This window comes from Micromonospora sp. NPDC048835, assembly GCF_040649995.1.
Taxonomy (GTDB): Bacteria; Actinomycetota; Actinomycetes; order Mycobacteriales; family Micromonosporaceae; genus Micromonospora.
The window spans coordinates 1-55,242 of record NZ_JBEZGM010000016.1 but is presented as its reverse complement, the minus strand read 5'-3'; the positions used below and the strand labels follow the sequence as shown (position 1 = coordinate 55,242).

Here is a 55,242-nt window from a genome sequence, read left to right as displayed (position 1 = left end):
GCGGGTCCCCGTCGGGTGCTGGCGCCACGCTTGGGGAGGTCAGGTCCGACGATGAGTAGCGCCGAGGCAACCGCCGGCACGCAACGCGGCGAGCTCAGCGACTGGTTCCGGGAACGCGTCTCGCACGCCGTCTCCGAATTCACCGCCGCAACCGCGTTGGTCGTCCTGTTCATTGCCCTGACCTTCGCGAGCCCCTACTTCCTGACGGCCGACAACCTCTTCAACATCGGGGCGCAGACGGCGGTGATCGCCATCATCGCCACGGCCCAGACGATGGTCATCATCACCAAGGGCATCGACCTGTCCGTCGGGTCGGTCGCCGCGCTCGCCGGCGTGCTGGGCGCGATGGTCGTGCGTGACCTCGGCTTCTCACTCTGGGCGGCGACGGCGGTCGCGATCGGCGTCGGTGCGCTGGCCGGGCTGCTGAACGGGCTGCTGGTGACTGTCGCCCGGATCCCGCCGTTCATCGCGACACTGGGGACGATGTCCGTGGGTCGCGGCCTCGTCTTCATCATCACCGGGGCGGTCGGCGTCTACGGCCTGCCCCGATCCTTCCAACTGCTCGGCAACGGGCAGATCCTCGGCATTCCGTTCGCCGTGGTGATCACCGTCCTGGTCGCCGTCGGGGTCGCCTTCCTGCTCTCCCAGACCCGCTTCGGTCAGTACACCTACGCGATGGGCTCCAACCTGGAGGCGGCCCGCCGCTCCGGCATCCGGGTGGGGCGGCACCTGACCGGGGTGTACGTGCTGGCCGGCGTGCTGGTCGGGCTGGGCGGAATGATCGCCGCCTCCCGGGTCAACTCCGGTCAGCCCAACTACGGGATCTCGCTGGAACTCGACGTCATCGCCGCCGCGGTCATCGGCGGAGCCAGCCTGTTCGGCGGGCAGGGCCGCATCGTCGGGACCATCATCGGCGCGTTCCTCATCGCCCTGGTCCGCAACGGCGCCGTTCTGCTCGACATCAGCATCCACTACCAGCAGGTGATCGTCGGCGTGATCATCTGGGCCGCCGTCTACTTCGACCAGTACCGCCGCCGGCGGCTGGAATCACGGGGTTGACATGCCATTCCGAGAGTCCGAACGAGGAAGGACACACACCATGGCACACACCACCACCAGCCGGCGGACGCGAGGACGACTCCTGCGCGCGCAGGCGATCCTGGCCGCCGCCGCGGCGACCGCTCTGCTCAGCGCCTGCGGCGGAGTCGAGGTCCGCGACGGGGGCGACGGCGCGACAAAGGACACCAGCGGCCCGTTGAAGCTCGCCGTCGTCCCCAAGGCGGTCGGAGCCGACTACTGGAACACCGTCAAGGCGGGCGCCGAGTGCGCCGCGCAGCGCGCGGGGGACGTCACCGTCCAGTGGGACGGCGTGACCGCCGAGACCGACGTCGAGGGCCAGGTCAACCTGATCCAGAACTTCGTGACCAAGAAGGTCGACGGCATCGTCTACGCGGCGACCGACTCCAGCGCGCTGGCGCCGGCGACCGACAAGGCGCTCGCCGCGAACATTCCGGTAGCCATGATCGACTCTGGCACCAGCCCGCAGCCGGCGGAGGTGCCTCTCTTCGCCACCGACAACCGGGCGTCGGCGACGGAGGCGGCGAAGCTGCTCGCCACCGAACTCGGCCCCGGCAACCACGAGGTGGCGCTCGTCGAGTTCCAGCCCGGATCGCAGACCAACACCGAGCGGGTCGACGGCTTCAAGGCCGGCCTCGCCCAGTACCCCAACCTGAAGCTGGTCGGCCAACAGCCGAGCAAGAGCGACGTCAACGAGGCCCGCCGGGTCACCGAGAACATCCTCACCGCCAACCCCAACCTCAAGGGCGTCTTCGCGGCCAACGAGCCGAGCGTGCTCGGTGCCGCGCAGGCCATCCAGGCCGCCGGCAAGTCCGGCAAGGTGGTCATCATCGGCTGGGACGCCGCCCCGGACGAGATCGCCGGGGTGCGCAACGGACAGATCTCGGCGCTCGTCGTGCAGAACCCGTTCAAGATGGGCTACTTCGGCGTCGACAAGATGGTCAAGCACCTTCGGGACAAGGCGCCGTTGGCGTCGGCCGACACCGGCGTCACGTTCGTCACCAAGAAGAACATCGACTCGGCGGAGATCAAGGCGGTGCTCGAGCCCAGCTGCGCCAACCCGCCGGTGCAGTGATGGGCGTGAACCCCACGGCCACCGCGACCAGCGACGAGCAACCCACCGACGCGGAGCCGCCGGTGCTCGAAGCCCGCGGCATCGTCAAGCGGTTCGGGCACGTCGAGGCGTTGCGCGGAGCCGACTTCACGGTCCGCCGCGGTGAGGTCGTCGCACTGATCGGTGACAACGGCGCCGGCAAGAGCACCCTGATCAAGACCCTGTCCGGTGTGCACCCGCCGGACGAGGGCGAGATCCGGGTCGGTGGCCGTCCGGTCCAGTTCTCCACCCCGGTCGATGCCCGTCGGGCCGGGGTGGAGACGGTCTACCAGGACCTCGCCGTCGCCGACGACCTCAGCGTGGCCGCCAACCTGTATCTCGGCCGGGAGATCCTGCGCTCCGGGCCACTCGGTCGGCTCGGGCTGTTGGACAAACGCGCCATGCGGCAGGGTGCCGCCGCCGCCCTCGACGAACTGGGCGTACGCATTCCCCGGGTCACCACCCCCATCGCGATGCTGTCCGGCGGGCAGCGGCAGTGCGTGGCGGTGGCCCGGGCCATCATCTGGGCGACGAACGTGGTCATCCTCGACGAGCCCACCGCGGCGCTTGGCGTGGTCCAGACCGGGCGGGTGCTCGACGTCGTCCGGCGGGCCCGCGACGCGGGCATGTCGGTGGTGCTGGTGAGCCACAACATGCCGCAGGTCCTCGAGATCGCCGACCGGGTCGAGGTGCTGCGCCTCGGTCGGCGCGCGGCCCAACTCCGCGCCGACGAGGCCACCACCGACGATCTGGTCGCCGCGATGACCGGCAGCACCAGCGCGGGTCGGGACGAGCGGTGACGGCGGCCGTCCAGGGAGGCGCCCACGGCTCCGCGCAGCCGGCGAGCCGCGGCGGCGCAGGCCCGCCGCTGCGGCTGAGCCCACTGGGCTTCGGCGCCTCCCAGGGCGGCAATCTCTACCGGGCGACCTCCGACGAGCAGTTCGCCGCCGCCGTCGACACCGCCTGGGCCGGCGGCATCCGATACTTCGACACCGCACCGCACTACGGCCTGGGCCTGTCCGAACGGCGGCTGGGAGCGGCCCTACGCTCTCGCCCACGCGACGAGTACGTGGTGTCGACGAAGGTCGGCCGGCTGCTCGTGCCGTCGCCGGAGATGGCACACCTGCGGGACCCGGAGGGGTTCGACGTTCCCGCCGACCACCGCCGGGTCTGGGACTTCAGCCGCGACGGCGTACGCCGGTCGTTGGAGGCGAGCCTTCGGCGTACCGGCCTGGACCGGATCGACGTGGTGTACCTGCATGACCCGGACCAGTACTGGGAACAGGCCGCCAGCGAGGCGATCCCGGCATTGGTGGAGTTGCGGGAGCAGGGCGTGATCGGCGCCGTCGGTGCGGGGATGAACCAGTCCGCCATGCTGGCCCGCTTCGTGGCGGAGACCGACGTGGACGTGGTGATGTGCGCCGGCCGGTACACCCTGCTGGAGCAGGGCGCGTTGACCGACCTGCTGCCCCTCGCGCAGGCCCGTCGCGTCGGTGTGGTGGTCGCCGGGGTCTACAACTCCGGGCTGCTGGCCCGGGACATGCCGTCGACCGACGCCGTCTACGACTACCGGCAGGCGCCGGCCGAGGTGATCGACCAGGCTCGTCGGATCGCACGGGTGTGTCAGACGTACGGCGTCACGCTGCCCCAGGCCGCGTTGGCGTTCGTCCGCCGGCACCCGGCCGTCGTCTCGACGGTCGTCGGCATGCGCGACGGCGCCCAGGTGACCGAGACCCTGCGCCGGTCCGACGTCGACGTCCCGGACCAGCTCTGGGTGGCGTTGTACGACGAGGGGCTGCTCGAGGTGCAGCCCTGAGGATCGGCGGTCAGGGGCGAGCCGCCTCGACAGCCGTGTCACCGTCGTCGGGTAACCCCTGCAACGACTCCTCCACCCCGATCAGGTGGTTGGCCATCCGGGTGCGGGCCCGCTCCGGGTCGCGTGCCACGAGGGCCTTCAGGATCGCCACGTGTTCGTCATGGGTGCGCAGGTCCGCGCCCTCCTCGTGCAGGCTCCGCCAGAGCCGCCCGCGGATCGTGCGCCCGGCGAAGGCTTCGATCAGGCCGACCAGCACCGGATTCTCGGCGTGCACCGCGATGATCCGGTGAAAGGCGATGTCGATTTCCATGATCCGCTCATGGTCCGGCGGTGACTGGCCGATCAACCGGGCCGCCTCGTCGAGCAGGTCACCCGCCTGGGCCAGGGCTTCGTCGGTGATCCTGGTCGCCGCCAGGCAGGCGGCCTCGCACTCCAGCAACCGCCGGACGGTGTGGATGTGCCGGGGGTCGCCCTGACCCTGGAAGTCCACCACGAAACCCATCGGGGCCAGCAGTTGTGGCGCGTCGAGGTTGGTGACGTAGGTGCCGTCGCCCTGACGGATGTTGACGATGCCGAGGATCGACAGGGCCGACATCCCCTCGCGCAGCGAGCCCCGTGAGACGCCGAGCGACTCGGCGAGGTCCTTCTCGATGGGCAGCCGGTCTCCGGGTCGGAACTGCCCTTCGAGGATCATCCGCTTGATGCCGTTGACCACTTCGTCAGTGCGAGACATGACTCCCCTAGCGGCCGGCGAGGGTGGCCTCTCCACCCGCGATCACGTACGGCTCCGGAGATGACACGGTAGTCGGCTCGGTCGCCGCCCAGTAGTGGCCGTCGGGAAACCGGTAGAGCGCGACCGACTCCTGGCGCATCCGGGTGGAGTAGCCCGGCTCGCTGGGCAGGACGTATCCGCTGCCCGAGCCGGTGTCGCGGATGATGCAGGGGTCGGTGAAGTGCTCGTGCAGGTGGTCGACGAACTCGGTGACCCGGTTGGTGAGGTCCCCCGAGATCGCGACGTAGTCGAGCACCGACACGTGTTGGACCATCTCGCACAGCCCGACGCCACCCGCGTGTGGGCAGACCGGCACGTCGAACTTCGCGGCGAGCAGCAACACGGCGACGATCTCGTTGATGCTCGCCAGCCGGCCGGTGTCCAGTTGGCAGAAGTCGATGGCCTCGGCCTGGAACAGTTGCTTGAACATCACCCGGTTGTGGCAGTGCTCGCCGGTGGCGACACCGATCGGAGCGACGGCTCGGCGGACGGCGGCGTGGCCGAGGATGTCGTCGGGGCTGGTCGGCTCCTCGATCCACAGTGGCTTGAACTCGGCGAGGGCGGTGACCCACTCGATGGCCTGGCCGACGTCCCACACCTGGTTGGCGTCGATCATCAGGTTGCGATCCGGCCCGAGGATCTCCCGTGCGATCGCGCACCGGCGGATGTCGTCGTCGAGGTTGGCACCCACCTTGAGCTTGACGTAGCCGTAGCCGGTGTCCACCGCCTCCTGGCACAGCCGGCGTAGCTTGTCGTCACCGTAGCCGAGCCAACCCGCCGAGGTGGTGTAGGCGGGGTAGCCGGTCCGGTCCAGCTCGGCGAGGCGGGCGGCCTTCGTGCCCTCCTTGGCCCGCAGGATGGCCAGTGCCTCGTCCCGGGTCAGCGCGTCGGACAGGTAGCGCAGGTCCGCGATGTCGACGAGTTGCTCGGGGGACATGTCGACGAGCAGTCGCCACAGCGGCTTGTCGGCGACCCGGGCGACCAGGTCCCACGACGCGTTCAACACGGCGGCGAGGGACAGGTGGACGACACCCTTCTCCGGGCCGAGCCAGCGCAGTTGCGAGTCGGAGGTGAGCAGGCGGTAGACCGCGCCCATGTCGGCGGCCATCGTCGCCACGTCCATGCCCACGAGAAGTTGGGCCTGGTGGACGGCTGCCGCCGCGACGATGTCGTTGCCTCGACCGATGGTGAAGGTGAGGCCGTGCCCCGCGAGTGGCGCGCCCACGCCGTCGACGCCGTCGGTGTGCAGGACGACGTAGGCCGCCGAGTAGTCGCCGTCCTTGTTCATGGCGTCTGACCCGTCAGCGGTCAGGGAGGTGGGGAAGCGGACGTCTTCGACGGTGACGGCGGTGATCTGCGGCATGCGCTCCTCGCCCGGCTAGGCTAAAGATCAGATGATCACTGGGAGTATACGGAGGGCCGGTCCAGAACGTCAACGTTGTCGATCACTCCAGGGGCGCAGACATATGATGTTTGTCGACTGTCGACACCCGAAGACGCCGCCTCGTCGCCGCTTCCCGGCGTCGGTCGGCCGCAGTGTGCGTCCCGGGGTTGGTGACGGTGGTCACCGCAACGCTCCCGACACGCCCGAGACCGACATGTGGGGTGTGACAACGGCTGCGTCCCTATATATGGTGTCGAGCGCAGCTGGTTCGGCCGCTCATCCGGTGCGGTCGAGGCAACAGGGAACCCGGTGGAAATCCGGGACTGTCCCGCAGCGGTGAGTGGGAACGACAGCCGTCATCAGCACTGGGCCACGTTCGGCCTGGGAAGCGACGGCCAGTAGGAGACCGGCGAGCCCGGTCGTGCCCGCGAGTCCGAAGACCTGCCAGCGCGCCGCGTACCCGCACCCGGGTGGGCGGCGGTCCGAGGCCGCGTGGGACGGCCGACGCCACCTGACCCACGCCCGCAGCGGCGTGGCGTCCGTCGGTGTCTGTCTCCTCGCGTCCGGGCCACCAGGTCTCGAACTCCGAGGAGCGAGTGGTGACAGTCACCGAGGTAGTCCCGGCCAGCGGCGACGCGACCCTGCGGCGAACGCCGATGCAGGTCCGCAAGCGCGACGGCGGCACCGAACCCGTGGACGTGAACAAGATCGTCCGAGCGGTCGAGCGGTGGGCCGACGACCTGACCGACGTCGACCCGATGCGGGTGGCCACCCGAACCATCAGCGGCCTCTACGACGGCGCGACCACCGCGGAACTGGACCGGCTGTCCATCCAGACGGCGGCCGAGATGATCGGTGAGGAACCGCAGTACTCGCGCCTCGCGGCGCGGCTGCTCGCCGGGTACGTCGACAAGGAGGTGCGTCGACAGGGCATCACCTCGTTCAGCGCGGCGATCCGCGCCGGGCACACCGAGGGTCTGATCGGCGACGACACCGCCGCGTTCGTCGCCGCGCACGCCACGACCCTGGACCACGCCGTCGACCCGGACGCTGACCGCCGGTTCGAGTACTTCGGCCTGCGCACGGTGTACGACCGCTACCTGCTGCGCCACCCCACCAGCCGACTGGTGCTGGAGACCCCGCAGTACTGGCTGCTGCGGGTGGCCTGTGGCCTGTCCCGGACGGCGGACGAGGCGGTCGGCTTCTACCGGCTGATGTCCAGCCTGGCCTACCTGCCCAGCTCACCGACGTTGTTCAACTCCGGCACCCGACACACCCAGATGTCCTCCTGCTATCTGGTCGACTCCCCGCTCGACGAGTTGGACTCGATCTACGCCCGGTACGCCCAGGTCGCCAACCTGTCCAAGTTCGCCGGTGGCATCGGCATCGCGTACTCCCGGGTCCGCTCCCGGGGAGCGCTGATCCGGGGCACGAACGGGCAGTCCAACGGGATCGTGCCGTGGCTGCGCACGCTCGACGCGAGCGTCGCCGCCGTCAACCAGGGCGGCCGGCGCAAGGGCGCGGCCTGCGTCTACCTCGAGCCGTGGCACCCGGACATCGAGGAGTTCCTGCACCTGCGCGACAACACCGGCGAGGACGCCCGGCGCACCCACAACCTCAACCTGGCCAACTGGATCCCGGACGAGTTCATGCGCCGGGTCGAGGCCGACGAGATGTGGTCGCTGTTCGACCCGAGCGAGGTGCCCGAGCTGCCCGACCTGTGGGGGGAGCGGTTCGACGCCGCGTACCGGGAGGCCGAGGCGCAGGGCCGCTACGTGCGGCAGGTCCCGGCGCGGGAGCTGTACGGGAAGATGATGCGGACCCTCGCCCAGACCGGCAACGGGTGGATGACCTTCAAGGACGCGTCGAACCGGCTGTGCAACCAGACCGCCGAGCCGGGCAACGTGGTACACCTGTCGAATCTCTGCACCGAGATCGTCGAGGTGTCGAACGACGCCGAGACCGCCGTGTGCAACCTCGGCTCGGTGAACCTCGCCGCCCATCTCGCCGACGGCGGCATCGACTGGGAGCGGCTGCGCGCCACGGTCCGCACCGCGGTGACCTTCCTGGACCGGGTCATCGACATCAACTACTACCCGACCGCGCAGGCGGCGGCGAGCAACCCCCGCTGGCGGCCCGTCGGGCTCGGGCTGATGGGGTTGCAGGACGTCTTCTTCGCCCTGCGGCTGCCCTTCGACTCGCCGGCCGCCCGGGAACTGTCCACCCGGATCAGCGAGGAGCTGTACCTGACCGCGCTGGAGACCTCCGCCGACCTGGCGCGCGAGTTCGGCGCGCACCCGGCGTACCCGCAGACCCGGGCCGCGCGGGGCCAGCTCCAGCCCGACCTGTGGGGTGTCCAGGGTACGCAGACGGCACGCTGGGCGGCCCTGCGGGAAGAGGTCGCGGCGCACGGCCTGCGTAACTCGCTGCTGGTGGCGGTCGCGCCGACGGCGACCATCGCCTCGATCGCCGGGTGCTACGAGTGCATCGAGCCGCAGGTGTCGAACCTGTTCAAGCGCGAGACGCTGTCCGGGGAGTTCCTCCAGGTCAACACCGCGTTGGTACGCGAGCTGAAGGCCCGGGGGCTGTGGACCGACCGGATCCGGTCGGCGATCAAGCGGGCCGAGGGGTCGGTGCAGGACATCGCCGAACTGCCGGCCGGCGTACGGGAGCTGTTCCGCACCGCGTGGGAGCTGCCGCAGCGGGCGCTGATCGACCTGGCCGCCGCCCGTGCCCCGTTCATCGACCAGTCCCAGTCGCTGAACCTGTTCCTGGCCGCACCGACGATCGGCAAGCTCTCCTCGATGTACCTGTACGCCTGGAAGGCCGGGCTGAAGACCACCTACTACCTGCGCTCACGCCCCGCCACCCGGATCCAGCAGGCCACCGTCAGCGCCGTGGCACCCGCCGCGCCAGTTGCCCTCGCGTCCGTCGCCCTCGACGCGGAGGCGCTCGCCTGCTCGCTGGAGAACCCCGAGTCGTGCGAGGCGTGCCAGTGACCCCCGCCGCCAATACCACCGACACGAGGACCACGCACATGCTGCTCGACCCCGGGATGGACCTCACCCTCCGCCCGATGCGCTACCCGCACTTCTTCGACAGGTTCCGCGACGCGATCCGCAACACCTGGACCGTCGAGGAGGTCGACCTGCACGCCGACCTCACCGACCTGGACAAGCTGTCGCCGGCCGAACGGCACCTGGTCAGCCGCCTGGTGGCGTTCTTCGCCACCGGCGACACCATCGTCGCCAACAACCTGGTGCTCAACCTCTATCAGCACGTCAACAGCCCCGAGGGTCGCCTCTACCTGTCCCGGCAGCTGTTCGAGGAGGCCGTGCACGTCCAGTTCTATCTCAACCTGCTCGACACGTACGTGCCCGACGAGACCGAGCGTTTCGCGGCGTTCGCGGCGATCGAGAACATCCCGTCGATCCGTCGCAAGGCCGAGTTCTGCTTCCGCTGGATCGACTCGCTCGGTGAACTCCGGGAACTGAGGTCCCGCGAGGACCGGCGGACGTTCCTGCTCAACCTGATCTGCTTCGCCGCCTGCATCGAGGGTCTGTTCTTCTACGGTGCGTTCGCGTACGTCTACTTCCTGCGCTCCCGCGGCCTGCTGCACGGCCTCGCCTCCGGCACCAACTGGGTGTTCCGCGACGAGTCCATGCACATGGCGTTCGCGTTCGACGTCGTCGACACCGTCCGCTCCGAGGAGCCGGACCTGTTCGACGACGACCTCGCCGACCAGGTGCGCCAGATGCTCACCGAGGCCGTCGAGTGCGAGGTGCAGTTCGCCGAGGACCTGTTGGGCCACGGTGTGCCCGGCCTGACGCTTACCGACATGCGGGAGTACCTCCAGCACGTCGCCGACCGCCGCCTCGCCCAGCTCGGCATCGCCCCGCACTACGGGTCGAGCAACCCGTTCGCCTTCATGGAGTTGCAGGACGTGCAGGAGCTGTCCAACTTCTTCGAGCGGCGGGTGTCGGCGTACCAGGTGGGGGTGAGCGGCACCGTGGCCTTCGACGACGACTTCTAGGCGGCGGCCGATCCGGGGGCCTGGCGTCGTTTGGTGAGCCACCGCATCACCTCGAGGGGATGCGACGCCGGGTCCGGGATCGGGTGAAAGACGTGTTCGACCGCGCCGTCGGTGACGATCAGGGTCAACCGCTCGTAGAGCGTCATGTCGCCGGCGGTGCGCGTCGGCAGCCCCAACGCCTCGGCCAGGCTCAACCTCGGGTCGGGGATCAGCGGGTAGGGCAGCCGCAGCCGGTGCGCGAGTTCCCGCTGGTACCCGGTCGACTGCGCGGACAGCCCGTACACCCGGGCGGCGCCGGCCGCGCGAAGCTCCGCGTGGTGGTCACGGAACCAGGCGGCCTGCTCGGTGCTGCCCCGGGCGCCGTGTACCTCCAGCAGCCCGTTGGGCAGGTCGACGCCGGGCCGCCCGGTCAGGGGGTAGACGAAGATGACGCTGCGGCCGGCGCCGAGCGCGCCGAGATCGACCGGACGGCCGTCGGTGCCGTAGAACGACAGCGGCGGCAGTGTGACGCCGACAAGCGCGCCCGGGTCACCGCCCTGCGCCGCACCGCCGGGCACGACCTGGGTCGCGGCGGCGTCGAGGCGCGCGTCGAGCGCGTCGCGCTGGGCGCTCAACCTGCCGATCCGTTCCTGGAGGTGGGTGATGGTGCTGCGGTACGTGGCCAGCGCCGCCGCGCACACGTCGGTGTCGTCGGCACCACCGGCGATCGACTCCACGAACGGCCGGGTCTCCTCGACGGTGAGGCCGAGCGCCATCAGCTCGCGGATCTGGGCCACCAGCCGCACCGCTATCGGGTCGTACTCGCGGTAGCCGTTGCTCAACCGTCGGGGCACGACCAGCCCGGCCGACTCGTAGTACCGCAGCGCCCGGACTGTGGTCCCGGTCCGCCGTGCCAACTCACCCACCCGCATCCCGCGACCCTAAACCCGCACCCCGGGGTACGGGTCAACGTGTCGATCGTCGCGGTGCCAGGGCCGCCGTTTCCTGCCAGTCTGGCTGCGAAAAGGCGGCATGAGCAGGGAGTGTGTGATGACGGCAGTCAGTCGGGTGCGGGCGCGGCAGATCCTCGACAGCAGGGGTAACCCGACGGTGGAGGCCGACGTGGTCCTCGCCGACGGGTCGACCGGCCGGGCGGCCGTGCCGTCCGGGGCGTCGACGGGGGCGAACGAGGCGGTCGAGCTGCGTGACGGCGACCGGACGCGTTTTCACGGCAAGGGGGTCAGCGGGGCCGTCGCCGCGGTCAACGGCGAGATCGCCGACGCGGTGCTCGGGCTCGACGCGGAGGACCAGGCCCTGATCGACGAGACGATGATCGACCTCGACGGGTCGAAGGACAAGGGCCGGCTGGGCGCCAACGCGATCCTGGCGGTGTCCCTCGCGACTGCGAAGGCGGCGGCGTCGGCCCACCGGCAACCGCTCTACCGCTACGTCGGTGGCGTCGGCGCCCGCCTGCTGCCGGTGCCGATGATGAACATCATCAACGGCGGGGCGCACGCCGACAACCCGCTCGACTTCCAGGAGTTCATGATCGCGCCGGTCGGAGCGCAGACCTTCGCCGAGGCGGTCCGCATGGGCGCGGAGGTCTTCCACACCCTGAAGGGGTCCCTCGCCGCGGCCGGGCACAACACGAACGTCGGCGACGAGGGCGGCTTCGCGCCCACCTTCACGGATGCCGACGAGGCGCTGCGGTTCGTGCTGCGCGCGATCGAGGACACCGGCTACGAGCCCGGCGCCGACGTGCTGATCTGCCTCGACCCGGCCAGCTCGGAGTTCTTCCAAGACGGCGTCTACGACTACGTCGGCGAGGGACGCCGGCGCACCGTCGCGGAGCACATCGACTACCTGCTCGACCTGGTCTCCCGGTACCCGATCAGCTCGATCGAGGACCCGATGGCCGAGGACGACATCGTCGGCTGGAAGCGGCTGACGGCGGCTGCGGGGGAGCGCGTGCAGTTGGTCGGCGACGACGTCTTCTGCACCGACGTCGACCGGCTGCGCGACGGGATCGACGGGGGGTACGCCAACGCGATCCTGGTCAAGGTCAACCAGATCGGCACCCTCACCGAGACGCTGACGACCGTGGACGCCGCCCACAAGGCCGGGTACCGGGTGGTGATGTCGCACCGGTCCGGCGAGACCGAGGACACCACGATCGCCGACCTGGCGGTGGCCGTCGGATGCGGGCAGATCAAGACCGGCTCGCTGTCGCGCTCCGACCGCACGGCCAAGTACAACCAGCTCATCCGCATAGAAGAGGAACTAGGCGACCGCGCGCTCTACGCTGGTCGTCACTGAGGCCCGTCACCCCTGCCGCGCCGATCTTGCAGTTTCGGTCGTCAAAATGCGTGAGATGCCCTCTACGTCAGGACAGAAACTGCAAGATCGCGGCGAGGGTGGCTCGCTGTCAGCTTTCGGCTTCTGCGACGTAGACACCTTTGCCTGGGTGGCCCTCGACCAACTCGCGATCCTTGAGGATCGTCATGACCCGGTTGATGGTGGAGATGTGTACGCCGTACTGCTCGGCCAGCTCACGGGTGGATGGCAGCTTCTCGCCCGGAGCGAGCTCACCAGACTTGATCTTTCCCGCGATCTCGTTGGCGATGCGCCGGTAGTCCACTCGCTCGATTGACATGGGTCGAACTCCGTAGGTTTCCTGGTTTCGGCAGTCCAATCTGATCACGAGTAGACCTGTTCCAACAAGTTCCAGGAGATGACTTGACCTACTCCTACAAGTAGGAATAAGTTCCTGCTTGGCCGGTTTCCCTGGTTTCGGCAAACTCCCGGGTCCTCGGCCGCACACCCACCTGGGGAGCACGACACATGGTCTCTGCCCCCAGGTGGGGCCCAACGTGGTGATCGCGGGAGGGTGGCGCCGTGCCGATTGATAAACCTGTGAGTCGGGCAGACGAGTTGTTCGCCGCGATGAGGACTCTTGATGCGCACTGGACTCGGGCACTCGACCGGACATGGCGTTCAGGCGGCTGCCTCGAATGCGCGAATCAGGGCACATGCCGTCAGCTCGATTGGTCGTTGGGTGTCGTCGCGGACGCCGCGTCGATCATGTTGCAGAAGTGAAGACGGCGGTTCCCCGAGAAGGGACTCCTCTAGGTTGACACTCACCTGATCTGTGCAGCCGTCTGATCCGACGGGTGTCAGGACGTTCGCCTGGTCTCTTGCGGAAGGGAACCCGCTGATGGTCGACATTGCCGTGCGGCCCATGACCGACGCCGACGCCGACCGGGTCCTGGCGATCTACCAGGCCGGCCTGGACACCGGTGACGCCAGTTTCGAGATCACCGCGCCGAGTTGGGCGGCGTTCGACGCCGGGCGCCTGAGCGCTCACCGCTTCGTGGCGGTTGACAGCGACGGCACCATCCTTGGCTGGGTCGCCGTCTCGCCGACCTCGACCCGCGCGGTCTACGCCGGAGTGGTGGAGCACTCCGTGTACGTCGACCCGGCCGCCCAGGGCCGTGGCGTCGCCCGACTGCTGCTGGACGCGCTGATCACCTCCACCGAGGCCGCCGGCATCTGGACGATCCAGTCCGGGGTCTTCCCGGAGAACACCGCCAGCCTGGCGCTGCACCAGCGGGCCGGGTTCCGGGTCATCGGCGTACGCGAGCGGGTTGGTTGCCACCACGGACGCTGGCGTGACGTGGTCCTGCTGGAACGGCGCAGCCCCGCCTGAGCGCCGGTGAGGTCGTGCCCGGCATGGGCGCGACAACGCCGCCGGATGCCGGGTAGCGGCGGCGGTTCGGCCGGGTCGGGGGCGCGCACCACGAGCCCTCGGCCGTCCTCCCGAGCAGTCGGACGCGACGGTCGGGCGGAGGGGTCAGCCCGTGCCGTCACCGGCGGCTGGCGCAGGTCACACACGTGCGCGCCGCCGGACGGGCGGCGAGGCGCTCGGCGGGGATCGGGCGGCCACAGCCCTCGCACACGCCATAGCTGCCGTCGTCCACCCGTCGCAGAGCGACGTCCAACTCGGCCAGCCGTCGGCGGGTGGCGTCCAGGACGGCGGTGAGCTGCGCGCGTTCGAAGGCGATGGTGCTGCCCTCGGGGTCGTGCTCGTCGTCGGCGTTCGACGACCGGGACGCCTCGAAGAGGCTTCGCAGGTCGCTCTCCAGGGCGACGGCTTGCGCCTCGGTCTGCGCGCGCAGCCGCAGCAGTTCCTCGCGGGGGTGGCTGGTCATGGCAGGTCCACGGTACCGCTATCGGAAGTTACGGGTGTGCAGGGCGGACCACGTCGTCGACAACGGTGCCGAGGGTGGCCGTAGGGTCGGTGGTGGTCTGGGCATTGTCGACACTGGCCGTCATGCCGGTACCCCCTCAGAAGGGCCGATGGGACCGCCACCGACACTATCCGAACGCGAAGACGCAGCGCGAGCGTCGGATCACCGTCTGGTACGGGCGCTGTCCCGGTGAGGGCGGCCGTGCCCGTCCTCCCGGTCGATGCGCAACTCCCGTTCCAACTCGGTGATGACCGCCCGCAGGTCGTCAAGCCGTTGGGTGAGCGCGATGCGGTCCACCTCGTCCGGTACGCCGTCGCCGTCCTCGTCGTACCCGGGAGCCAGTCGCTCGGTCATCTCCAACCGGCGGGCCTCCTCCATCGAGTTCACGATGACCGCGATGAGGATGTTGAGCAGCAGGTTGACGGTGATGACCACGTAGCTGACGTAGTAGAGCAGCGTCCACGGCGAGATCGCCATGCCCTGCTCGATGAGGTCCGGCAGGGTCTCCAGCGACAACAGCACGAACAACGTCAACAGCGATCGTCCGATGTCGCCGTACTCCTCCGGGTACCTGTCGCCGAAGATCAGCCAACCGGCCATGCCGTACACGTAGAGCGTCACCACGGCCAGGGCGAGGAACCCGGTGACGCCCGGCAGGCTGCGCCACAGCGCGGAGACGATGGTCCGCAGACCCGGCGAGAACCGCACCAGGCGGACCATGCGGGCGACCCGCACGACCCGCAGCAACGCCGAGTCACCGTGCAGGCCGGGTACGAAGATCGCCGCGATCACCACGAAGTCGAAGACGTTCCAGCCGTGCCGGAAGAAGTCCTGCGGGCGCCTCCCGTACGCCGCCAGCCGGATGGCGATCTCGACGACGAACACGGCCCGGAAGAACAGCTCCAGCCCGTGCAGCGCGGTGTCGGCGGGGCTCAGGTCGTCGTACGTCTCCAGGCCGAGGACGATGCCGTTGGCGAGGATGACCACGACGATGGCGATCTCGAAGGGGCGGGACCGGGCGAGGCGGGCGCACTGGCTGGCCCAACCCGACCGGTGCCGCGACGGCGGTTCCGGCCCACCTCGCTGGGTGGGCGCGGCGGCGTCACTCACCAGTCGACCGACTCGATCATGCGGCGGTGTGGATGGTGTGTGGGCATGCCCACCAGCCTAGCCAAGATCCATGACGGTGGGCGATCGTGTGACCCCTCAGGAGTGAGCCGCCCGGTGCGGCATCACCGGCGCCGCAGGCCAACAGTACCTCGGCGGAGACGCCGGCCCACCGGCCGGCCGGCCCGTCGTGAGCCAGGATCAGGGCCGACTCGTCCAGGGTCGCCGGCAGCAACTCGCCCATGGTCCGGCCGATCGGCGTGCGCAGGAAGGCGCGCAGCATCGCGACCTGGACGCGCAGCGGGAGCCTCGCCGCCGGCATCTGCGGGTTGATGCCGGCGGTGGTGATGGCGAGGCTGCGGGCGGTGTCGCCGGCCTCTGCCGCCGCCCGGGCCGGCGCGAGCCAGGCCGACGGGAAGCTGCCGTGGATCGAGATCGCGGCGTCGTAGAGGGCGAGTCGGTCGATCGGCAGTCGGAGCGCGGCTTCGAGCGCCAGGAAGCCTCCGGCGCTGTGGCCGATGACGTTGCCGGACGCGGTGTGCGCCAACACGGCGGCGAGGTCGTCGACCTCCTGGTCGGCGGTGTAGGGCACCTGCCTCGGTGGCGCGTCGGCCCGTCCCCGTCGGTTGTAGAGGTGCACGGTGAACCGGTCGGCGAGCGCCGCGGCCAGCCGCCGGTAGACGTCGATGGTCACGCCGCCGCCGTGCACCACGACGATCCCCGGCCCCGTTCCGGTCGAGTGCAGCACGATCGTCGCGCCGTCCCGTGCCCTGACCTGCTCCATCTCGGGCCCACCCGCTCCCCGCCGACAAACAACTGCAAACGACGTTCGCAGTTTTCAGTAGGTCGGTGAACGACGCACCCGCGAGTACCGGCGACGGCGGCCCCGACCCGCAATCGATCTGGAGCAGACCCGGACGCGGCAGCCGCGGCCCCGCCCCGGCGCACAGTCGGGACGCCATCGTGGCGGCCGCCATCGCCCTGGCCGACGCCGAAGGGCTGACGGCGGTGTCGATGCGCGCCGTGGCCGCCGCACTCGGCACCGGTGCCGGATCCCTCTACCGCTACCTGTCGTCGCGCAACGACCTGTTGGACCTGATGACCGACCGGGCCGTGGGGGAGCTGCGCCCGTACCCGCAGTCGGAGGGCGACTGGTTGGAGACGATGGTGCTGCTGGGGCGACGGCAGTTGGCGCTGTTCGCCGCCCATCCGTGGCTGCTCGACGTGATCCACCGGCCGTCCGGCACCGGCCCGGAGAGCCTGGCCTGGTTCGACAACTGCATCCGGGTCCTGGAGCCCGTGCGCTGCTCCGCGACCGCCAAGTTCGAGGCCATCGCGATGATGACCGGCGTGGTGAGCCTCTTCGCCCGCCGGGAAACCGCCGCCGGGGCGTTCAGCGTGGCCGGGGTGGACCTCGCCGCGTACCCGCATCTGCTCGCGGCGTTCGGTCAGCCCGCCGGGCCGGCGCCCCGGGCGGACCTCGTCGAGCGGACCCTGCGCGGTCTGCTGACCGGCTTGCTGACCGTCGAGGCGTCCGAGGTGAGCTGAGCGGATCGGCCGACAGGCGGTGTCCGTCGTTCCCGCGCCACCACGACACCGGCTGGTCTAGGTTCTCGTGGTGAGCGGGACCAGGCCGGCCACGCCAACTGCGAAGAGGTGCGCGATGTCCGACCCTGATCTTGCCGACCTGCGCCAACGGGCCAGCGACGGTGACCGGGACGCGGTCGACCAACTCGTCGAGCTTGCGGGGGAGCGGGGTGACCTCACCGAGCTGCGTCAGCTGGCCGAGGACGGCAACGCCGACGCGGCGGCCCAACTCGTCGAACTCGCCAGCGAACTCGGCGACGTGGACGAGCTGCGGCGTCTCGCCGACCGGGGCGACAAGGACGCCGCCGACCAGCTCGTCGAGTTGGCCGCGGAGCGGGCGGACGTCGGCGAACTTCGCCGGCTCGCCGACGCCGGGAACCGTGACGCGGCCGACGTCCTGGCCGAACTCACCGAGGAGCAGGACGAAGCGGAGTAGCTGGACGGGACGCGCAAGCGCCAGGTGTCAGGTCGCGGTGGTGAGATACCGGCGGTAGCCGAGGGCGGACTGCGCGAACCCGAGGGACGCGTAGAAGCGATGGCGTCGGTACGCGTGGCGTTCGAGACCAGTTGGACCTTGTAGCACCCGGCCGCCGCCGCATCGTCGAGCGCCGCCAGCATGAGGGCTCGCGCGACGCCCCGACGGCGCCAGCCGGCCGCGACCACCACGTTCTCCACCACCATGTACGGACGCGCGCCGTGGGTGAGGTTCGGGGCGACGAGGGTGTCCAGGGTGCCCACGACGGTCTCCCCGGCGACGGCCAGCAGGAGGCGACGGCCAGCCTGCGCGTGCAGGTCACGCCAGGCGCTGGTCAGCCGGGTGGGATCCGGTCGTACGTCGTCGGGGGCGAGTTGCCACAGCAAGTCGAAGACCTGTTCGGGGTCGTCTTCCGGCCCGGCGGCGCGGACGAAGATTCGATCGTCGAGGTGCCTCACCATGCCGCCGACGATACGGTCACCGGCTGGCGGGCGACGGCGACCTCGCGCCGCCGCCCGCTTCGGTGAGGGCCCCGGTCAGACCCGTGCGGCCCGCACGGCATCGCGCAGGGGGGTGCTCGGTCGACCGAGCAGTCGGCTCAGGTCGTCGCTGTCGGTCGCCAGCTCGCCCTCGGCGATGGACACGTCGAGTGCGGCGACGAACCCGGCGGTGCCCGCGTCCAGGCCGACGTTCCGCAGGGCGGAGGCCAGCTCGGCGGCGGACATGTCCTGGTGGACGACAGTGGTGCCGGTCACCTCCGTCACTGCCTCGGCCAGTTCGTCGAAGGTGAATGCGGTGCCGCCCAGTTCGTAGACGGCGTTGCCGTCCTCCTCGCGGGTCAGCGCCGCCACCGCGGCACCCGCGTAGTCCGCCCGGGTCGCGGCGGAGATCTTGCTGCCGCCGGTGGCGCCGAGGATCGTGCCGGACCCCAGGTACTGCGGCAGTTGGTCGGTGTAGTTCTCGGTGTACCAACCGTTGCGCAGCACGGTGTAGGGCAGCCCGGACGTGGCGAGGACCTCCTCGGTGGCCCGGTGCTCCGGAGCGAGGGGATTCGCAGTGGTGTCGGCCTTGAGGATGCTCGTGTAGACGAGACGCTGCACCCCGGCGAGCTTGGCGGCGTCGATGACCGCGGTGTGCTGGGGGACGCGTTGACCGGGGGTGTCGCCGGAGATGAGCAGCAGATGGCGTACGCCGGCCACGGCGCCGGGCAGCGTCGACGGGTCGTCGTAGTCGGCCTTGCGGATCTCGACCCCGCGGGCGGCCAGGTCGGCGGCCTTCTCCGGGCTGCGGACGATGGCGGCGACCTCGGCGGCGGGTACGCCACTGTCCAGCATTTGCTCGATCACCAGTCGGCCCAGTCGGCCGGTGGCGCCGGTGACGGCGTAGGTGGGCATGGGAACCTCCGGACGGTAGTTACAAATTAGCAGGCACTTACGAATCTACAGCGCTAACGGTTGGTTGGCGTGGGATAGGCTGGTGAGGTGAGCGACATGCCGGTCCAGGACCCGGCGGGGCCTACCCAGGAATTCGTGAGCGATGTCTTCGCCCGGGGTTGCACCTCCCGTGCGGCCTTCGAGGACGTCACCTCGAAGTGGGCCTCGCTGGCCCTGTTGGCACTCGGCGAGGGCCGCTACCGGTTCAACGCGCTGCGCCGCCGCATCGACGGGGTCAGTGAGCGGATGCTCTCCCAGACCCTGCAGACCCTCGAACGCGACGGGATGCTCACCCGTGAGGTGCTCACCGCGATCCCGCCGCGCGTCGAATACTCGCTGACCCCGCTCGGCGTCCAGGTCGCCGATCACCTCCGTGGCCTCGCCGATCTGCTGGAGGCCTCGGTGCCCGAGGTGCAGACCGCCCGCGACGGCCATGAGCGCGACCGGGGCTAGCTGTACTGGCCGGGCGCACGGTGGAGGCCGGCAGGTTAGTTGGCGTCCTGCGCGCAGATCGTGGTCATCTCGGCCAGGTAGCTGGCGAGCGTCGGCAGGCCCGCCTCGGCCCGGCGTCGCTCGACACCCGGTTCGTCCCTGATCGGGGTCGCCGGGGCGGGGCCGTCCGCTCCGCAGCGGATCTGTGTGCCGTACACCTGGGGCTCGCCCTTGCCCGTCGCGACCCGGTCCTCCAGGTAGGCCAGGTTGCCCGGCGATGCCTGGCGGGCGGCCACCGCCGCCCGCAGCAGCTCCAACGCCTCCTGTTGGAAGGTCGGATCCTGGTCGGAGTGCTGGGCGATCGCCCAGGCGGCGTTGCCGCCGTCCTCGCCGACGAGCGCGAAGGACGGCCAACCGTGGGCTTGGATGATCTCCTTCAACCGGGCGGTGCGGGCCTGGTCGGACTCGCTCTGCGGCGTGCCCTGGCGGTCGGCCTGGTCGCGCTCCAGCATCGCGACCAGCTCGTCGTGCAGCGCCTTGTCGAACGCGACCGGGGACCGGACGACGGCGGAGGGGGTGGCCGCGGAGGCCGGCGGTGCGCCGCCCGGCGGGTCGTCGCCCGACCCGGGCGAGGTGCCGCAGGCGGCGAGGGTCAGCAGCGCCACCAGCGGCACCGCGAGCGGTGACGGGAGCTTCACGGCATCGATTGTCGTCTCGTCGTGGTCCCCCGCACAAGGCACGGGCCGCTGGCTGCGCCTCAGGTGTTCAGCGTCTCGCGCGGCGGCACGCCGTAACTGGCGTGGTATCGGGCGGTGAACCTGCTGTGGCTGGCGAACCCCCACCGACTGGCGATCGCCGAGACCGTCTCCTGGCGTGGGTCGGCGCGGATCAGGTCGTGGTGTGCCCGGACGAGCCGGGTCCGCCGCAGGTAGGCCATGGGGGTGGTGCCGAGGTGACGACGGAAGGCGAGCTGCACCGCCCGGAGGGAGACGCCGGCCGCGCCGGCGATGTCCGCCGCGCTGATGTCCCGGTCGGCGTGCTCCTCCAGGAACGCGATCGCCCGCCGTAGCGTGGCGGTGGTGGCGTCGTTCCGGTCCGCGGCGGTCGGCTCGGTGAACGCGGTGTTGGGGAAGACCGCGAGCGCCGCCGCGGCAAGCATCCGGGCGGCGTTGCCGATCACCAGCGACTGCGCCCCGGCGGCCGGGCTGGTCAACACGACATCGCGGACGAAGCTCGTGGTGTTGCGCCACTGCCGGGCCAGGGCCGTACTGGCGGGACCCAGTTCGGTGAACTGGATCCGACCGGGTCTGCGGGCCGGCGCGGTGGTGGCCACCTGCGCCAGCACCGAGAGGTCCAGGACGCACAACTCCACGTCGCCGGGGTGCCAACGGACGGCGCACGGCTCCTGCGGCCTGGTGACGAGGAAGACGTCGCCGGGGCCGAACCGGTGGGTCGACCCGGCGCAGGAGCGGTCGACGCGCGCGGTGCGGGCACGACCGATGACCAGCCCGTCGAGGGTGCTGGCACCGATCTCGAGGTGCCCGGTCTGGCGGGTCGTCGCGATGGCAAAGGGGCCGGTGTCGACGCGGCGGTGGGTGAGCCGGTACGCGTTCCTGCTGTGGATGCGCAGCTTGGGGTCGTAGGTGGCGGACAGGAATTCCTGGATCGCCGTCGGGTCCCGGCTGTCGAAATTGTGGCTCTGCACTGGCGATGACGTCATCCGCTGTCTCCGTCCGGTGGAGGTGCCTCCGGCTGGTGGAACGGGTGCCGGCGGCGGATCGGGACGTACCGGGTGCTCGGCGGTGACCTGGCACGTCGGTGGCCGGCGGTGCGGTGAGGTGGAACGTCGCGAGCGGGACGGCAGCGACCGGTTGAGACTGATCGATCAGTGGCCTTCAGGCGCAATATCTGTAGATGGGAATGTCACCATACGACAATCGCTGACGTGGTGTCCTGCGAATCAGGGCGGTGTGTCGGTCTCTCGACTTCGTTTTCCGACTAGCGCGCCGAATGGCTCTGCGTCCGCTGTCCTAGCCACCTCCGTGGCCGACGGCGAAATCTTGTTCATGATTCGTCGGAGGACGACCGGGTCACCGCCGGGAGACCGGCCCACCAAAGGGGGAAGCATTGGACGGTACTGATCCTGACCGTGTCGTTCGACTCGCCGTGGCCGAGGCGCTGGCCCGGGTGGCGGACGAGGACAGCCTGGGTCTGGGTGAGGGGGACGCGCTGGAGATGCTCGGGGGCGGGCTGCGTGAGGTGCTGCGCCGCGCCCTCGACGACCGGGTGCCGCTGACCACACCGGAATTCGTCGACCTCTGCCGCGATCTGGGCCTGAACCGTGACGCCTTCGACCTGCTGGGGCACTACCTGATGACCGCGTTGCTGGCCCAGCACGTCGGACCGGACGCCCTGATCCGCGTCGGGGTGCTCTTCGGCACCGTCGGGCGCTACCTGCCCGGAAGGCGTCCGGCGACGCGCCGCAACGAGGGCCCCGTGGCACGACGCCGCGACGTACGCCCGGACAACAGCGTCGTCGGTCGCTACCGCCGCGCCAAGCTGCCGGAGCACCTCCCGAACCCGCCGAGCTGGACGTGCACCGGATGTGGGCGCGAGTGGCCCTGCGCCACCAAGCAGAGCCAACTGCTCGCCGAGTTCGGCGGAGCGCGCGCCTCCCTCGCGGTCTATCTCGGCTCCTGCCTCGTCGCCGCCGCCCAGGACCTGCCCACGCTGCCACTGCCTCGGGTCCGGCTCCGATTCCTGGGTTGGCTGCCCCGCGCACGCATCTGACCCCGGTATTCATCACGCGCACCCGCTGCGTACGGCGGGTGTTCACCGCTGTCTCCGAGGCTCCTTGATCGAAAGTGCAATCGCTTGATCGAGGAGAGGCTCTCACGTGAGAGACAAGCATCCCGAAGAGACCGAGCACGCGCAGCTGTCCCGGCGCAAGCTGGTCAAGTACGCGGGCGTCGGCGCGACGCTGGCCGCCGCCAGCCCCCTGGTCGGTGCCGGCGCGGCCTGGGCCGACGAGGACCGCCGACCGGGTGACGACAAGAGCGACCGGGGCAACTCCAAGAACCGGGCGTGGCGCGCGGGCGACCACCACGTCCACTCCGAGTACAGCGGCGAGTTCGACACCACGAAGTCGCCGATCGTCTTCCACAAGGGCGCGGACGCGGTCTACCCGATCGTCACCAACGCCATCATGGCGAAGAACTTCGGTCTGACCTGGGCCATGTGCACCGACCACGGTGGGCCGACCCACTCCAAGGTGAACATCGAGCAGGCCTACCCCGACCTGCTGCGGTCCCGCAAGCTGGTCCCCGAGGTTCTCCAGTTCTGGGGCATGGAGTTCGACGCGCCCTCGCTGGACCACCACACGCTGATGATCCCGCGCCACGACGACGAGGCGAAGCAGCTCTTCGAGCTGGAGAGCCGGTTCGCCAAGTACGACGCGTTCCCCACCGACCCGGCCCGCGACACCGAGGCCAAGATGGTGGAGTTCCTCAAGGTGGCCCGGGGCATGCCGCACAAGCCGTTGGTGATCGCCCACCACGCGTCCCGGTCGGCGCCCGGTCTCGGCGTCTACGGCCAGGACACCCCACGTGAGTTCCGCAACGGCAACAACGCCGCACCGGACGTCTACATCGGCTTCGAGGGCGCGCCCGGTCACCAGGCCGGCCCGCTCAACGGCGGCAAGCGGGGCGGGTACGGCAACCACCCCACCTACGGTGGCTTCGACCAGATGACCGCCCGGGTCGGCGGCCTGTGGGACTCCCTGCTCGGCGAGGGTCGGCGCTGGTGGATCACCGCGACCTCGGACTCGCACGTGCACTGGACCCGCGGCGGCTCCGACTTCTGGCCGGGCGAGTACAGCAAGACGTACGTGCACGCCCGTCAGGACTACGGCGACATCATGGACGGCCTGCGCAACGGCCGGATCTGGGTCACCACCGGTGACCTGATCCGCAGCCTCGACGTCACCGCGACGTCCCAGGGCAGGACCGCCGAGGTGGGCGAGACGATCACGGTGAGCCGGCGGAGTCGTACCGACGTCGAGATCGAGATCACGTTCCGCCCGCTGGGTGGGGTCAACGCGAACGGCGACCGGCCCGAGGTCCGCCGTGTCGACCTGATCGTCGGCCAGATCACCGGCCCGAGCGCCAGCCTGGACGCCGACACCAACCCCACCACGAAGGTGGCGGCCCGGTTCGGCCCGCGGGACTGGCGTCGGCACGGCGACAGCTACGTCATCCGGCACACCCTTCGTAATGTCGAGGCGGACACCTACGCGCGGGTGCGTGGCACCAGCACCGACGAGGCCGAGCCGCTCGCCGACGGGCTGGAGAGCCCCTGGGACGACCTGTGGTTCTACTCGAACCCGGTGTTCGTGCACGTGCGCTGACCGGGCGCGACAGCGACACGGCGGGCCGGTCCGGCACCACTCGACGGACGACGTCGGGCGGTGCGGGGCGGGCCCGCCCGCAGGTCAGTCGGCTCTGCGGCGGCGGGCCCGGGGAGTGGTGGCCGGCCCGCTCGGTGCCGCTGCGGCACGGGCCGGGGGAGCAGCGGGCACCGGGTCGGCCTGCGCCCGTGTCACCACCTCGCAGAGGTCGCGCAGCGGGTCGACCGCCTGGGCCGAGCAGGCGACCTTCTGCAGGAGTGACCGCAGCGTCGCCGACTCGGTCGGCGTGAGCGCCCCCAGCAGGTGCGACTCGACCTGCCGCAGCACCGACCGCCGCTGCCCCCACGCCGCACGGCCGGCGTCGGTGACCTCGACCAGCCGGTTGCGCCGGTCGGCGGGGTCGGCCCGACGGGTGACGTAACCGGGCCGCTCCAGGTCGTCGATCAGGTACGTGAGCACGGTGCGGTCGATGCCGATCTCCTCGGCGATCGCGCCCTGGTTGCGGGCCGGCCCGTTGAGCGCCGCCGTGAGTAGCTGGTAGCCACGGGGGCCACCGGGGAAGTCGGTGAACGTGTGCTCGGCCGCCCGCACGTAGCCGCGGAAGACGATCCCGAGCATCCACCCCAGGTCGTCGTCGAGCGGATCGGGCCGGTCCGGCCGCTGAGTGGCACCCGTCATTCCCTGACAATACCGCAGTGAGTCAGACCTTGTTGGCAGCAGATGTTCTGTCTGACATAAGGTTAAGGCCACGACGCATCGCCCGAGGCGTCGGGTGAATCGGGAGGCTCGCAGATGAGCGACTACGGCCACGACCTGATCTTCGGATCCTTCGTCACCCCCAGCGCCGGCACTCCGGACCGCACCGTCGCCGTCGCCGTCCTGGCCGAGCAGGTCGGGCTCGACCTGGTCACCTTCCAGGATCACCCGTACCAGCCGGCGTTCCTCGACACCTGGACGCTGCTGAGCTTCGTCGCGGCCCGCACCAGCCGGGTGCACCTGGCCGCGAACGTGACGAACCTGCCGCTGCGCCCGCCGGCGGTGCTCGCCCGCAGCGTGGCCAGCCTGGACCTGCTCAGCGGTGGCCGGGTCGGCCTCGGCCTCGGGGCGGGGGCGTTCTGGGACGCCATCGAGGCGATGGGTGGCCGGCGGCTGACCCCCGGCCAGGGCGTCCGAGCGCTGGAGGAGGCCATCGACGCCATCCGCCAACTCTGGGACGTCGAGACGCGTGGTGGAGTGCGGGTCGACGGCGAGTTCTACCGGGTGGTGGGCGCCAAGCGTGGGCCCGCGCCGGCTCACGCGGTGCCGATCTGGCTGGGTGCGTACAAGCCCCGGATGCTCCAGCTCACCGGTCGTCGGGGCGACGGCTGGCTGCCCACGCTCGGCTACCTTCAGCCCGGTGACCTGGCCAAGGGCAACGCGATCATCGACGACGCCGCGCAGCAGGCCGGTCGGTCCACACGGGACGTCCGTCGGCTGCTCAACATCTCCGGCGAGTTCGCGACCATCGGTCGCGGCCCGCTGAACGGGCCCGCCGAGCAGTGGGCCGAGGAGCTGGCCGGGCTGGCACTTGACGACGGCGTCAGCGCCTTCATCCTGGGCAGCGACGACCCCGACGACCTGCGCCGGTTCGCCGGCGAGGTGGCCCCCGCGGTCCGCGAGCTGGTCGCGGCCGAACGGGACCGGGGCGCGGTCGCGGACCACACCCCGGCCCAGCCGGGTGCGGGACCTGCGCCGGAGCCGACACCGGTCGCCGCCTCGCCGGTCGCCGCCTCGCCGATCCAGGCGAGCCGGGCCACCGCGGCCGGCGGCGGGTTCGCCGTGGTGCCGACCCCCGACGACGGGGTACGACGAAGCGAGCAGCGGGTGTGGGACGAGTCGACCCGGCCGACCGGCCCCACACCCGACCCGGAGCGCACGTACACCCCGCAGGAACAGGCCACCGGCGCGCACCTGGTGCAGATCCACGACGGTCTGCGCGCCGAACTGGCCCAGATCCACGGCCTGATCGAGCAGGTGGCGGCAGGTGAGATCGACGCCGGGGCGGCCCGGTCGCACATCAACACGATGACCATGCGGCAGAACCGCTGGACGCTCGGCGTCTACTGCGAGTCGTACTGCCGCATCGTCACCACCCACCACACGATCGAGGACCAGTCGTTCTTTCCGAGGTTGCGGGCGAGCGACCCCCGGCTCGGGCCGGTGGTCGACAGGTTGGAGCAGGAGCACCACGTCATCCACGACGTGCTTGAGGGTGTCGACCGGGCGCTCGTCGCGTACGTCGGGTCTCCGGACGGGCTCGCCGGGCTGCGGGCCGCTGTGGACCTGCTTACCGACGCCCTCCTGTCGCACCTCAGCTACGAGGAGCGGGAGCTGGTGGAGCCGTTGGCGCGGCTGGGCATCGCCTGACCGTGGTGCACCGCCGCAGCGGCGAGGGGGTTGCTCCGACCCAATCTGAGAGACTACTCTCGAAACATGTCTCTCAAGAATCCGTACGGGGATTTCGAGATCACCGAGCCGCAGGCGCTGCGGGCGCTGGCCCACCCGGTGCGGCTGGCCATCCTCGACCGCCTCCAGCGGCACGGCCCGGCCACCGCCACCGGGCTCTCGCCGCACGTCGGTGCCACCCCGTCGGTGGTCAGCTGGCACCTGCGGCACCTCGCGACGTTCGGCCTGGTCGTCGATGCGGAGGGCACTGCAAGCAAGCGCGAGCGCTGGTGGCAGGCGGCCGCCCGGGGCTTCCGCTTCAACCTGCCCGACGATGCCGAGGGGCAGGCCGCCGGCCGTCAGCTACGCGGCGAGATGTTCGCCCGGACCGCCGAAGCCCCGCAGCGGTGGCTGCTGCACGACGAACCCCGGCTGGACACGCAGTGGCGCGGGGTGTCCGGGGTCTCCGACACCAGCTTCGTGGCCACCCCCGAGGAACTGCGACAGCTGGAGGCCGCGATCGAGGAGTTGATCGCCCCGTACGTGCGGCGCAAGGACGACGACACGGCGCCGACCGACGCGCGGATCGTCCGGATGCTCCGCTACCTCCTGCCCGAGCCCGGCGACGACCCGGCCACGTCGTGACCGCCACCGACACCGTCCCCGCGCCGGCCCTGCACCGCGACCGGCGGTTCCGGACCTTCTGGATCAGTGAGACGGTCTCCCAGTTCGGCGACCGGGTCAGCGAACTGGCCCTACCGCTGATCGCCGTCACCCTGCTCACCGCCACACCCGTGCAGGTGAGCGTCCTCACCGCGCTGATCTGGCTGCCCAACCTCCTGGGTCTCTTCCTCGGCGCGTGGGTCGACCAGCGCACCCACAAGCGGCGACTCCTGATCATCGCGGACCTGGTCCGCGCCGCGGTGCTGCTCAGCCTGCCGGTGGCCTACCTGTTCGACGCGATCACCCTCACCCAGCTCTACCTGGTGGCACTGCTCACCGGCCTCGGAGCGGTGCTGTTCGCCATGGCCCGTCAGGCGTTCTTCGTCGCGTTGGTGCCCCGTTCGGCGTACGTGGACGCGAACAGCAAACTGAGCATGAGCCGGTCGCTGTCCTTCATCGCCGGCCCGGCCGTCGGTGGTGGGCTCGTCCAGGCCCTCAGCGCGCCGGTCGCGATCCTCGTCGACGCGGTGTCCTTCCTCGGCTCCGCGCTGCTGCTCAGCCGCATCCCGGTGACCGAGACGCCGCCGCCGCCGCGTCGGACGTCCACGCTCGGGCTGGTCCGCGAAGGGCTCACGCTGGTGCTGCGACACCCGGTGCTGCGGGCCGCCCTCGGCTGCACCAGCACCGTCAACTTCTTCACCTTCATCATCAGCGCGCTGCTGGTGCTCTACGCCAGCCGCGAACTCGACCTGTCAGCCGGTGCGATCGGCATCGCCTTCGGGTTCGGAGCGCTCGGCGGGTTCGCGGGTGCGGCGCTCGCCCCGCGCGTCTCCCGCGCCATCGGTCTGGGCCGCACCGCCATGATCGGCGTGGTGCTCTTCCCCGCGCCGCTGGCGCTGACCGCGCTGGTCTCCGGACCGACGTGGACGAAGGTGGCCATGCTGGCGGCCATCGAGCTGGTCTCCAGCATTGGGGTGATGCTGATGGACGTGAACCTCAACGCCCTGATCACCGCCGTGACACCCGCCGACGCGCTGGGACGCCGGGCCGGTGCCTACAGCGCCGTCAACTACGGCATCCGACCGCTCGGCGCGCTTGTCGGCGGCGCCTTGGGCACCACCATCGGGCTGCGACCCACCCTGGCGATCGCCGGCCTCGGCGGCGTGCTCGCCGTGCTGTGGTTGCTCGCGTCACCGGTGCGCCACGTCCGAACCCTCGACGAATCGGTGACCTGAGCGCTCGCCGCGCGGATTGGCCCGCTCGTGGCCGCGGTGGGTGCGGCCCCGACAGCACCAGCCGGCGTCGGCTCAGGCGGCCTCCGCCAGCAGGAGCCGGGCCAGCTCGGCGGGCTGGGAGAACATCGGCCAGTGGCCCGTGTCCATCGTGACCAGTCGCCACTGGTCACTGGTCAGCAGCTTGGCCACCGTGTCGTTGGGCTCGGGCCCGTCGAGCAGGCACTTGACGTACGTCGTCGGCAGCTCAGCCAGCGGCCGGCTCACCACGGCCGGCTCGGTCAGGGTCGCGCCCGGATGCGGCGTGGAACCCTCGACCAGCCGGGCGATCTGCTCGTCGGTGAGACCCTGACCATCGAAGTCGGCCGCACCGAGCGGTGCCCAGTCGCCGCCATTGTCGGCGAGCTGCGCCTCGAACGCCGCCTGGCCCTGCCACCAGCCGGAGGCGAACGACCCACCGTCGACCGGCACCTCGGAGTCGACGAAGACCACCCGGGTCAGCCGGTCACCGATCCGCTCGGCGGCCTGACCCACCGGGATGCCCGAGTAACTGTGCCCGACCAGCACCACATCGCGCAGGTCGCCGCGCTCGATCTCGTCGACGATGTCCTGCACGTGGGTCTGCTGCCCGGCCGGGATGCCCCGCTTGTCGGCGAGGCCGGAGAGAGTCAGCGGGTGGGTGCCGTGCCCGGCCGCCCGCAGGGGCGGCACCACCTCGCCCCACGCCCCCGACCCCAGCCACGCCCCCGCCACCAACACGAAATCAGCCATGGCCGGGACCTTAGCGGCACCCTCCGACAGCGCCGACACGTCAGGACAGGTGCCTGTCTGGGCCGATGACCGCGAACGGTCAGCCGGTGGCGTCGAGGCGGGCAGCGATCTGCGTCGGCAGAGGATAGCTTCGTTCGGCCGGCAGATGCTCCATGGCCGCTCGCACGTCCCCTGCGCACTCAGGCGTGGTCCCGGGCGGGCGGCCCGATCTCGACGGGCATCCGGTAGATCTGGGCCGGGTAGTGGACGGCCGCGACGCCGCCGTTGAGCCCGGCGGTCAGGTGCAGCTGGGCCGCGGGCATCCAGAGCCGGGCATCGGCGTCGAGCCACATCGCGTCCACCCAGGCCAGACGGGGGTCGGCGACGAGCGTCCGTACGCCGCGGTCGGGTGCGAGGACGAGAACGCGCCGCCGTTCCAGGTCGCTGAGGTAGATGGTGCCGGTGGCGTCGATGGCCGTGCCACCGGTGCTCGGTGTGTCACACCAATGGTCGACAGCCCGGGCCAGCTCATCGGGGGACACCGACGGGTCGTCCAACCACCGGGTGGCGATCCGGGACATTCCGCCGGAGGCCGGCTGGTAGTAGAGCCAGCGACCGTCCGGCGACACCTCCAACTGGTCCACGTGCAGGTGTACCTCGGCGCCGCCCGGGTCACGCAGCGCGCGACCGTCGGCGATCACCGGCCCGCCCACCGTGCTCGGATGCCCGTCCAGCACCCGTCGCGGCCGACCCGAGTCGAGGTCGAGCACGATGAGGCCGGGCGCTCCGGCGTCGCTGAGATACGCCATCCGGCCGTTGAACCGGACGTCGTCGACGTAACTGCCCGTGCGCACCGCCTCGTCGAGGTGGTGCACCCGCTCCACGCGGTCGTCGTCCGGGTCGACAACGATCAACCGAGCACCGCCCGGCACCTGCGCGCCGCCGATCCGCGGCGAACCCGAGTCGACGATCCACAACCGGCCATCCGGCCCGGCCCGCAAACCGTTGACGTGCACGAACGCCTCGTCCGGCGGCTGGTTGGCGCGGTTCCAGGCGGCATCGGGGTACGGCTCACGCCGCCCGTCCGGCAGCACCTCGACCACCTGCACGCCGGGCCGGTCCGCCAACGGGTAACTGAGGAACACCCGCCCGCGCACGGTGGTGACGCCCGTGCACACCCGGTCTTCCTGGAACACCGGCGTCAACCGGGGATCCTCCTCGGTGGGCAGCGACGACATCGCGCGGTATCCCCGGAGCGGGTCGGCCGAAACCGGCGGTCGAAGGCGCTGCCGTGCTCAGCCGACCGGCGGTGCCGGTGGGCCGACCTGGGCGGCGAGCCGCTTCGGGGCCATGACGCAGTAGCTCTCGGTGAGCAACTCACCCACCTCCGCCCAGTCGGTGTCGTCGTCGAGGACCATGCCCATCACGTTCGGGCTCCAGTCCGGTTTGTAGAAGGGGTGCCCGGTGGCGAGGAGCCCGGCGATCTCGTCGAGTGGCGACCGGAAGGTCAGCAGGCAGGCGGGCTGCCCGAGTGCGGCGGCGCGCGCGTGGACCGGCTGGCGTTCGGGGTCGACGGTGAGCACGTGGGCGATGGTCCGCTTGCGGATCCGCCAGCGGGTGCCCACCCAGGCCGGCTCCTCGTAGGTCTCCGGCAGGCCGAGACAGATCGGCCGCAGCCGGTCGAGGACCTCGGGTGGGACGTCTCCGGGTGCGGTCACGGGCACGGACGTTAGCCGAGCGGTGTGACACGTTCCGCTCGTCGAACCCCACCCCGCCCGGTGGTGCGGGCCCGGTCGATCGGCCAGGATGGGCCGGGGCGACTCTGTGTCGTCCCGACGTACCCGTGCCCGCTGAGGAGTGCCGTGCCGTCCACCCTGCTCTCCCGTCGTGACCTCGACTTCCTGCTGCACGAGTGGCTGCGGGTGTCCGATCTCGTCGAGCGTCCCCGCTACGCCGAGCACTCCCGGGAAACGTTCGACGACGCGCTGGACCTCGCCGAGCGGGTGGCCACCGAACAGTTCGCCCCGCACAACCGGGCTGCCGACCTGGCCGAACCCACATTCGACGGGCAGCGGGTGCGGCTGATCCCGCAGATCCGTGCCGCGTTGGACAGCTTCGCCGAGACAGGTCTGCTCACCGCCGGGCTGGACGCCAGCGTCGGTGGTCTGCAACTGCCGCACGCCGTCGCGGCGGCCTGCTTCACCTGGTTCCAGGCGGCGAACGTGGCGACCTCGGCGTACCCGTTCCTCACCCTCGGCAACGCCAACCTGCTGCTGGCGCACGGCAGCCCCGAGCAGGTGGACACCTACGTCCGGCCCATGCTCGACGGCAGGTTCTTCGGCACCATGTGCCTGTCCGAGCCGCACGCCGGCAGCTCGCTGGCCGACATCACCACCCGCGCCGAGCCGCAGGCGGACGGCACGTACCGGCTCTTCGGCACCAAGATGTGGATCTCCGGTGGCGACCACGAGCTGGCCGAGAACATCGTCCACCTGGTGCTGGCCCGCATCCCCGGCGCGCCGTCCGGGGTCAAGGGCATCTCGCTGTTCATCGTGCCCAAGGTGCTGGTCGCCCCGGACGGGTCGCTCGGTGAGCGCAACGACGTGGCGCTGGCCGGGCTCAACCACAAGATGGGGTTCCGGGGGACCACGAACACCCTGCTCAACTTCGGTGACGGCGCGCACACCCCGGCCGGCCACGCCGGAGCGGTCGGCCATCTGGTCGGTGCGCCGCACCAGGGGCTGGCACAGATGTTCCACATGATGAACGAGGCCCGGATCGGGGTCGGGGCGGGCGCGACCGCGTTGGGCTACACCGGCTATCTCAAGAGCCTGGCGTACGCGAAGCAGCGGCCGCAGGGCCGGCCGGTCGGCGCGAAGGACCCGGCCGCCGCGCAGGTGCCGATCATCGACCACCCCGATGTACGACGGATGCTGCTGGCCCAGAAGAGCTACGTGGAGGGGGCGCTGGCGCTGGTGCTCTACTGCGCCCGGCTGCTCGACGAGCAGAGGACCGCACCGGCCGACGCCGACCGCGAGCGTGCGCACCTGCTGTTGGACGTGCTCACCCCGATCACCAAGAGTTGGCCGTCGCAGTGGTGCCTCGCCGCCAACGACCTGGCGATCCAGGTGCTCGGAGGGGCCGGCTACACGCGCGACCACGATGTGGAGCAGCACTACCGGGACAACCGGCTCAACCCGATCCACGAGGGCACCCACGGCATCCAGGCGTTGGACCTGCTGGGGCGCAAGGTGACCATGCGGGGCGGCGCTGGTCTCGCCCTGCTGACGACGACGATCGGCGACACGGTCGAGCGGGCCCGCAAGGCCGGGGGAGAGGCGTCCGAGCTGGCGGACCGGCTGGCCGCCGCGGTGGACCGGGTCACCACGGTCACCCGTCGACTCTGGGCCGGCGGCGACCCGGTGCTCGCGCTTGCCAACGCCAGCGCCTACCTGGAGGCCGTCGGGCACGTGGTGATCGCGTGGATGTGGTTGGAGCAGGTGCTGGCACTGCCGCCGGAGGGGACCGGCGACACGTTCCACGCCGGCAAGCGGCAGGCCGCACGCTACTTCTTCACCGTCGAGCTGCCCCGGACCGGCCCGCAGTTCGACCTGCTGGAGAGTCGGGACCGGACGACCCTCGACATGCGTCCGGACTGGTTCTGACCGGTCAGCGTCGTCGACCCTGGTGCTGCACCGCCTGCCGTCCCTTGACGACGCCCCAGACGATCACGATCACCAGCGCGATCAGACCGATGATGATCAGCCAGCGGACCGCCTCGAGGATCAACCCGAGCAGAATCAGCACGCCGGCGACCACACCGACGACCCAGAGCAGTGCGCGCATGTCGACCTCCCGTAACCGGCCGCGCCTGGTGCGGCGGGCCCCGGGTACACGTTCCCCGTCCGACCGACACCATGCGCGCACGGCGCGGCCGAGTCGATCAGGGGCCGGTACGCGCCACGTAGACGGTGTTCGCCGACTCGCCGCCGGTCAGCGGGTTGGCGAACGGCACGACGTGCGACCGTACGTCCGCGAACACCTGGCTGAGCGCGTCGATGAACTCGGCGTCCGGCGGGTCGTCCGACCAGAGCGCGAAGACACCCTCGGGGCGTAGCAGAGCGGCCAGCCTGCGCAACCCGGCCGGCGGGTAGAACGCCGCGTGGCTCGGGTGCAGGACGTTGCGGGGGGAGTGGTCGACGTCGAGCAGCACGGCGTCGAAGCGCCGACCGGGCGCTGCGGTGTCGAAGCCGGTGTCACCGGCCACCGCCGCGAAGAAGTCGGCCTGCACGAATCGGGTCCGGGGGTCCTCGGCGAGCCCCGCCGCGAACGGCAGCAGGCCCCGCCGGTGCCAGTCGATCACGTCCTCGATCGCCTCCACCACCAGCAGGGACCGCACCCGGGGGTCGCCGAGCGCGGCACAGGCGGTGTAGCCCAACCCGAGACCGCCCACCACCACGTCGAGCGAGTCGCCGGCCACCTCGCCGAGACCCAGCCGGGCCAGCTCGATCTCCGCGACCGGGAAGAGGCTGGACATCAGGTACTCGTCGTCGAGCTTGACCTCGTACACCTCGACCTGGAGTGCCGGGTCCCGGCGTCGGCGCAGGCTGATCGCGCCGATCGGCGTCTCCCGCCAGGCCAGCTCTTCGAAACGCGCGCCCACGGGTGCCCTCTCGCCGCCGGATTCGTCCACGGATGGTACCGGTTGCCCCACGACGGGCGGCCACGCAGGGTCGGCAGGACATCGACGCAGCGCATATCCTGTGCCCGGTCGATCCACCGGAGGGGACTCATGCCGTCGCGGCAGGACCAGCTGCACTCCTACCAGTTCAGCGTCCAGCGGGCAGTCGCCGCCCTGGTCATGCGGGAGACCGATCCCGCGCAGTCACCGTTTCGGCGGCTGGCCGGCGCCGGCCTGGCCAGCGTCCTGGTCGCGGCCATCGGGCTCGGTGGCTTCGCCCTCTACGGCCTGTTCGCCGGGGGTGGCAAGGGCTGGCGCGATCCGAGCGCGGTCATCGTGGAGAAGGAGTCCGGCGCCCGGTTCGTCTATCGCGAGCAGAAGCTGCACCCGGTGCTCAACTACGCCTCGGCGCTGCTCATCGTCGGGGCGGACCGCTCGAAGACGGTGCTGGTGTCCCGGCGCACGATCGACGGAGTGCCGCGCGGGCTGCCGTTGGGCATCGCCGACGCCCCCGACTCGCTGCCCGCGCCCGGCCGGCTGTCCACCACGGCGTGGTCGGTCTGTTCGACGGTCCCGGCCGCCGAGGAGCCCCGCTCGGCGCTGCTGATCGGCACCGAGCCCGACGGCGGCCGGCCGCTCGGCGACGAGGCGCTGCTGCTGCGTCACCCCGACGGCGGGCTGCACCTCGTCTGGCACCAGCGGCGCTACCTGGTCCGTGACCCCAGCCGGGTGCTTGCGGCGCTCGCCACCACCCGGGCCCAGGCGGTTCCGGTGGCGCCGGCACTGCTCAACTCGCTGCCCGCCGGCGCCGACCTCGCCCCGCTCGACCTTCCCGCGCTGGGCCGGCCCGCCACCCGGGTGCCAGGTGCCCCGGTCGGCACGGTCTACCTGGTGAGCAACTCCGGTGGCGGACGGCAGTACGCGGTGGCCCTCGACGCCGGCCTGGCCGGCATCACCGAGTTGCAGGCGGGGCTGTTGCTGGCCCGCACCGGGCAGGGTGCGCCGGTGCCGATGACGTTGGGTCGGTTCGCCGCGCTGCCCACCGTGCCCGATCTCGCCCCGACCGGCCCGAGCGCACCGCCACCGATCCCGCCCCGGCTCGCGGCCGGCGACGGCGGTGCGCTCTGCACCCGCGTCGGCGACGACGGCGGGGTGGGCGAGGTGCGTTGGGGCGTACCGCTGCGGGACCTGACGGCTTCTCCACGGACCGCGCCGACCGGCGGCGCGGTGCTGGCCGACCACGTGGTGGTGGAGCCGGGTCGCGGCGCGGTGGTCGAGGCCGCCGCGGCGCCCGGCGCGACCGGCGGCGCGGTCTCCGTGGTCACCGACCTGGGCCGCCGGTACGTGCTTGCCGACCGGGAGGTGCTGCCGATGCTCGGCTACCGCGACGTGCGTCCGCTGCGGCTGCCGGCCGGGCTGGTAAGCCTGGTGCCCGCCGGCGCCACCCTCGACCCAACCGCCGCCCGCGCCGCCCCAACCCCAAACTGACCCCCCAATGCCCGCCGGCACCGGGGTGCTGCGGTGATCAAGAGGTTTGCGTCAGAATGCCGCGCGAATCTGACGCAAACCTCTTGATCACCGGGAGGCGACGCCGGTGGGGCGGCGGAGGATGGTGACCGCGAAATCGGCGTCGTCGCGCCACGGGCGCAGGTCCCAGGTCGCGAAACGGTGCTCGACGCGCAGCCCGGCGGCCACCGCGTCGGCGTCGAACGCGGTCAGCGGGTAGCCGCGTTCGGTGCCGAAACCCACGGCCAGCACCCCGTCCGGTCGCAGGTGGCCGGCGACGCGGCGCAGCACCTCCGGTTCGGTGCCGACGGCGACGAAGGCGAGCACGTTGCCGGCCAGCACCGCGGCGTCGAACGGCTCCGCCTCACCCAGCGCGGGCAGATCCAGTTCGGCCAGGTCGGCGACCAGCCACGTCGGGCCGGGGTGGTCGGCGCGGGCGGCATCCACGAGCGCCGGGTCGGCGTCCACCCCGACGACCGTGTGCCCCCGCTCAGCCAGCGCGGCACCGACGCGGCCGGTGCCGCTGCCGGCGTCGAGGATCCGGGAGCCGGGCGCGACCAGAGTGTCGACCAGGCGGGCCTCGCCGGCCAGGTCCGTGCCCTCGGCGGCCAGTTTGCGGAACCTGTCGATGTACCACTGTGAGTGCTCGGGGCCGGTGTCGGTCGCCCAGCGGGTCGGGTTGGCCATGTGGCCACCGTAACCGGGCCGGTGGGAGCCCGGCGGACGACCCGGAGGAGACGATCATCCCTTCTCCGCGCCGCTGGTCAGCCCTTCGGTGAGCAGCCGCTCGCTGGCGAAGAAGAGGATCACGATGGGCAGGGTGAGGACGACCGACCCGGCCATCAGCACCGTCTTGGGCACCTCCACCCCGTCGGCGAGCAGGGACAACCCCAGCGACACCGTCCAGCGGTCGGGTTTGTCGACGAGGAACAGCAGCGCGAAGAGGAACTCGTTCCAGGCGATCATGAAGTCGTAGAGGGCGACTGCCATGATCGACGGCATCGCCAGGGGCAGGCTGACGCGCCGGATGATGCCGAGCCGTCCGGCACCGTCGATGGCGGCGGACTCCTCCAGACTGACCGGGATGGTCTCGAAGTAGTTCTTCAGCATGTAGACCGAGACCGGCAACGTCTGCGAGATGTAGACGAGCACCAGACCGAAGAGTGAGCCGCGCAGCCCGGCCCGGGTGAAGACCACGAACAGCGGGATCGCGATGACGATCGACGGGAACAGGTAGACCGCCAGGAACAGGAAGTCCACCTGCCGGCGGCCGAAGAACCGCAACCGGGCCACCGCGTACGCGCCCGGGATGGCGACCAGCAGGGTGAGGACCGTTGCCGCGACCGCGACCAGCCCGCTGTTGCGGATGAAGGTGAGAAAACCCTGGCCGCCGTCGTCGGTGGCCTTGAGCACCTCGGCGTACGTGGCGACGGTCAGCTCACCGAAGCCGACCACGAGTGCGCCGGGGTCGAGCAGCAGTCGCTCGATGGGGCGCACCGAGAGCACCAGCATGTAGTAGAAGGGCAAGACCGTGATCAGCAGGAACACGGCGATCACCAGGCGGCGCAGCCATCGCAGGCTGACCGTCTCGACCACGTCCCGGTCCATCAGCCGACCCTCCGTCCGAAGAAGCGCAGATAGATCAGCACGAACACGATGAGCACCACGGCCAGCACGACCGCCTGCGCGGCCGCCGCCCCGATGTCGGTACGGGCGGTGAGGAACTCGTACACCCGCACGCTGACCACCTCGGTGCCGGCGGCACCCCCGGTGAGCAGGTAGACGTCGTCGAACTTGTTGAACGTCATGATGAAGCGCAGCACGCCCAGCAGGGCGATCACCGGCAGCAGTTGCGGCAGCAGGATGTGCCGGAACCGCTGGGTGGGGGTGGCGCCGTCGACCCGGGCGGCCTCCTCCAACTCGCCGGGCACCGCCTGGAGCCGGGCCAGCAGGAACAGGAACGCGAACGGGAAGTACCGCCAGGCCTCGAAGGCGATCACCGTGGCCAGGGCTGTCGACTCCTGGCTCAGGAACGGCACCGGGGCGTCCCAACCGAGCAGGCGTTGACCCCAGGCGTTGACGATGCCGAGCTGCGGGTCGAGCATCACCTGCCAGACGAACGTCACCGCGACCACCGGCGCCACGTACGGCAGCAGCATGGACGCCCGGACCAGGGTGCGGCCCCGGAACGGCCGGCGGACGACCAGGGCGGCCACCAGACCGAGCAGGATCGACCCGACGGTGCCGCCGATGCTGTAGATCAGCGTGACCCAGAGCGTCTCGGCGAAGCCGGGGGTGTGCAGCACCCGGTCGATGTTGTCCATGGTGAACTCGCCGAAGAGGCCGGTCTTGCGCAGCGTGGCGAGCCGGACCCGCTGGAAGGCGAGCACCATGGTCCACACGATCGGGATGCCGATGACCGCGATGGTGACGAGCAGGGTCGGTGCGACGAGCGCGAGCCCGGCCCGGGACTCGCGGCGGCGCAGGGTCAGTGGTCGGCGTCGGGGTGACGCCGGCCGCTCCCGGGTGGGGGAGCGGCCGGGGCCCGGCGCGGTGGTGGTCAATTGACGCCCGCCTTGATGGCGTCGACGTCCTTCGTCGCGCGTTTGGCGGCGGCCGCCGCGTCGGACTTGCCGGAGACGAGGTCGCCGAGCACCTTGGGCACCGGCAACTCCCCGAGCATGGCGCCGACCAGCTTGCCCTGCCCCTGGCTGAGGCCCCACCGCCCGAACGTGTCCGGGCTGCGGCGCAGCGTGGCCAGCACCTCGTCGCCGTACACGTCGGCCAGGGGCTTCTTCGCGTCCACCCCGGCCTGGCTGGTGTTCCAGGCGGTCAGGTACGCCTCCGGCTCGGCCGGGGTGCCCTTGCGGACCGGGAAGCGGCCCTCGGGGGACATGCCGAACCAGCGCGGGTAGCCGTCGCCGAGCATGTACTCCACGAAGGACTTCGCCGGGTCGGCAGCGGCGCCGTCGAGCACCGCCCAGGAGCTGATCTCGCCGTACTGGGCCGGCTCGGTGCCGTTCGGGCCCTTGATCGCGGTGACGAACCCGCTGTTCTTCGCGAGGAACGCCGGGTCGGCCTGGCACTGGGGGCAGGTCGGTTTGGCGTCGTTGCGCAGCCCGGCCAGCTCGTCGAGGATGAACGGCGACCAGACCACCATCGCCGCCTTGCCGGCGAAGTAGGTGGCCCGGGTGGTGTCCACGTCCTGGGCACCCTTCACCGAGCTGGTGCGGATCAGGTCACCGTAGAAGCGGAACGCCTCGACGCACTGGGGCGAATCCAGGGTGACCTTCCCCGAGTCGTCGGTGAGCTGACAGCCGTTGGCCAGCGCCAGGTGCTCGAAGGTCTGCTGGGTGAACACGTCGCTGGGGGCGGTCGCCGCGGTGATGCCGGCGACGCCGCCGGTGTTCAGCCGGGCCGCGGCGGTGGTGATCCGCTCGTACGTGTCGGGGGCGGGCAGGTCGGCTGCGGCGAACAGGTCCTTGCGGTAGACGAGCAACTGCCCCCACCCGTCGCTGGGCACGGAGAGCTGTTTGCCGTCGTCGGCGGTCAGCTCGAGCGCCCGGGGGGAGAACGTCTGCCTGCCCAGCTTGTCGACGACCTCCGCGTTCGCCGAGGCGTGCAGCAGCTCGTTGCCGGCGAGCGTGCGGATGCCGGCGAGGGAGACCGACCCGACCACGTCGGGCAGGTCGCCGGCGGCGGCGTTTGCGGCGATCAAGGAGGGGAACTGGTCCTCGTTGACGGTCACGAGGTCGACCTGGATCCCGGTCCTGGCGGTGAAGTCGGCGATGATCGCCTTCGTGGCGGTGACCCGGTCGGCCACGTCCTCGAGACTCCAGACGGTGATCTTCTTGCTGTTGCTGTCTGATCCGTCATCGCCGCAGGCCAGCAGGGTGGGCGCGGTCAGTGCCAGGATCAGGGTGGTGGCGAGTATCCGCCTCGGAGGTGCTGACATCGGTGGCACTCCTCTCGAAGGGTACATCAGGGATCCAACACCTTCGATTGATCAATAGCAAGACATATGGCGATTTTTTGCTATCCTGGAGCCCAGTGCTACCGGGATGTGACACATGGGCAACTGGGTGGTCTCTCTCGCCGGGCCTCGACGCATCAGCCTCGAGCCCTGCCCGCCAGATCCGCTCGGCCCCGGCCAGGTCCGAGTCCGCACCTGCTACTCGGGCATCTCCGCCGGCACCGAGCTGACCCTCTACCGGGGCAGCAATCCCCGGCTCAGCAAGGACTGGGACGACACCGCCCGGATGTTCGTCCCCCGACAGACCCCGGTTCCCTACCCGCTTGTCGGCTTCGGCTACGAAGAGGTCGGCGAGGTCGTCGAGGTCGCGCCGGAGGTCAGCGACAGGCATCCGGGCCAGCTCGTCTGGGGCATCTGGGGGCACCGGGCCGAGGCCGTGCTGGCGGCCGACGCGGTCCGGGCGCTCCCCGCCGGGCTGGACCCGCTCGCCGCTGTCTTCGCCCGCCCCGGCGCCATCGCGCTGACCGCCGTGCTCGCCGGCGACCTGCACCTCGGCGACTGGGTGGGCGTCTTCGGGCAGGGCGTGATCGGGCTGCTCGCCACCCGCCTCGCGGTGCTCTCCGGGGCCCGGGTGGTGGCCGTCGACCCGGTGCCCGACCGACTGGAGCACGCCACCCGCTACGGCGCGCACTCCACCGTGGACACGACGGCCAGCTCTGCCGCCGCCATGCTGCGCCAGGCCACCGCAGGGCGGGGGGCCGACGTCTGTCTGGAGTTGTCCGGCGCGTACCCGGCGTTGCACGAGGCCATCCGTTCCACCACCCACGCCGGCCGGGTCGTGGCCGCCGGCTTCTACCAGGGCCAGGCCGACGCGCTCGGCCTCGGCGAGGAGTTCCACCACAACCGCATCCAGTTGGTGGCCGCCCAGGTCTCCGGGCCCACCCCCGCGCCGAGCATGGCCGGCCGGTGGACCGGGGACCGGGTCGCGCAGACCTTCATGGACCTGGTGGCCGACCGCAGCGTCGACCCGCTGCCGCTGGTCAGCCACATCGTCGACGCCAGTGCGGTCGCCGACGCCCTCGCGCTGCTCGACCGCGGCGCCGGTGACGTCCTCCAAGTGGTGCTGAGGTTCCCATGACCACCATCGCGCTGGCCTGTCAGGAACACCTCCTGCCGGGCACCAACCTGATCCAGAAGTACGCCCTCGCGGCCGCCCTCGGCTACCAGGGCATCGAGCTGCGTGGCCGCGGCGACCTCGGGTTCGCCCGCCGGCTGCCCGAGCTGCGCCGGGCTCGCGCCGCCGGGGTGGTGATGCCCACCGTCTGCGTCGAGATGGACCACTTCATCGGCGACTTCGACCCCGCCCGGTCCGCCGACGCCGTCCGCAATCTGCGCTCCCAGCTCTCGGTGATCGCCGAACTGGGCGGTGTGGGGGCGATGACCCCGGCCTCCTGGGGGATGTTCTCCCGGCGGCTGCCGCCGTTCGAGCCGCCCCGCCCGCCGGACGGCGACCGGCAGGTGCTCCTCGACGCCCTCGGCGAGCTGGGCGAGCACGCCCGGGCCGAGGGGGTCACCCTCTTCCTGGAACCCCTCAACCGGTACGAGGACCACATGGTCAACCGCCTCGACGAGGCGGTGGCGCTCTGCGCCACGCTCGGGCTGCCGTCGGTCCGGGTGGTCGCCGACACCTTCCACATGAACATCGAGGAGGACGACGTGCACCGGGCGCTACGCGCCGCCGCGCCGTACCTCGGGCACGTGCAGGTCAGCGACTCCAACCGCTACCAGCCCGGCGCCGGGCACCTGGACTGGACGGCGCTGGTGCGGACCCTGCTGGAGCTGGACTACCGGGGCTGGCTCGCCCTGGAGTGCCGACTCCGCGGCGACCCGGTCCGGGCCCTGCAACAGGCCGCCACCGTGCTGCGGCACGCACTGCCCCGGCGGGCCGCCGCATGACCGCCGACGCCGGGCCGACAAGCGCCGACGCCGCCCGCACGCGCGGCTCGGCCGACCTCGCCGAGCTGCGCCGACTCGCTCTCGACACGCTCGACGCCAACTGGGAACACGACCACACGGTGCCCTCGCGTACCCTCTACCCGCACCAGTGGAGCTGGGACTCCGCGTTCATCGCGATCGGGTTGGCCCAGGTCCGCCCCGAGCGCGCCTGGCGGGAACTGACGAGCCTGTTCCGGGCGCAGTGGGCCGACGGACGGGTGCCACACATCGTGTTCAACCCTGCGCTGCGGGTCGGCGCGTACTTCCCAGGGCCGGAGATGTGGCGTTCGGCCGACGTGCCGGGCGCACCGACGGTGGCCACCTCCGGCCTGGTCCAGCCGCCGGTGCACGCGCTCGCCGCGCTGCTGGCGTACCGGCGGGCGCCCGACCCCACCGGCCTGGCCGCGCTGCGCCGGCTCTATCCCGCGCTCGTCGCCCAACAGCGCTACCTGGCCGACCGTCGGGACGTGGCCGGTGACGGGCTGGTCTGCATCGTGCATCCGTGGGAGTCTGGGTTGGACAACAGCCCCGCCTGGGACGAGCCGATGGCCGCCGTCCCGGCCGAGGCGGCCGTCATGTCCGCGTACCGTCGGCACGACACCACGCACGCCGACGCCCCGCACCGCCCCACGGACCTGGACTACGCGCGTTACCTGGCGATCGTCGCCGCCTACCGCGACCACGGCTACTCCGACCGGGACCTCGCCAGCGGTCATCCCTTCCTGGTGGAGTGCCCGCTGTTCAACGCGGCGTTCGGGGCCGCCGAACACGCCCTCGCCGAGATCGCCGCGCTCGTCGGCGCCGACCCCGGGCCGCACCGGGCCCGCGCGGCCCGCGTCACCGAGGCACTGGTACGACGGCTCCACGACCCGGCCACCGGCACGTTCCAGCCTCGTGACCTGCGCACCAACCGCCTGCTGAGCGCGCGTACCGTGCTCGGGCTGACCCCGCTGATCCTGCCCGACCTGCCGACCCGGCAGGCCGACGCGCTCGTCGTCGAGGCCCGCTCGGCGCGCTTCGGGGTGGCCCGGCGGATGGACCGTCCGCTACCCACCTACGACCGCACCGCACCCGACGTCGAGCCACTGCGGTACTGGCGTGGGCCGAGCTGGCTCAACGTCGGCTGGTTGGTCCGGCGCGGGCTGCTCACGCACGGGCACCCGGAGCTGGCCGCCGGGCTGCGCCACTCGATGATCGGTCTGGTCGCCCGGGCCGGCTGCCACGAGTACTTCCACCCGGACACCGGCACCGGGCTCGGCTCACCGGCGTTCAGCTGGACGGCCGCGCTGCTGCTCGATCTCCTTGCCGACTGAGCGCGGGGCGGGTGGTAGCGTCCCCGCTCCCGGCGGCCGGAGGGAGCATCGTGCGCGAGATCGACAAGGTGGCCTGGATCCTCGTCGAGGACGGCAGGGTGCTGAGCACCCGCTCGGTGGGCAAGGACGTCTGGTACCTGCCGGGCGGCAAGCGTGAGCCGGGCGAGACCGACCTGGAGACCCTGCGCCGGGAGGTCGACGAGGAGTTGAGCGTCGAGGTCGACGTGTCGGGTGCCGCGCACCTGGGCACCTTCAGCGCCGAGGCGCACGGCCACGCGGCCGGCGTCACCGTACGGATGACCTGCTATCGGGCCGGCTATCGGGGGCAGTTGCGGCCGGCAAGCGAGATCGCCGAGATGGCCTGGCTCGGGTACGCGGACCGGCACCGCACCTCGCCGGTCGACCAGATCATCTTCGACCACCTGCTGGCCGAGGGTCTGCTGACCTGACGGCAGCGTGTCGCGTGACCTGACGGCAGCGTGTCGCGTGGCCTGGCGGCAGTTTGTCGGGGCCGGCCGGGGGTAACCGCCCGGGCGTGACCGACGGCGACGGGTTCCCGTACTTCATCGACGCGGTGTCCCAACGGTCCGGCCTGCCCGCCGAGGAGGCCGCCGTGCTCGCCCGCGCCGTGCTCCAGACGTTGGCCGAACGGGTGACCGACGGGCCGCCCGACGACCTCGTCGGGCACCTCCCGAACGAGGTCGGCGGCTACCTGACCGGCCCCGCCCCGGACTCGGCCGCGACCTCCCGGCCGGCCCCGGACTCGGCCGCGACCTCCCTTCCTGCCCCGGACCCGACCGGGGCTTCCTTTGCTGGTCCGGACGGTCCGGACCTGGGCGGGGTCTCCGGTGCGGATGCCGACGTAGACGGGTTGACCAGCGGGGTGGGCCTGGAGGTCGGCGGTGCCGGCGTTCCCCCGATGGACGCCGGGCCGACGGAGTTCCTTCGCCGGGTGGAACAGCGCGCCGGGGTGGACCCGGCCACCGCCCGAGCCGGAACCGGCGCCGTCTTCGCCACCCTGCGGACGGCGATGACGGTACGGGAGTTCCGGGAAATGGTGGCGCGCCTGCCGCGCGACGGCGGGTTCTGAGTCGATCAGTCAGCCTGAGCCCCGACGTCCGTGTCGTGATTGTCCGGACTGGCCGGGTTGCCGCATGGTACGAGTGCTCGATGGATTCCGATGGCCGCCGCCGACCCGACGTCACCCGCTCACGGCATGACCGTGTGGTGGGGCGGGTCAGGACGGCTGCTGCCCGGATGCGCGGTCGCGGTGGCCGGGCCGGGCGGCTGCGGCTGAGTCAGCTGGAAGTCGCACTGGTGATCTCGGTGCAGGCGGGCCTCGCTGCGGCGCTGGCCTGGGCGATCGGGCACAACGTCCTGGGCAATCCCGCGCCGATCTTCGCGCCCTCGGCGGCCGTGGGCACGATCGTCGCCGCACTCGGTCAGCGTGCCCACCGCACAGTCGAACTGCTGGTCGGGGTCGGCCTCGGAATCGCCACCACCGATGCCCTGCTGTCCTTCCTGGGCACCGGGTTCTGGCAGACCGGATTCGTCGTTGCGTTCGCGATCTTCGCCACGCTCGTCCTGTTCGGGCGCAGCGGGGCCGCCGTCGGTCAGGCCGGCGGTACGGCAGTCCTCCTCGCCGCCCTCACCCCCGCCCAGCAGGATCTTGAGTGGCCCCGGATCGTCGAGGCGATGGTGGGTGGCGTCGTGGGTCTCGTGGTGGTCGCGTTGCTGATACCACTGAACCCGATGCGCATCCTCGACCGGGACGCCGCACCGATCTACACGTGCCTCACCCGCCAACTGCGGGAGGTCTCCGCCGCGCTGCACACCGGGGATCAACAACGGGCGGTCCGCGCGTTGGACGCGCTGCGCGCGATGGGCCCCGACCTCGAACGGATGCACCAGGCGCTGAGCGGCGCCGAGGAGGTGGTGAGCCTCGCGCCCGCCAGGTGGTTGCGCCGCCGGGACGTGGAGCGGTTCGCGCGGGCCAGCCAGCACGTGGAACGCGTCATCGAACACGGCCGCGGAGTGGCCCGCCGGTCGGCGATGGCGCTGCAATACCACGAGCCGATCCCCGCCGAACTGCCGGCGGGCGTCGGGCGACTCGCCGACGCGGTCGAGCTGCTGCGCCGGGAACACCGTGCCGGCCGGCCGACCGAGCGCACCCGACAGGCGGCTCGTGACGCCGTCTACCAGGCCGGCCGTGCGCGGGCCCGGGGCGTCGACGAGTTCGGCGACGCGGTGGTGACCCAACTGCGCACCGCGGCCAGCGATCTTCTGCGGGCCACCGGATGCGATCCGACCACCGCGAACGAGGTGGTGCGGGAGGCGGAGCAGCACGGCGAGGAGTCTCTGAACCTCGGTGGCGGACCAGCCGGGTGACTCACGCCTCGGGCACGTCCTCGGGCTCGGCGACCCAGGCCGAGAAGGCCGGCAGTCCGTGCCAGGGACCGGTGGAACCGTCGGGCCGACGATCGGTGGCGACCGCCACCACCGCGTACGGGTGGCCGAAGCGCAGTTCAGCGGTGCGGGCCACGCCCTCCGGGGGCAGGCTGGTCCGCCCGAACATGCCGGTCACCGCCGCCGCCTCGAAGCCGTACCTGTCGAACCGCGCCACCGCCGTCTGCCGTGCCAGGAAGTCCTCCACCGGTAGTCCCATCGCCGTCGCCACCGTCGCCGTGGCAGCCCCGAAGCCGAGCGCCGGACCGGCGAGGTCGTGGTCGCTCCGGGCCGACCAGCAGGGGAGAACCGCGTGGTGTCGCTCCTCGCGGCCGTCGCGGGCGTGGGTGCGCACCCGCTCCTCGGTCACCGTCCACAGCGGCGCCGCACCGAGCGGCAGGTCGAACAGCGAACGGCTGCCCGCCGGTGGCACGCCGTCGGCCGCGCCGGCGCCGAGGTCGTACGCGACGGCCAGCACCTCGGCCGGTGGCACCTGTGGTGCGGCGGCCACCGAGAGGACGACAAGCCCCGCGCCGTCGGTCGTCTGGGCCGCTGCGGCGTGCACGATCACGTCACCGGCCCGCGCGGTGGACACGATGTGGCACCGGTGGCCGTAGCTCGGGCTGCGCAGGGCCCGCCGCAGGTGGCCGGCCCACGGGCTGCCGGCGCCGAGAGCGCGCGCGTCGGTGACGTCGAACGGGGTCGCCCAGGACACCCGGGTGGCCAACGCGCTGGCCAGGGCCAGCGCCACCTCCGGGCCGACGCGCAGCGGGAAGGTCTCGATCAGGCCGAGGGTGTGCTCACGCGCCCAGGTGTCCAGACCGGTCTGGTCGGGCAGGACGCCGACGTCGGTCGTGGTGGGCAGCGCGGCCCGCCACGCCGCCAACCCACCGTCGCCCTGCCCCGCCCGGTGCCAGAGCGCGGTGGCGGCACCGACCAGCGGGTGCGGAACCTCCAGCAGCGCTCGGGCGGCGTCGGCCGCGCTCGACAGGTCGGTGCCCAGGGCGTGCGCCAGCTCGTCGACGGCTCCCTCCCCGTCGGTCGCCGTGGTGGCACAGACCGCGAGCAGCAGCCAGGCGCCGAGCGGGGAGGCGACGTGGTGCTCGTCGCCGGCCGTGGCGTGCAACCGCGCGGCGTACGCGGAGAGGGGCCCGTGCAGATCGGTCGTCATGTCCCTACTCTGCCCGCCGGCCCGGCTCACGACCACAGCTCGAACGGCTCGTCGATCTCCGTGCCGCCGAGGAAGGGGGTGATCAGCCGGGGGAGCTGCCCGGGGTAGAAGCGTTCCCGACTTGCCACCACCTCCGGCAGCGGCCACCAACGGAAGTCGAAGTAGTCCTCCACCTCGTAGTCGAGCCGGTGCGTCTCGTCCACGTCCGGGCCAGGGCCGGCCAGCCGTACGGCGACGACCACCTCGTCCTGGACGTGCCGCACCTGGCGGTGCAGGAAGCTGGCCCGCCGCCGCCAGTTCGGCGTACCGACCTGGTCGGCGGTGATCACCATGCCGGTCTCTTCCCGCAGCTCCCGTACCGCGGTGTCGCGGTAGGTCTCACCGGCGTCCATGCCGCCGCCGGGCAACTCCCACCAGGTACCCAGGTGGCGGCGGTCCGGGTCGCGGGTGTGGAACAACAACACCCGGTCGGTGTCGTCGACGACCACCACCCGCACCGCGCGTCGCTCCAGGATCGGCAGGTCGCGAGGTAGCTCGTCCATCGGGTCAGTCTGTCGTACCGCCCGATCCGGCGGCGGGTAGGCTGCCCGCCGTGGCTGGTCTGTTGAGGAATGTCGCGGCGCGTATCTCCCGGGTCGGCGCGGTGCTCCCGTCGCCCCGGCGTACCGGGCCGGCGCCCGCGCAGGTGGCCCGTCGCCGCCAGGTGAGCGCGTTGCAGCGTCGGGAGTTGACCTACGCTCCGGAACGCGACGGTCAGGCCGACCCGGGCGAGATCGTGTGGACGTGGGTGCCGTACGAGGACGACCCGCGGCAGGGCAAGGACCGGCCGGTGCTTGTCGTCGGGCGGCACAGTCGGACCCTGTTCGGGCTGATGCTGTCCAGTCAGAGTGACCGGGACGGGCAGCGGCACTGGTTCGCGCTCGGGCCGGGTGAGTGGGACCGTGACAACCGGCCGAGCTGGGTCCGGCTGGACCGGGTGCTCACCATGCGCGAGGACAGCATCCGCCGGGAGGGCGCCGTGTTGGACCGGCCCCGCTTCGACCGGGTCGGGCAGGCGTTGCGCGCCGGCTACGGCTGGCGCTGACCGCGCCTGGTGCGGATCGGCGGCGAGCCGCGCGAGCGGTAGGGCGGCCCGGGGCGGTGACGCCCCTGGCGGTGCGGTCTATCCGCGGCTCGGGCCGACCGCCGCGCCCTTCGCGTCCGGCGGCGGGTACGGCTGGTCGGCGAGGAGCCGGGCCAGGTGTGCGGTGTTGAGCGCCAGGGCCTTCGTGGTGCGACCGGTGGTGTCGGGCTTCGGGCCCGCGTCGCGGTAGTCCACTGTGTGCAGCGCCTCACCGACCCAGTACGTCGCGGCGGCGGCGGCGATGGTGAACCCGACCTCGTTGAGCGCCTGCTGCACCTCGCCGATGGTGTGGTGGGCGCCGTCCTCGTTGCCGACCACGGCGACACCCGCCACCTTGCCGTAGGTGCGGAGCCGGCCCTCGGCGTCGGTCTCGGAGAGTTCGGCGTCGAGGCGTTCGAGGACCATCTTGCAGACGCTCGAGGGCTGGCCGAGCCAGATCGGCGTGGCGATGATCAGCACCTGGGCGGCCATCAGCTTGGCGCGGATCGCCGGCCAACCGTCGCCGTCGCCCTCGTCCGTGGACACCCCGAAGCGCACACCGTGATCGGCGACCCGGATCATCTCGCCCTCGACGCCCTGCCCGGCCAACTCGGCGAGCACTTCCCGACCGAGCTGTTCGGCGCTCGACGGGCCCGGCGACGGCTTCAGAGTGCAGTTGAGTACGAGGGCGCGGATGGTCGCCACGTCGGTTCCTCTCGCCGTCGCAGGGCTGTCGACCTCCCATACCCGGCCTGCCTCCCGGAACACCTCGCCCAGCGGGGCCGGTTGTCGTGCACTCGGGTCGGCCGGCAAAACCGCTGGGTCGATGGCCGGGGCGCTGGCATGGTGTCCGCATGGGGCAGGACGCCGCACGGCAGGTGGCCGAACAGGTGTGGACGGGTTTCGGCCTGCGCCTGTCCGCGATGGAGCGGATCACCCACGGCGCCGATCAGCACGCCCGACTGTGGCTGGCGCACACCGTCGACGGCGACCGGTACGCGGTCAAGCTGAGCGGTGGTGGCACCCCGGCCGGCCTGGTCGTGACGGCGTACCTGGCCGAGCAGGGGGTGCCGGGCATCGCCGCGCCGCTGCGGGCCGTCGACGGGCGGCTGTCCGTCGACCACGACGGTCGCCGCCTGTCGGTGGTGCCGTGGGTCTCCGACCGGCGGGCTCTCGACGGCCCGATGACCGCCGCGCACTGGCGCGCGTACGGCGAGGTGCTGGCCGCCGTGCACGCGGCGCCGGTGACCGACGAGCTGAGTCGGCTGCTGCCGGCGGGCGGTGCCGCGTACCCCTCGATCGTGACCGCGACCCGCGCGGTGGCCGCGCGGCTGTGTGACCCGGACCCGGCCGACCCCTTGTTCGCGGAGCTGGCGGCGGTCTGGTCCGGGGTGGCCGACCGGGTGGGCGCGTTGACGGGCGCGGTCGAGCGCCTCGCCGTCGGCCCGGCCGCCCGAGCCGGCCAGGGCGTCGTCTGTCACGGCGACCCGCACCTGGGCAACCTGCTGCTCGGCGCGGACGGGCAGGTCTGGTTGATCGACTGGGACGACGCGGTGCTCGCGCCGCCCGAGTGCGACCTCATGTTCGTCCTCGGTGGGGTGCTCGCCTTCGCGCCGATCACTCCGGAGCAGCAGCGGGCCGTGCTCGCCGGGTACGGCACGGCCGACGTCGATCCGGTGCGTCTGGCCTGGTTTCTCGCGGTCCGCGCGCTCGACGATCTGAGCGACTGGACCCGCCAGGCGCTGGACGCCGACGCGGAGGCGGCCGACCGGGACCGGGCGGCACGGATCGTGCGGGGTCTGGTGTCACCCGTTGGTCTGGTCACCCTCGCCGATGCGGCGTTGCGCGACCTCGACCGGCGGTCCTGAGCGGCGAGCACGTCGTCTCTTCGCCGGACAAGAAGTAAGGCAAAGAGCGGACGCGCTCTCTGCCACCTCCAACATATATCGCACCGGGGGCCTTGCGGCAAGACCCGGGTGATGCCGCAGAATCTCCATCCGACGCCCAAATCTGGGAAAATCGGGGGATTCCATGATCGATGTGATCATTGCTGGCGGTGGACCGACCGGCTTGATGCTCGCCAGCGAGGTACGGCTGCACGGCCTGAACGTGCTCGTGGTGGAGCGGGACGCCGAGCCGACCAGCTACGTCCGCGCGCTCGGCCTGCACGCACGCAGCATCGAGGTGCTGGACCAGCGAGGTCTGCTCGAACGGTTCCTCGCGCACGGCAGGCAGCATCCGCTCGGCGGCTTCTTCGCCGCCATCCCCAAGCCGTCGCCGACCGGGCTGGACACCGCACACGGGTACGTCCTCGGCATTCCGCAGACCACCACCGACCGTCTCCTGGCCGAGTACGCCACCGAGGTCGGAGTGGAGATCCGGCGCGGCAGCGAACTGGTCGGGCTGAGCCAGGACGAGCACGGGGTGACCGTGGAGCTGGCTGACGGGCAGCGGTTGCGCTCGCACTACCTCGTCGGCTGCGACGGGGGCCGCAGTTCCGTCCGCAAGCTGCTCGGTGTCGGCTTTCCGGGCGAACCCAGCAGGGTCGAGAGCCTGCTGGGCGAGATGGAGGTGGGCGTGCCGCCGGAGACGGTCGCCGACGTGGTGGCCGAGGTCCGCAGGACTCACCTCCGCTTCGGTCTCGGGCCCCTCGGCGACGGGGTGTACCGCGTCCTCGTGCCCGCCGAGGGGGTGACCGAGGACCGCACGGTCCCGCCGACCATCGAGGACTTCAAACAGCAACTGCGGGTGTACGCGGGCACCGACTTCGGTGTGCACTCACCGCGCTGGCTCTCCCGCTTCGGCGACGCCACCCGGCTGGCCGAGCGGTACCGGGTCGGCCGGGTGCTGCTCGCCGGCGACGCGGCGCACATCCACCCGCCGACCGGTGGGCAGGGGCTCAACCTCGGCATCCAGGACGCGTTCAACCTCGGCTGGAAACTGGCTGCCGAACTCGCCGGCTGGGCGCCGGAAGGGCTGCTGGACAGCTATCACAGTGAGCGGCATCCGGTGGCCGCCGACGTCCTGAACAACACGAGCGCCCAGATGGTGCTGCTCTCACCGGAGCCGGGGCCCCGGGCGGTGCGCCAACTGTTGTCGGAGCTGTTGGACTTCGAGCAGGTCAACAGGTACCTGATCGAGAAGATCACCGCGATCGGGGTCCGCTACGACCTCGGCGAGGGCCACGAGATGCTCGGGCGTCACCTGCGCGACGTCAGGCTGCGGCGTGGTCGCCTGTACGAGCTGATGCGCGGCGGCCGCGGACTGCTGCTCGACCAGACCGGCCAGTTGTCGGTCGCCGGGTGGGCGCAGCGGGTCGACCACGTCGTCGACGTCAGCGAGGAGTTGGACGTGCCCGCCGTGCTGCTGCGGCCCGACGGTCACGTGGCGTGGGTCGGCGACGAGCAGAGCGACCTGCTCGGTGCGCTGGGCCGGTGGTTCGGCGCGCCGGTGACCTGAACGGTCAGCGCTCCGCGAGGAACGCGCTGTCGACAAGTTGGCGGGGTGAGCGGGCGCCGCCGAGGCTCTTCGCCTGGTACATGGCCGCGTCGGCGCGGCTGAGCGCGTCGGTGAGCTGGGCCGGGCCGGTCACCGGGGCGAGCCCGACCGAGGCGGTGACCCGGACGCTGCACCCGCTCAGCCGGATCGGCGCGGCGACGGTCTCACTGAGCCGGCGGGTGGAGTGCTCGATCCAGCGTCTGTCGACGGTGGGGCTGGACAGCAGCCCGGCGAACTCGTCGCCGCCGAGACGGGCGACGAGGTTGTCCCCGGCGAAGCCGGCGAGCCGCTCGGCCACGCTGATCAGCACCTGGTCGCCGGCGGCGTGCCCGTACTGGTCGTTGATCTGCTTGAAGTCGTCCAGATCGAGCACCACGGCGATCAGCGGCTGGCCGGCGGCGTCGGTGAGCAGGGCGGCGGCGAGCCGGTAGAAGGCGCGGCGGTTGGGCAGCCCGGTGAGCGGATCGTGGCTCGCGGCGTGCCGTTCGGCGGCCAGCTCGGCCTGGAGGTTGTCGATCTCGGCCTCGGCGCGCACCGCCCGTCGGCGTAGTTGCCATGAGGAGAGCAACGCGCCGGCCGCGCAGACACCGGAGGCGACGCTCATCGGATCCGGCACGAACCCTCCCATCGCCGCGACCGCCTCCAGCCTTCGGTTGACGCGATATGCCGCGTCGGGCCCAGTTTTGCCTGATCGTTGCCCGTGCGGGGGTAACTCAAAGTGAACGGATGGGCACCGATCATCTGCGTTATCATGCTCGCCGTCGGGTGCAGATGCAATAGCAGATGCACGTGCAGAACCGTCCACTGTCGATACCGCACCCCCTCGCCGTCACCGCTCCTCCCACGGCCACCGGCGGGCTCGTAACAGAAAGACGCCTCGATGCTGCAGCCACCAAATGGCGTACCGATCCATCAGTTGCCTCCGCTGAGCTGGCTGAAGAGCCGTCGCAGCAACCCCAGCGGCAACTGCGTCGAACTCGCCGAACTGCCCGGGGGAGCGGGCATCGCGGTTCGCAACTCACGACACCCGGATGGGCCGGCGCTCATCTACACGGTGGACGAGATCGCCGCCTTCGTTCTCGGTGCGCGGGACGGCGATTTCGACCACCTGATCAACTGACCGTCCGGGGGGTGGGTCGTCCCGGCGACGGGACTTATTCACCGAGGCGGAGGAGTTCACCTCACTGTCGGTTCATGGCATGCTTACACGTCGGTCGGGCCGGGGCGCCCGGCCGTCGTGGGTCGCTGTCCGGAGGTCCGCACGTGACGATGGTTCCCGCCGAGGGTGGCCCGACAACCGGGCCGACCGTGCTGCGCATGCTGCTCGGCGCCCAACTGCGCCGGCTCCGGGAGTCCAGTGGGGTGTCCCGGGAGGGCGCCGGCTGGGAGATCCGCTCCTCCGAATCCAAGATCAGTCGGATGGAGTTGGGCCGGGTCGGCTTCAAGGAGCGCGACGTCGCCGACCTGTTGACCCTCTACGGCGTCACCGCGGAGCACGAGCGTGACGCGCTGCTCAAGCTCGCCCGGGACGCGAACAGCCCCGGCTGGTGGCACCGCTACGGCGACGTGCTGCCGTCCTGGTTCCAGTCGTACCTCGGCCTGGAGGCCGCCGCCGCGCTGATCCGCAGCTACGAGGTGCAATTCGTGCCCGGCCTGCTGCAGACCCGGGAGTACGCCCGGGCGGTCGTGCTGCTCGGGCACGGCACGGCCGATCCAGGTGAGATCGACAGGCGCGTCGCGCTGCGGATGCAGCGTCAGCAGTTGCTGCAACGGGAGAACCCTCCGCAGCTCTGGGCCGTGGTGGACGAGGCCGCGCTGCGCCGGCCCATCGGCGGCCCCGAGGTCATGCGCGGCCAGCTCACCGCGCTCATCGAGGCGACCAAGTCGCCCCACATCCGGCTCCAGGTCATCCCGTTCGCCGCCGGTGGCCACGCCGCCGCCGGGGGAGCCTTCACCATCCTGCGCTTCGGTGACCAGGAGCTACCCGACATCGTCTACATCGAACAGCTCACCAGCGCCATCTACCTCGACAAGCGCGACGACCTGGACTACTACGCGGTCGCCATGGAACGGCTCTGCGTCGAGGCCGAGCCGCCGGAGCGCACGGCGGACATCCTCGGCCGTCTGCTGGACGACCTCTACCCGGCCTGACCACCGACCTCTACCCGGCCTGACCACCGACCTCTACCCGGCCTGACCGCCGACCTCTACCCGGCCTGGCCGCTGACCGCGCCGGCTCGCGCCGGGCCAGACCCCGGTCGCGCACCAATCCCATTTGGGCACGCACGGGACGAACAGTGTGGGGTCGGGCACGCAGAGTGGTCGACTGCGTCGTTGCCAGGCAGACTGGTGAAGCCATGTCGCCGTTCATGCCTACTCTCCGCCTCCACGACCGCTACGTACTGCACGAGCGGATCGGTCTCGGTGGCATGTCCGAGGTGTGGCGGGGCGACGACGAGGTGCTGGGGCGACCAGTTGCGATCAAGGTGCTCGCCGGGCAGTTCGCCACCGACCCCCAACTGCGGGCCACCATCCAACGCGAGGCCCGCGCGGCCGCCCGGCTGACCCACCCCCACGTGACCCAGGTGTACGACTACGCCGAGGCGACCCTCGACGGCGGCGTCGTGGTCCCGTACCTGGTGATGGAACTTGTCGACGGCCACAACCTGGCCGACCGGCTGCGGGCCGGGCCGCTGCCCTGGCCGGAGGCGGTCCGGGTGGCCGGGCAGATCGCCGCCGCGCTGGCCGCCGCGCACCGCATCGGCGTCGTGCACCGCGACGTCAAGCCGGGCAACGTGATGCTCACCGACACCGGCGCCAAGGTGCTCGACTTCGGCATCGCCGCGCTCGGCAGCCTCGACAGCCAGTCCGGCGAACCGTTGATGGGCACCCCCGCCTACTTCGCCCCGGAACGGCTGACCGCCGGCCCACCCGACCCGGCGAGCGACGTGTACGCCCTCGGCGCCCTGCTCTACCGCACCCTCACCGGGCGGGCACCACTGCCCGTGCAGAGCTGGGAGGACGCGCTGGAGGTGCACCGGCGGGGCACCCCGGTGCCGCCGCTGCGGGTGCCCGGCCTGCCCGCCGACATCGCCGAGCTGACCGTCGCCTGCCTGGCCGCCAACCCGGCCGACCGGCCGAGCGCCGCGCACCTGGCCCGCCGCTTCGGCGCCGGTCAGCCGGTCGAACCGCCCACCGAGTTGCTGCGCATCCGCCCGGCCGCCCACCCGCCCACCCTGATCGACAGGTCGGTGGTGGCCCGCCCCGCTCCGGCTGCCGCCACCCCGGCCCGACGCCGGTCGCGTCGGCCCCTCGCCGTGCTCGTCGCCGCCGTGCTCGCCGTGCTGATCGGCGCCGGTGCCCTGTTGGCGCAGAATCCGTTCGACAACCCGGGCACACCCGACCCGGCGAAGGTGGCCGACGCACCCTCCAGCTCCGCCCCGGCCCCCGCACCCACGACGCACTCACCGACACCGACGAGGGCATCGACGCCGTCCGCCGCCGCCAGCACCGCGCCGCCGACCGTCGGGCAGCAGATACCGGTCAGCTTCCGGGAGGTGACCAGTGAGTTCGCCGCCGTCCTGGCCACCGCGGTCGCCCGTGGTGACATCGACCGCAGGACCGCCGAGGACCTGCGCGACGAGCTGGCCGACCTCGACCGCCGCGGCCGGGACCGCGCCAAGCGCGTCGCCGAGCTGCGCGACGACATCACCGAGCTGGTGCGACGGGGCCGGCTTCCTGCGCAGACGGGCGCGAGACTTGACGCTCTGCTCAGCCGGGCCGACAGCTTCTCCACCGGCCGTACGGACGACTGATAACCCCGTCGATTGCGCTGGCATGATGTCCCGATGCGGACACGTCTGATCTTCGTGCGGCACGGCGAGTCGGTCCACCAGGTCGAAGGGATCGTCGGTGGGCCAGGCGGCTGTCGGGGCCTCACCCACCGTGGCCACGAGCAGGCCCACGACCTGGCCAACCGGCTCACCGCCGAGGTCGCCGCCGACGGGCCGGTGGCGGTCTACTCGTCCGTGTTGCGCAGGGCGGTCGAGACCGCGCAACCGATCGGCGCGGCGTTCGGCGCCCGGCCCGTGGCCGACTGTGGTCTCTGCACCTGGCACACACCCCCGTACGCCGACGGCCTGCCGACCGCCCGCTTCCGCACCGAACACGCGGTGGCGGGCGGCGGCGTGTTCCGACCGTTCGAGGAGGGCAACGAGAGCTGGGCCGAACTGGTGGTCCGGGTCAGCCGCGCGATCATGGAGATCGCGCACCGGCACCGGGGCTCCACAGTGATCCTGGTCGGCCACAGCGAGACCGTCGAGGGCGGTTTCCACGCGCTCGCCGCGCAGCCGGTCTTCCGGGCGTTCGACCTTGAGGTGCCGCCGGCCTCGATCACCGAATGGACCACCGACCACGACCCGGGCGGTTGGCCGCCGGCCCGCTGGACGCTGCGCCGCTTCGCCGACACCGGCGGGTGGGCCCGAGGGTGATCCCGACTCTGCCGCCTCCGGCCCGAGCAGACGGACGGCGCCGCTAGGGCCTGTGTCGAAGTCCGTGCCAGGGCTTGAGCTGTTGGGTGAGGATCTTCGCGTGTCGGTGTTCGAGATGTAGCGAGGTCTCCGGTATCTGGTTCAGCGACCAAGCAGAAC

Annotated in this window: 56 protein-coding genes and 1 riboswitch; of the genes, 31 read left to right on the top strand and 25 right to left on the bottom strand. The window is 71.5% G+C overall.

Features of this window, described 5'->3' with window-relative positions; all coding sequences use genetic code 11:
* The first annotated feature begins 51 nt into the window (after nucleotides 1–51).
* From AB0C15_RS20220 to AB0C15_RS20205, 4 genes are read left to right on the top strand one after another with little or no spacing between them, the layout of a single operon-like run.
* Nucleotides 52–1,059: an ABC transporter permease gene (locus tag AB0C15_RS20220; RefSeq protein WP_357354057.1), complete on the top strand. Its 1,008-nt coding sequence runs from the start codon at nucleotides 52–54 to the stop codon at nucleotides 1,057–1,059.
* A 40-nt stretch (nucleotides 1,060–1,099) separates the two neighbouring features.
* The gene (locus tag AB0C15_RS20215) at nucleotides 1,100–2,152 is read left to right on the top strand and encodes an ABC transporter substrate-binding protein (protein WP_357354055.1); all 1,053 of its coding nucleotides are present in this window, start codon (nucleotides 1,100–1,102) and stop codon (nucleotides 2,150–2,152) included.
* A gap of 5 nt (nucleotides 2,153–2,157) precedes the next feature.
* Nucleotides 2,158–2,970 (top strand): ATP-binding cassette domain-containing protein, encoded by an 813-nt coding sequence (locus AB0C15_RS20210; RefSeq protein WP_357354053.1) that lies wholly within the window; start codon nucleotides 2,158–2,160, stop codon nucleotides 2,968–2,970.
* On the top strand, nucleotides 2,967–3,986 hold the full coding sequence (locus AB0C15_RS20205) for an aldo/keto reductase (protein ID WP_357354051.1): 1,020 nt from the start codon (nucleotides 2,967–2,969) through the stop codon (nucleotides 3,984–3,986). Before AB0C15_RS20210 ends, AB0C15_RS20205 begins: the two co-directional genes overlap by 4 nt.
* A 10-nt stretch (nucleotides 3,987–3,996) precedes the next feature.
* Here AB0C15_RS20205 and AB0C15_RS20200 read toward each other — a convergent pair whose 3' ends face one another.
* Together AB0C15_RS20200 and AB0C15_RS20195 are read right to left on the bottom strand one after the other, a co-directional pair.
* Nucleotides 3,997–4,719, bottom strand: a complete 723-nt coding sequence (locus AB0C15_RS20200) for a FadR/GntR family transcriptional regulator (protein WP_357354048.1) — start codon at nucleotides 4,717–4,719, stop codon at nucleotides 3,997–3,999.
* A gap of 7 nt (nucleotides 4,720–4,726) precedes the next feature.
* On the bottom strand, nucleotides 4,727–6,121 hold the full coding sequence (locus AB0C15_RS20195) for an enolase C-terminal domain-like protein (protein WP_357354046.1): 1,395 nt from the start codon (nucleotides 6,119–6,121) through the stop codon (nucleotides 4,727–4,729).
* A gap of 268 nt (nucleotides 6,122–6,389) precedes the next feature.
* A riboswitch (cobalamin riboswitch) is annotated at nucleotides 6,390–6,606 on the top strand.
* Between the two features lie 192 nt (nucleotides 6,607–6,798).
* Between AB0C15_RS20195 and AB0C15_RS20190 the strand changes: the two genes are divergently transcribed.
* Together AB0C15_RS20190 and AB0C15_RS20185 are read left to right on the top strand one after the other, a co-directional pair.
* The gene (locus AB0C15_RS20190) at nucleotides 6,799–9,141 is read left to right on the top strand and encodes a ribonucleoside-diphosphate reductase subunit alpha (RefSeq protein WP_357354226.1); all 2,343 of its coding nucleotides are present in this window, start codon (nucleotides 6,799–6,801) and stop codon (nucleotides 9,139–9,141) included.
* Nucleotides 9,142–9,179: 38 nt separating this feature from the next.
* On the top strand, nucleotides 9,180–10,175 hold the full coding sequence (locus tag AB0C15_RS20185) for a ribonucleotide-diphosphate reductase subunit beta (protein ID WP_357354044.1): 996 nt from the start codon (nucleotides 9,180–9,182) through the stop codon (nucleotides 10,173–10,175).
* Here AB0C15_RS20185 and AB0C15_RS20180 read toward each other — a convergent pair.
* A complete protein-coding gene (locus tag AB0C15_RS20180; protein WP_357354042.1) occupies nucleotides 10,172–11,086 on the bottom strand; it encodes a MerR family transcriptional regulator in 915 nt (304 codons plus the stop codon). The genes AB0C15_RS20185 and AB0C15_RS20180 overlap by 4 nt on opposite strands.
* A gap of 118 nt (nucleotides 11,087–11,204) precedes the next feature.
* On the opposite strand from AB0C15_RS20180, the gene eno reads away from it, so the two are divergent.
* Nucleotides 11,205–12,470: a phosphopyruvate hydratase gene (gene eno / locus AB0C15_RS20175; protein WP_357354040.1), complete on the top strand. Its 1,266-nt coding sequence runs from the start codon at nucleotides 11,205–11,207 to the stop codon at nucleotides 12,468–12,470.
* Between the two features lie 109 nt (nucleotides 12,471–12,579).
* Here the strand turns inward: eno and AB0C15_RS20170 are convergent, their stop codons facing one another.
* Nucleotides 12,580–12,807: a winged helix-turn-helix domain-containing protein gene (locus AB0C15_RS20170; RefSeq protein ID WP_357354038.1), complete on the bottom strand. Its 228-nt coding sequence runs from the start codon at nucleotides 12,805–12,807 to the stop codon at nucleotides 12,580–12,582.
* Between the two features lie 561 nt (nucleotides 12,808–13,368).
* Between AB0C15_RS20170 and AB0C15_RS20165 the strand changes: the two genes are divergently transcribed.
* Complete coding sequence (locus AB0C15_RS20165) at nucleotides 13,369–13,860, top strand: N-acetyltransferase family protein (protein WP_357354036.1); 492 nt, start codon at nucleotides 13,369–13,371, stop codon at nucleotides 13,858–13,860.
* A 157-nt stretch (nucleotides 13,861–14,017) separates the two neighbouring features.
* Here the strand turns inward: AB0C15_RS20165 and AB0C15_RS20160 are convergent, their stop codons facing one another.
* The 3 genes from AB0C15_RS20160 to AB0C15_RS20150 form a co-directional block, all read right to left on the bottom strand.
* Nucleotides 14,018–14,362 carry a TraR/DksA C4-type zinc finger protein gene (locus AB0C15_RS20160; RefSeq protein ID WP_357354034.1) on the bottom strand — a complete coding sequence of 115 codons (345 nt, stop codon included), beginning with the start codon at nucleotides 14,360–14,362 and terminating at the stop codon, nucleotides 14,018–14,020.
* 201 nt (nucleotides 14,363–14,563) lie between these two features.
* Nucleotides 14,564–15,511 carry an ion transporter gene (locus AB0C15_RS20155; protein ID WP_357354032.1) on the bottom strand — a complete coding sequence of 316 codons (948 nt, stop codon included), beginning with the start codon at nucleotides 15,509–15,511 and terminating at the stop codon, nucleotides 14,564–14,566.
* Nucleotides 15,512–15,527: 16 nt separating this feature from the next.
* A complete protein-coding gene (locus tag AB0C15_RS20150; protein WP_357354030.1) occupies nucleotides 15,528–16,292 on the bottom strand; it encodes an alpha/beta fold hydrolase in 765 nt (254 codons plus the stop codon).
* 65 nt (nucleotides 16,293–16,357) lie between these two features.
* Here AB0C15_RS20150 and AB0C15_RS20145 point away from each other — a divergent pair, with 65 nt between their 5' ends.
* Complete coding sequence (locus AB0C15_RS20145) at nucleotides 16,358–17,056, top strand: helix-turn-helix domain-containing protein (RefSeq protein WP_357354028.1); 699 nt, start codon at nucleotides 16,358–16,360, stop codon at nucleotides 17,054–17,056.
* Nucleotides 17,057–17,284: 228 nt separating this feature from the next.
* On the opposite strand, the gene AB0C15_RS20140 is transcribed toward AB0C15_RS20145, so the two are convergent.
* Nucleotides 17,285–17,908, bottom strand: a complete 624-nt coding sequence (locus tag AB0C15_RS20140) for a GNAT family N-acetyltransferase (protein WP_357354224.1) — start codon at nucleotides 17,906–17,908, stop codon at nucleotides 17,285–17,287.
* On the opposite strand from AB0C15_RS20140, the gene AB0C15_RS20135 reads away from it, so the two are divergent.
* Complete coding sequence (locus AB0C15_RS20135; protein WP_357354234.1) at nucleotides 17,792–18,097, top strand: hypothetical protein; 306 nt, start codon at nucleotides 17,792–17,794, stop codon at nucleotides 18,095–18,097. The two genes, AB0C15_RS20140 and AB0C15_RS20135, sit on opposite strands and share 117 nt — an antisense overlap.
* Before the next feature lie 9 nt (nucleotides 18,098–18,106).
* Here the strand turns inward: AB0C15_RS20135 and AB0C15_RS20130 are convergent, their stop codons facing one another.
* On the bottom strand, nucleotides 18,107–18,964 hold the full coding sequence (locus AB0C15_RS20130; RefSeq protein WP_357354026.1) for an SDR family oxidoreductase: 858 nt from the start codon (nucleotides 18,962–18,964) through the stop codon (nucleotides 18,107–18,109).
* Between the two features lie 96 nt (nucleotides 18,965–19,060).
* On the opposite strand from AB0C15_RS20130, the gene AB0C15_RS20125 reads away from it, so the two are divergent.
* Nucleotides 19,061–19,456 (top strand): helix-turn-helix domain-containing protein, encoded by a 396-nt coding sequence (locus AB0C15_RS20125; RefSeq protein ID WP_357354222.1) that lies wholly within the window; start codon nucleotides 19,061–19,063, stop codon nucleotides 19,454–19,456.
* 35 nt (nucleotides 19,457–19,491) lie between these two features.
* On the opposite strand, the gene AB0C15_RS20120 is transcribed toward AB0C15_RS20125, so the two are convergent.
* Entirely contained in the window at nucleotides 19,492–20,133 is a 642-nt protein-coding gene (locus AB0C15_RS20120) for a DUF6624 domain-containing protein (RefSeq protein WP_357354023.1), read from the bottom strand.
* A 59-nt stretch (nucleotides 20,134–20,192) separates the two neighbouring features.
* Nucleotides 20,193–21,155 (bottom strand): helix-turn-helix transcriptional regulator, encoded by a 963-nt coding sequence (locus tag AB0C15_RS20115; protein WP_357354021.1) that lies wholly within the window; start codon nucleotides 21,153–21,155, stop codon nucleotides 20,193–20,195.
* Nucleotides 21,156–21,562: 407 nt separating this feature from the next.
* Between AB0C15_RS20115 and AB0C15_RS20110 the strand changes: the two genes are divergently transcribed.
* Both AB0C15_RS20110 and AB0C15_RS20105 read left to right on the top strand, forming a co-directional pair.
* Complete coding sequence (locus AB0C15_RS20110) at nucleotides 21,563–22,225, top strand: hypothetical protein (protein WP_357354019.1); 663 nt, start codon at nucleotides 21,563–21,565, stop codon at nucleotides 22,223–22,225.
* Nucleotides 22,226–22,331: 106 nt separating this feature from the next.
* Entirely contained in the window at nucleotides 22,332–23,840 is a 1,509-nt protein-coding gene (locus AB0C15_RS20105) for a phosphoesterase (protein WP_357354017.1), read from the top strand.
* An 84-nt stretch (nucleotides 23,841–23,924) separates the two neighbouring features.
* On the opposite strand, the gene AB0C15_RS20100 is transcribed toward AB0C15_RS20105, so the two are convergent.
* Entirely contained in the window at nucleotides 23,925–24,518 is a 594-nt protein-coding gene (locus AB0C15_RS20100; RefSeq protein WP_357354015.1) for a MarR family winged helix-turn-helix transcriptional regulator, read from the bottom strand.
* Between the two features lie 114 nt (nucleotides 24,519–24,632).
* Here AB0C15_RS20100 and AB0C15_RS20095 point away from each other — a divergent pair, with 114 nt between their 5' ends.
* The 3 genes from AB0C15_RS20095 (at nucleotide 24,633) to AB0C15_RS20085 (ending at nucleotide 28,162) form a co-directional block, all read left to right on the top strand.
* Nucleotides 24,633–26,246, top strand: a complete 1,614-nt coding sequence (locus AB0C15_RS20095) for an LLM class flavin-dependent oxidoreductase (RefSeq protein WP_357354013.1) — start codon at nucleotides 24,633–24,635, stop codon at nucleotides 26,244–26,246.
* Nucleotides 26,247–26,312: 66 nt separating this feature from the next.
* Nucleotides 26,313–26,909 (top strand): helix-turn-helix domain-containing protein, encoded by a 597-nt coding sequence (locus tag AB0C15_RS20090; protein ID WP_357354011.1) that lies wholly within the window; start codon nucleotides 26,313–26,315, stop codon nucleotides 26,907–26,909.
* The gene (locus AB0C15_RS20085; protein ID WP_357354009.1) at nucleotides 26,906–28,162 is read left to right on the top strand and encodes an MFS transporter; all 1,257 of its coding nucleotides are present in this window, start codon (nucleotides 26,906–26,908) and stop codon (nucleotides 28,160–28,162) included. Before AB0C15_RS20090 ends, AB0C15_RS20085 begins: the two co-directional genes overlap by 4 nt.
* Before the next feature lie 72 nt (nucleotides 28,163–28,234).
* On the opposite strand, the gene AB0C15_RS20080 is transcribed toward AB0C15_RS20085, so the two are convergent.
* The 3 genes from AB0C15_RS20080 to AB0C15_RS20070 form a co-directional block, all read right to left on the bottom strand.
* Nucleotides 28,235–28,930, bottom strand: a complete 696-nt coding sequence (locus tag AB0C15_RS20080) for an alpha/beta hydrolase (RefSeq protein ID WP_357354007.1) — start codon at nucleotides 28,928–28,930, stop codon at nucleotides 28,235–28,237.
* Nucleotides 28,931–29,109: 179 nt separating this feature from the next.
* Nucleotides 29,110–30,147: an L-dopachrome tautomerase-related protein gene (locus AB0C15_RS20075; protein ID WP_357354005.1), complete on the bottom strand. Its 1,038-nt coding sequence runs from the start codon at nucleotides 30,145–30,147 to the stop codon at nucleotides 29,110–29,112.
* 57 nt (nucleotides 30,148–30,204) lie between these two features.
* Nucleotides 30,205–30,627: an MmcQ/YjbR family DNA-binding protein gene (locus AB0C15_RS20070; RefSeq protein WP_357354003.1), complete on the bottom strand. Its 423-nt coding sequence runs from the start codon at nucleotides 30,625–30,627 to the stop codon at nucleotides 30,205–30,207.
* A gap of 144 nt (nucleotides 30,628–30,771) precedes the next feature.
* Here AB0C15_RS20070 and AB0C15_RS20065 point away from each other — a divergent pair, with 144 nt between their 5' ends.
* On the top strand, nucleotides 30,772–32,574 hold the full coding sequence (locus tag AB0C15_RS20065) for an acyl-CoA dehydrogenase (protein WP_357354001.1): 1,803 nt from the start codon (nucleotides 30,772–30,774) through the stop codon (nucleotides 32,572–32,574).
* Between the two features lie 4 nt (nucleotides 32,575–32,578).
* Here AB0C15_RS20065 and AB0C15_RS20060 read toward each other — a convergent pair whose 3' ends face one another.
* The gene (locus tag AB0C15_RS20060) at nucleotides 32,579–32,755 is read right to left on the bottom strand and encodes a hypothetical protein (RefSeq protein WP_355010015.1); all 177 of its coding nucleotides are present in this window, start codon (nucleotides 32,753–32,755) and stop codon (nucleotides 32,579–32,581) included.
* Nucleotides 32,756–32,852: 97 nt separating this feature from the next.
* On the bottom strand, nucleotides 32,853–33,572 hold the full coding sequence (locus tag AB0C15_RS20055; RefSeq protein ID WP_357353999.1) for a spermidine synthase: 720 nt from the start codon (nucleotides 33,570–33,572) through the stop codon (nucleotides 32,853–32,855).
* A gap of 129 nt (nucleotides 33,573–33,701) precedes the next feature.
* On the opposite strand from AB0C15_RS20055, the gene eccB reads away from it, so the two are divergent.
* Entirely contained in the window at nucleotides 33,702–35,078 is a 1,377-nt protein-coding gene (gene eccB, locus AB0C15_RS20050; RefSeq protein ID WP_357353997.1) for a type VII secretion protein EccB, read from the top strand.
* A gap of 87 nt (nucleotides 35,079–35,165) precedes the next feature.
* Here eccB and AB0C15_RS20045 read toward each other — a convergent pair whose 3' ends face one another.
* From AB0C15_RS20045 to AB0C15_RS20030, 4 genes are read right to left on the bottom strand one after another with little or no spacing between them, the layout of a single operon-like run.
* Complete coding sequence (locus AB0C15_RS20045; RefSeq protein ID WP_357353995.1) at nucleotides 35,166–35,783, bottom strand: class I SAM-dependent methyltransferase; 618 nt, start codon at nucleotides 35,781–35,783, stop codon at nucleotides 35,166–35,168.
* Nucleotides 35,784–35,837: 54 nt separating this feature from the next.
* Complete coding sequence (locus tag AB0C15_RS20040; protein ID WP_357353993.1) at nucleotides 35,838–36,704, bottom strand: carbohydrate ABC transporter permease; 867 nt, start codon at nucleotides 36,702–36,704, stop codon at nucleotides 35,838–35,840.
* Nucleotides 36,704–37,660: a sugar ABC transporter permease gene (locus AB0C15_RS20035; RefSeq protein ID WP_357353992.1), complete on the bottom strand. Its 957-nt coding sequence runs from the start codon at nucleotides 37,658–37,660 to the stop codon at nucleotides 36,704–36,706. The genes AB0C15_RS20040 and AB0C15_RS20035 overlap by 1 nt, the downstream gene beginning before the upstream one ends.
* On the bottom strand, nucleotides 37,657–39,051 hold the full coding sequence (locus AB0C15_RS20030) for an extracellular solute-binding protein (RefSeq protein ID WP_357353990.1): 1,395 nt from the start codon (nucleotides 39,049–39,051) through the stop codon (nucleotides 37,657–37,659). Before AB0C15_RS20030 ends, AB0C15_RS20035 begins: the two co-directional genes overlap by 4 nt.
* A 115-nt stretch (nucleotides 39,052–39,166) precedes the next feature.
* Between AB0C15_RS20030 and AB0C15_RS20025 the strand changes: the two genes are divergently transcribed.
* The 6 genes from AB0C15_RS20025 (at nucleotide 39,167) to AB0C15_RS20000 (ending at nucleotide 44,765) form a co-directional block, all read left to right on the top strand.
* Nucleotides 39,167–40,207: a zinc-binding alcohol dehydrogenase gene (locus AB0C15_RS20025; RefSeq protein WP_357353988.1), complete on the top strand. Its 1,041-nt coding sequence runs from the start codon at nucleotides 39,167–39,169 to the stop codon at nucleotides 40,205–40,207.
* Nucleotides 40,204–41,025 (top strand): sugar phosphate isomerase/epimerase family protein, encoded by an 822-nt coding sequence (locus AB0C15_RS20020; RefSeq protein WP_357353986.1) that lies wholly within the window; start codon nucleotides 40,204–40,206, stop codon nucleotides 41,023–41,025. Before AB0C15_RS20025 ends, AB0C15_RS20020 begins: the two co-directional genes overlap by 4 nt.
* Nucleotides 41,022–42,377, top strand: a complete 1,356-nt coding sequence (locus AB0C15_RS20015; RefSeq protein ID WP_357353984.1) for a hypothetical protein — start codon at nucleotides 41,022–41,024, stop codon at nucleotides 42,375–42,377. The genes AB0C15_RS20020 and AB0C15_RS20015 overlap by 4 nt, the downstream gene beginning before the upstream one ends.
* A gap of 50 nt (nucleotides 42,378–42,427) precedes the next feature.
* A complete protein-coding gene (locus tag AB0C15_RS20010) occupies nucleotides 42,428–42,826 on the top strand; it encodes an NUDIX domain-containing protein (RefSeq protein WP_357353982.1) in 399 nt (132 codons plus the stop codon).
* Between the two features lie 86 nt (nucleotides 42,827–42,912).
* Entirely contained in the window at nucleotides 42,913–43,467 is a 555-nt protein-coding gene (locus AB0C15_RS20005; RefSeq protein ID WP_357353980.1) for a DUF2267 domain-containing protein, read from the top strand.
* A gap of 167 nt (nucleotides 43,468–43,634) precedes the next feature.
* A complete protein-coding gene (locus tag AB0C15_RS20000) occupies nucleotides 43,635–44,765 on the top strand; it encodes an FUSC family protein (protein WP_357353978.1) in 1,131 nt (376 codons plus the stop codon).
* A 1-nt stretch (nucleotide 44,766) separates the two neighbouring features.
* On the opposite strand, the gene AB0C15_RS19995 is transcribed toward AB0C15_RS20000, so the two are convergent.
* Both AB0C15_RS19995 and AB0C15_RS19990 read right to left on the bottom strand, forming a co-directional pair.
* Nucleotides 44,767–45,993, bottom strand: coding sequence for a hypothetical protein (locus AB0C15_RS19995; RefSeq protein WP_357353976.1), 1,227 nt, complete (start codon nucleotides 45,991–45,993; stop codon nucleotides 44,767–44,769).
* 26 nt (nucleotides 45,994–46,019) lie between these two features.
* Nucleotides 46,020–46,535 carry an NUDIX domain-containing protein gene (locus AB0C15_RS19990; RefSeq protein WP_357353974.1) on the bottom strand — a complete coding sequence of 172 codons (516 nt, stop codon included), beginning with the start codon at nucleotides 46,533–46,535 and terminating at the stop codon, nucleotides 46,020–46,022.
* A 50-nt stretch (nucleotides 46,536–46,585) separates the two neighbouring features.
* Between AB0C15_RS19990 and AB0C15_RS19985 the strand changes: the two genes are divergently transcribed.
* The gene (locus tag AB0C15_RS19985) at nucleotides 46,586–47,077 is read left to right on the top strand and encodes a type II toxin-antitoxin system PemK/MazF family toxin (RefSeq protein WP_357353972.1); all 492 of its coding nucleotides are present in this window, start codon (nucleotides 46,586–46,588) and stop codon (nucleotides 47,075–47,077) included.
* 78 nt (nucleotides 47,078–47,155) lie between these two features.
* Here AB0C15_RS19985 and AB0C15_RS19980 read toward each other — a convergent pair whose 3' ends face one another.
* Nucleotides 47,156–47,800, bottom strand: a complete 645-nt coding sequence (locus tag AB0C15_RS19980) for an NAD(P)H-dependent oxidoreductase (RefSeq protein WP_357353970.1) — start codon at nucleotides 47,798–47,800, stop codon at nucleotides 47,156–47,158.
* Between the two features lie 149 nt (nucleotides 47,801–47,949).
* Between AB0C15_RS19980 and AB0C15_RS19975 the strand changes: the two genes are divergently transcribed.
* A complete protein-coding gene (locus AB0C15_RS19975) occupies nucleotides 47,950–48,963 on the top strand; it encodes a phosphotransferase (RefSeq protein WP_357353968.1) in 1,014 nt (337 codons plus the stop codon).
* 163 nt (nucleotides 48,964–49,126) lie between these two features.
* Entirely contained in the window at nucleotides 49,127–50,554 is a 1,428-nt protein-coding gene (gene rox / locus AB0C15_RS19970) for a rifampin monooxygenase (RefSeq protein ID WP_357353966.1), read from the top strand.
* Between the two features lie 4 nt (nucleotides 50,555–50,558).
* Here the strand turns inward: rox and AB0C15_RS19965 are convergent, their stop codons facing one another.
* Entirely contained in the window at nucleotides 50,559–51,209 is a 651-nt protein-coding gene (locus AB0C15_RS19965; RefSeq protein WP_357353964.1) for a GGDEF domain-containing protein, read from the bottom strand.
* A 267-nt stretch (nucleotides 51,210–51,476) separates the two neighbouring features.
* On the opposite strand from AB0C15_RS19965, the gene AB0C15_RS19960 reads away from it, so the two are divergent.
* From AB0C15_RS19960 to AB0C15_RS19945, 4 genes are all read left to right on the top strand, one after another.
* Nucleotides 51,477–51,713 carry a DUF397 domain-containing protein gene (locus tag AB0C15_RS19960; RefSeq protein ID WP_357354220.1) on the top strand — a complete coding sequence of 79 codons (237 nt, stop codon included), beginning with the start codon at nucleotides 51,477–51,479 and terminating at the stop codon, nucleotides 51,711–51,713.
* 143 nt (nucleotides 51,714–51,856) lie between these two features.
* The gene (locus tag AB0C15_RS19955; protein ID WP_357353962.1) at nucleotides 51,857–52,744 is read left to right on the top strand and encodes a helix-turn-helix transcriptional regulator; all 888 of its coding nucleotides are present in this window, start codon (nucleotides 51,857–51,859) and stop codon (nucleotides 52,742–52,744) included.
* 218 nt (nucleotides 52,745–52,962) lie between these two features.
* A complete protein-coding gene (locus tag AB0C15_RS19950) occupies nucleotides 52,963–54,408 on the top strand; it encodes a serine/threonine-protein kinase (protein ID WP_357353960.1) in 1,446 nt (481 codons plus the stop codon).
* A 33-nt stretch (nucleotides 54,409–54,441) separates the two neighbouring features.
* Complete coding sequence (locus AB0C15_RS19945; protein ID WP_357353958.1) at nucleotides 54,442–55,083, top strand: histidine phosphatase family protein; 642 nt, start codon at nucleotides 54,442–54,444, stop codon at nucleotides 55,081–55,083.
* The last annotated feature ends 159 nt before the right edge of the window (nucleotides 55,084–55,242 follow it).

Bases quoted from the DNA above. Each gene is read 5' to 3' on its own strand.
- AB0C15_RS20220 (WP_357354057.1), top strand. From the start codon at position 52: ATGAGTAGCGCCGAGGCAACCGCCGGCACGCAACGCGGCGAGCTCAGC.
- AB0C15_RS20215 (WP_357354055.1), top strand. From the start codon at position 1,100: ATGGCACACACCACCACCAGCCGGCGGACGCGAGGACGACTCCTGCGC.
- AB0C15_RS20200 (WP_357354048.1), bottom strand. From the start codon at position 4,719: ATGTCTCGCACTGACGAAGTGGTCAACGGCATCAAGCGGATGATCCTC.
- AB0C15_RS20195 (WP_357354046.1), bottom strand. From the start codon at position 6,121: ATGCCGCAGATCACCGCCGTCACCGTCGAAGACGTCCGCTTCCCCACC.
- AB0C15_RS20190 (WP_357354226.1), top strand. From the start codon at position 6,799: ATGCAGGTCCGCAAGCGCGACGGCGGCACCGAACCCGTGGACGTGAAC.
- AB0C15_RS20185 (WP_357354044.1), top strand. From the start codon at position 9,180: ATGCTGCTCGACCCCGGGATGGACCTCACCCTCCGCCCGATGCGCTAC.
- AB0C15_RS20180 (WP_357354042.1), bottom strand. From the start codon at position 11,086: ATGCGGGTGGGTGAGTTGGCACGGCGGACCGGGACCACAGTCCGGGCG.
- eno (WP_357354040.1), top strand. From the start codon at position 11,205: ATGACGGCAGTCAGTCGGGTGCGGGCGCGGCAGATCCTCGACAGCAGG.
- AB0C15_RS20170 (WP_357354038.1), bottom strand. From the start codon at position 12,807: ATGTCAATCGAGCGAGTGGACTACCGGCGCATCGCCAACGAGATCGCG.
- AB0C15_RS20165 (WP_357354036.1), top strand. From the start codon at position 13,369: ATGGTCGACATTGCCGTGCGGCCCATGACCGACGCCGACGCCGACCGG.
- AB0C15_RS20160 (WP_357354034.1), bottom strand. From the start codon at position 14,362: ATGACCAGCCACCCCCGCGAGGAACTGCTGCGGCTGCGCGCGCAGACC.
- AB0C15_RS20150 (WP_357354030.1), bottom strand. From the start codon at position 16,292: ATGGAGCAGGTCAGGGCACGGGACGGCGCGACGATCGTGCTGCACTCG.
- AB0C15_RS20130 (WP_357354026.1), bottom strand. From the start codon at position 18,964: ATGCCCACCTACGCCGTCACCGGCGCCACCGGCCGACTGGGCCGACTG.
- AB0C15_RS20125 (WP_357354222.1), top strand. From the start codon at position 19,061: ATGCCGGTCCAGGACCCGGCGGGGCCTACCCAGGAATTCGTGAGCGAT.
- AB0C15_RS20115 (WP_357354021.1), bottom strand. From the start codon at position 21,155: ATGACGTCATCGCCAGTGCAGAGCCACAATTTCGACAGCCGGGACCCG.
- AB0C15_RS20100 (WP_357354015.1), bottom strand. From the start codon at position 24,518: ATGACGGGTGCCACTCAGCGGCCGGACCGGCCCGATCCGCTCGACGAC.
- AB0C15_RS20095 (WP_357354013.1), top strand. From the start codon at position 24,633: ATGAGCGACTACGGCCACGACCTGATCTTCGGATCCTTCGTCACCCCC.
- AB0C15_RS20090 (WP_357354011.1), top strand. From the start codon at position 26,313: ATGTCTCTCAAGAATCCGTACGGGGATTTCGAGATCACCGAGCCGCAG.
- AB0C15_RS20080 (WP_357354007.1), bottom strand. From the start codon at position 28,930: ATGGCTGATTTCGTGTTGGTGGCGGGGGCGTGGCTGGGGTCGGGGGCG.
- AB0C15_RS20075 (WP_357354005.1), bottom strand. From the start codon at position 30,147: ATGTCGTCGCTGCCCACCGAGGAGGATCCCCGGTTGACGCCGGTGTTC.
- AB0C15_RS20060 (WP_355010015.1), bottom strand. From the start codon at position 32,755: ATGCGCGCACTGCTCTGGGTCGTCGGTGTGGTCGCCGGCGTGCTGATT.
- eccB (WP_357353997.1), top strand. From the start codon at position 33,702: ATGCCGTCGCGGCAGGACCAGCTGCACTCCTACCAGTTCAGCGTCCAG.
- AB0C15_RS20045 (WP_357353995.1), bottom strand. From the start codon at position 35,783: ATGGCCAACCCGACCCGCTGGGCGACCGACACCGGCCCCGAGCACTCA.
- AB0C15_RS20040 (WP_357353993.1), bottom strand. From the start codon at position 36,704: ATGGACCGGGACGTGGTCGAGACGGTCAGCCTGCGATGGCTGCGCCGC.
- AB0C15_RS20030 (WP_357353990.1), bottom strand. From the start codon at position 39,051: ATGTCAGCACCTCCGAGGCGGATACTCGCCACCACCCTGATCCTGGCA.
- AB0C15_RS20025 (WP_357353988.1), top strand. From the start codon at position 39,167: ATGGGCAACTGGGTGGTCTCTCTCGCCGGGCCTCGACGCATCAGCCTC.
- AB0C15_RS20020 (WP_357353986.1), top strand. From the start codon at position 40,204: ATGACCACCATCGCGCTGGCCTGTCAGGAACACCTCCTGCCGGGCACC.
- AB0C15_RS20015 (WP_357353984.1), top strand. From the start codon at position 41,022: ATGACCGCCGACGCCGGGCCGACAAGCGCCGACGCCGCCCGCACGCGC.
- AB0C15_RS20000 (WP_357353978.1), top strand. From the start codon at position 43,635: ATGCGCGGTCGCGGTGGCCGGGCCGGGCGGCTGCGGCTGAGTCAGCTG.
- AB0C15_RS19995 (WP_357353976.1), bottom strand. From the start codon at position 45,993: ATGACGACCGATCTGCACGGGCCCCTCTCCGCGTACGCCGCGCGGTTG.
- AB0C15_RS19990 (WP_357353974.1), bottom strand. From the start codon at position 46,535: ATGGACGAGCTACCTCGCGACCTGCCGATCCTGGAGCGACGCGCGGTG.
- AB0C15_RS19975 (WP_357353968.1), top strand. From the start codon at position 47,950: ATGGGGCAGGACGCCGCACGGCAGGTGGCCGAACAGGTGTGGACGGGT.
- rox (WP_357353966.1), top strand. From the start codon at position 49,127: ATGATCGATGTGATCATTGCTGGCGGTGGACCGACCGGCTTGATGCTC.
- AB0C15_RS19950 (WP_357353960.1), top strand. From the start codon at position 52,963: ATGCCTACTCTCCGCCTCCACGACCGCTACGTACTGCACGAGCGGATC.
- AB0C15_RS19945 (WP_357353958.1), top strand. From the start codon at position 54,442: ATGCGGACACGTCTGATCTTCGTGCGGCACGGCGAGTCGGTCCACCAG.